Annotated in this window: 55 protein-coding genes and 1 pseudogene (1 of these 56 running past the window's edge); 23 read left to right on the top strand and 33 right to left on the bottom strand. The window is 71.8% G+C overall.

Annotated elements, in window-relative coordinates; genetic code table 11:
• A protein-coding gene (locus ABT015_RS07395) for a hypothetical protein (RefSeq protein WP_350877655.1) crosses the window boundary here: on the bottom strand, window positions 1-1,757 show its 5' portion. The gene continues 166 nt to the left of window position 1, outside the view; 1,757 of the gene's 1,923 nt are visible here — the first part of the coding sequence; the start codon lies at window positions 1,755-1,757; the stop codon falls past the left edge of the window.
• 275 nt (window positions 1,758-2,032) lie between these two features.
• On the opposite strand from ABT015_RS07395, the gene ABT015_RS07390 reads away from it, so the two are divergent.
• Both ABT015_RS07390 and ABT015_RS07385 read left to right on the top strand, forming a co-directional pair.
• The gene (locus tag ABT015_RS07390; protein WP_502897273.1) at window positions 2,033-2,767 is read left to right on the top strand and encodes a chitinase; all 735 of its coding nucleotides are present in this window, start codon (window positions 2,033-2,035) and stop codon (window positions 2,765-2,767) included.
• Window positions 2,768-3,060: 293 nt separating this feature from the next.
• Window positions 3,061-3,792: a DsbA family oxidoreductase gene (locus tag ABT015_RS07385; protein ID WP_350877651.1), complete on the top strand. Its 732-nt coding sequence runs from the start codon at window positions 3,061-3,063 to the stop codon at window positions 3,790-3,792.
• A 54-nt stretch (window positions 3,793-3,846) separates the two neighbouring features.
• Here the strand turns inward: ABT015_RS07385 and ABT015_RS07380 are convergent, their stop codons facing one another.
• The 5 genes from ABT015_RS07380 to ABT015_RS07360 all read right to left on the bottom strand — a co-directional run bounded on the left by ABT015_RS07380 (window position 3,847) and on the right by ABT015_RS07360 (window position 5,739).
• Entirely contained in the window at window positions 3,847-4,251 is a 405-nt protein-coding gene (locus ABT015_RS07380) for a DUF3052 domain-containing protein (RefSeq protein WP_350877649.1), read from the bottom strand.
• Window positions 4,252-4,355: 104 nt separating this feature from the next.
• Window positions 4,356-4,556, bottom strand: coding sequence for a hypothetical protein (locus tag ABT015_RS07375; protein WP_350877647.1), 201 nt, complete (start codon window positions 4,554-4,556; stop codon window positions 4,356-4,358).
• Between the two features lie 77 nt (window positions 4,557-4,633).
• The gene (locus tag ABT015_RS07370; protein ID WP_350877645.1) at window positions 4,634-4,999 is read right to left on the bottom strand and encodes a hypothetical protein; all 366 of its coding nucleotides are present in this window, start codon (window positions 4,997-4,999) and stop codon (window positions 4,634-4,636) included.
• Between the two features lie 105 nt (window positions 5,000-5,104).
• Window positions 5,105-5,368, bottom strand: a complete 264-nt coding sequence (locus ABT015_RS07365) for a hypothetical protein (protein WP_350877643.1) — start codon at window positions 5,366-5,368, stop codon at window positions 5,105-5,107.
• Entirely contained in the window at window positions 5,368-5,739 is a 372-nt protein-coding gene (locus ABT015_RS07360) for an ATP-binding protein (protein ID WP_350877641.1), read from the bottom strand. The genes ABT015_RS07365 and ABT015_RS07360 overlap by 1 nt, the downstream gene beginning before the upstream one ends.
• Before the next feature lie 175 nt (window positions 5,740-5,914).
• Between ABT015_RS07360 and ABT015_RS07355 the strand changes: the two genes are divergently transcribed.
• The 15 genes and pseudogenes from ABT015_RS07355 to ABT015_RS07285 all read left to right on the top strand — a co-directional run bounded on the left by ABT015_RS07355 (window position 5,915) and on the right by ABT015_RS07285 (window position 15,976).
• Window positions 5,915-6,805: a helix-turn-helix domain-containing protein gene (locus ABT015_RS07355; protein ID WP_350877639.1), complete on the top strand. Its 891-nt coding sequence runs from the start codon at window positions 5,915-5,917 to the stop codon at window positions 6,803-6,805.
• Between the two features lie 10 nt (window positions 6,806-6,815).
• On the top strand, window positions 6,816-7,022 hold the full coding sequence (locus ABT015_RS07350) for a DUF397 domain-containing protein (protein ID WP_350877637.1): 207 nt from the start codon (window positions 6,816-6,818) through the stop codon (window positions 7,020-7,022).
• A gap of 262 nt (window positions 7,023-7,284) precedes the next feature.
• Window positions 7,285-7,548, top strand: a complete 264-nt coding sequence (locus ABT015_RS07345) for a hypothetical protein (RefSeq protein WP_350877635.1) — start codon at window positions 7,285-7,287, stop codon at window positions 7,546-7,548.
• The gene (locus ABT015_RS07340; RefSeq protein WP_350877633.1) at window positions 7,529-8,047 is read left to right on the top strand and encodes a DUF6879 family protein; all 519 of its coding nucleotides are present in this window, start codon (window positions 7,529-7,531) and stop codon (window positions 8,045-8,047) included. Before ABT015_RS07345 ends, ABT015_RS07340 begins: the two co-directional genes overlap by 20 nt.
• A 6-nt stretch (window positions 8,048-8,053) precedes the next feature.
• The gene (locus ABT015_RS07335; protein ID WP_350877632.1) at window positions 8,054-8,902 is read left to right on the top strand and encodes a helix-turn-helix domain-containing protein; all 849 of its coding nucleotides are present in this window, start codon (window positions 8,054-8,056) and stop codon (window positions 8,900-8,902) included.
• Between the two features lie 275 nt (window positions 8,903-9,177).
• Window positions 9,178-9,306 (top strand): hypothetical protein, encoded by a 129-nt coding sequence (locus ABT015_RS07330; protein ID WP_350877631.1) that lies wholly within the window; start codon window positions 9,178-9,180, stop codon window positions 9,304-9,306.
• A 117-nt stretch (window positions 9,307-9,423) separates the two neighbouring features.
• Entirely contained in the window at window positions 9,424-9,573 is a 150-nt protein-coding gene (locus ABT015_RS07325; RefSeq protein ID WP_350877630.1) for a hypothetical protein, read from the top strand.
• Entirely contained in the window at window positions 9,570-10,745 is a 1,176-nt protein-coding gene (locus ABT015_RS07320) for a methyltransferase domain-containing protein (RefSeq protein ID WP_350877629.1), read from the top strand. The genes ABT015_RS07325 and ABT015_RS07320 overlap by 4 nt, the downstream gene beginning before the upstream one ends.
• 97 nt (window positions 10,746-10,842) lie before the next feature.
• Window positions 10,843-11,418, top strand: coding sequence for a DUF1707 SHOCT-like domain-containing protein (locus tag ABT015_RS07315; protein WP_350877628.1), 576 nt, complete (start codon window positions 10,843-10,845; stop codon window positions 11,416-11,418).
• 144 nt (window positions 11,419-11,562) lie between these two features.
• Complete coding sequence (locus ABT015_RS07310) at window positions 11,563-12,081, top strand: DinB family protein (RefSeq protein WP_350877627.1); 519 nt, start codon at window positions 11,563-11,565, stop codon at window positions 12,079-12,081.
• Between the two features lie 428 nt (window positions 12,082-12,509).
• Entirely contained in the window at window positions 12,510-13,028 is a 519-nt protein-coding gene (locus tag ABT015_RS07305; RefSeq protein WP_350877626.1) for a DUF6879 family protein, read from the top strand.
• 6 nt (window positions 13,029-13,034) lie between these two features.
• A pseudogene (locus tag ABT015_RS07300) lies at window positions 13,035-13,193 on the top strand (helix-turn-helix domain-containing protein); the annotation flags it as partial.
• A 210-nt stretch (window positions 13,194-13,403) separates the two neighbouring features.
• The gene (locus ABT015_RS07295; protein WP_350877625.1) at window positions 13,404-14,582 is read left to right on the top strand and encodes a methyltransferase domain-containing protein; all 1,179 of its coding nucleotides are present in this window, start codon (window positions 13,404-13,406) and stop codon (window positions 14,580-14,582) included.
• A gap of 160 nt (window positions 14,583-14,742) precedes the next feature.
• Window positions 14,743-15,354 (top strand): eCIS core domain-containing protein, encoded by a 612-nt coding sequence (locus tag ABT015_RS07290; RefSeq protein ID WP_502897272.1) that lies wholly within the window; start codon window positions 14,743-14,745, stop codon window positions 15,352-15,354.
• 151 nt (window positions 15,355-15,505) lie between these two features.
• Window positions 15,506-15,976: a hypothetical protein gene (locus ABT015_RS07285; RefSeq protein ID WP_350877624.1), complete on the top strand. Its 471-nt coding sequence runs from the start codon at window positions 15,506-15,508 to the stop codon at window positions 15,974-15,976.
• A gap of 83 nt (window positions 15,977-16,059) precedes the next feature.
• Here ABT015_RS07285 and ABT015_RS07280 read toward each other — a convergent pair whose 3' ends face one another.
• On the bottom strand, window positions 16,060-17,541 hold the full coding sequence (locus ABT015_RS07280; RefSeq protein ID WP_350877623.1) for an AfsR/SARP family transcriptional regulator: 1,482 nt from the start codon (window positions 17,539-17,541) through the stop codon (window positions 16,060-16,062).
• 131 nt (window positions 17,542-17,672) lie between these two features.
• Here ABT015_RS07280 and ABT015_RS07275 point away from each other — a divergent pair, with 131 nt between their 5' ends.
• Window positions 17,673-20,735 (top strand): AfsR/SARP family transcriptional regulator, encoded by a 3,063-nt coding sequence (locus ABT015_RS07275; RefSeq protein WP_350877622.1) that lies wholly within the window; start codon window positions 17,673-17,675, stop codon window positions 20,733-20,735.
• A 36-nt stretch (window positions 20,736-20,771) separates the two neighbouring features.
• Here ABT015_RS07275 and ABT015_RS07270 read toward each other — a convergent pair whose 3' ends face one another.
• Window positions 20,772-21,428, bottom strand: coding sequence for a TetR/AcrR family transcriptional regulator (locus ABT015_RS07270; protein ID WP_350877621.1), 657 nt, complete (start codon window positions 21,426-21,428; stop codon window positions 20,772-20,774).
• A gap of 499 nt (window positions 21,429-21,927) precedes the next feature.
• Here ABT015_RS07270 and ABT015_RS07265 point away from each other — a divergent pair, with 499 nt between their 5' ends.
• A complete protein-coding gene (locus ABT015_RS07265) occupies window positions 21,928-22,281 on the top strand; it encodes a DUF6542 domain-containing protein (protein ID WP_350877620.1) in 354 nt (117 codons plus the stop codon).
• Window positions 22,274-23,926, top strand: a complete 1,653-nt coding sequence (locus ABT015_RS07260) for an LCP family protein (RefSeq protein ID WP_350877619.1) — start codon at window positions 22,274-22,276, stop codon at window positions 23,924-23,926. The genes ABT015_RS07265 and ABT015_RS07260 overlap by 8 nt, the downstream gene beginning before the upstream one ends.
• Window positions 23,927-24,049: 123 nt before the next feature.
• On the opposite strand, the gene ABT015_RS07255 is transcribed toward ABT015_RS07260, so the two are convergent.
• The 18 genes from ABT015_RS07255 to ABT015_RS07170 form a co-directional block, all read right to left on the bottom strand.
• Window positions 24,050-25,105: a 2-oxoacid:ferredoxin oxidoreductase subunit beta gene (locus tag ABT015_RS07255; protein WP_350877618.1), complete on the bottom strand. Its 1,056-nt coding sequence runs from the start codon at window positions 25,103-25,105 to the stop codon at window positions 24,050-24,052.
• Between the two features lie 73 nt (window positions 25,106-25,178).
• Complete coding sequence (locus tag ABT015_RS07250) at window positions 25,179-27,176, bottom strand: 2-oxoacid:acceptor oxidoreductase subunit alpha (protein ID WP_502897271.1); 1,998 nt, start codon at window positions 27,174-27,176, stop codon at window positions 25,179-25,181.
• Between the two features lie 244 nt (window positions 27,177-27,420).
• Complete coding sequence (locus ABT015_RS07245; protein ID WP_350877616.1) at window positions 27,421-28,083, bottom strand: response regulator; 663 nt, start codon at window positions 28,081-28,083, stop codon at window positions 27,421-27,423.
• A 115-nt stretch (window positions 28,084-28,198) separates the two neighbouring features.
• Entirely contained in the window at window positions 28,199-29,209 is a 1,011-nt protein-coding gene (locus ABT015_RS07240) for a polyprenyl synthetase family protein (protein WP_350877615.1), read from the bottom strand.
• Between the two features lie 303 nt (window positions 29,210-29,512).
• Window positions 29,513-31,135 carry an NADH-quinone oxidoreductase subunit NuoN gene (nuoN, locus tag ABT015_RS07235; RefSeq protein ID WP_350877774.1) on the bottom strand — a complete coding sequence of 541 codons (1,623 nt, stop codon included), beginning with the start codon at window positions 31,133-31,135 and terminating at the stop codon, window positions 29,513-29,515.
• Between the two features lie 11 nt (window positions 31,136-31,146).
• Window positions 31,147-32,781, bottom strand: coding sequence for an NADH-quinone oxidoreductase subunit M (locus ABT015_RS07230; protein ID WP_350877614.1), 1,635 nt, complete (start codon window positions 32,779-32,781; stop codon window positions 31,147-31,149).
• Between the two features lie 34 nt (window positions 32,782-32,815).
• Entirely contained in the window at window positions 32,816-34,711 is a 1,896-nt protein-coding gene (nuoL, locus tag ABT015_RS07225; protein ID WP_350877613.1) for an NADH-quinone oxidoreductase subunit L, read from the bottom strand.
• A gap of 13 nt (window positions 34,712-34,724) precedes the next feature.
• Window positions 34,725-35,024, bottom strand: coding sequence for an NADH-quinone oxidoreductase subunit NuoK (gene nuoK, locus ABT015_RS07220; RefSeq protein WP_030060110.1), 300 nt, complete (start codon window positions 35,022-35,024; stop codon window positions 34,725-34,727).
• The gene (locus ABT015_RS07215) at window positions 35,021-36,019 is read right to left on the bottom strand and encodes an NADH-quinone oxidoreductase subunit J (protein ID WP_350877611.1); all 999 of its coding nucleotides are present in this window, start codon (window positions 36,017-36,019) and stop codon (window positions 35,021-35,023) included. Before ABT015_RS07215 ends, nuoK begins: the two co-directional genes overlap by 4 nt.
• The gene (nuoI, locus tag ABT015_RS07210) at window positions 36,016-36,618 is read right to left on the bottom strand and encodes an NADH-quinone oxidoreductase subunit NuoI (RefSeq protein ID WP_350877610.1); all 603 of its coding nucleotides are present in this window, start codon (window positions 36,616-36,618) and stop codon (window positions 36,016-36,018) included. Before nuoI ends, ABT015_RS07215 begins: the two co-directional genes overlap by 4 nt.
• Before the next feature lie 6 nt (window positions 36,619-36,624).
• On the bottom strand, window positions 36,625-37,953 hold the full coding sequence (nuoH, locus tag ABT015_RS07205) for an NADH-quinone oxidoreductase subunit NuoH (protein ID WP_350877609.1): 1,329 nt from the start codon (window positions 37,951-37,953) through the stop codon (window positions 36,625-36,627).
• On the bottom strand, window positions 37,950-40,469 hold the full coding sequence (locus ABT015_RS07200; RefSeq protein WP_350877607.1) for an NADH-quinone oxidoreductase subunit G: 2,520 nt from the start codon (window positions 40,467-40,469) through the stop codon (window positions 37,950-37,952). The genes nuoH and ABT015_RS07200 overlap by 4 nt, the downstream gene beginning before the upstream one ends.
• Window positions 40,466-41,827, bottom strand: a complete 1,362-nt coding sequence (nuoF, locus tag ABT015_RS07195) for an NADH-quinone oxidoreductase subunit NuoF (RefSeq protein ID WP_350877606.1) — start codon at window positions 41,825-41,827, stop codon at window positions 40,466-40,468. The genes ABT015_RS07200 and nuoF overlap by 4 nt, the downstream gene beginning before the upstream one ends.
• Window positions 41,827-42,597: an NADH-quinone oxidoreductase subunit NuoE gene (gene nuoE / locus ABT015_RS07190; protein ID WP_350877605.1), complete on the bottom strand. Its 771-nt coding sequence runs from the start codon at window positions 42,595-42,597 to the stop codon at window positions 41,827-41,829. Before nuoE ends, nuoF begins: the two co-directional genes overlap by 1 nt.
• Window positions 42,594-43,970 carry an NADH-quinone oxidoreductase subunit D gene (locus ABT015_RS07185; protein ID WP_350877604.1) on the bottom strand — a complete coding sequence of 459 codons (1,377 nt, stop codon included), beginning with the start codon at window positions 43,968-43,970 and terminating at the stop codon, window positions 42,594-42,596. The genes nuoE and ABT015_RS07185 overlap by 4 nt, the downstream gene beginning before the upstream one ends.
• On the bottom strand, window positions 43,970-44,683 hold the full coding sequence (locus tag ABT015_RS07180; RefSeq protein WP_350877603.1) for an NADH-quinone oxidoreductase subunit C: 714 nt from the start codon (window positions 44,681-44,683) through the stop codon (window positions 43,970-43,972). Before ABT015_RS07180 ends, ABT015_RS07185 begins: the two co-directional genes overlap by 1 nt.
• Window positions 44,680-45,234, bottom strand: coding sequence for a NuoB/complex I 20 kDa subunit family protein (locus tag ABT015_RS07175; RefSeq protein ID WP_063348147.1), 555 nt, complete (start codon window positions 45,232-45,234; stop codon window positions 44,680-44,682). The genes ABT015_RS07180 and ABT015_RS07175 overlap by 4 nt, the downstream gene beginning before the upstream one ends.
• 100 nt (window positions 45,235-45,334) lie before the next feature.
• Window positions 45,335-45,694: an NADH-quinone oxidoreductase subunit A gene (locus ABT015_RS07170; RefSeq protein ID WP_030060100.1), complete on the bottom strand. Its 360-nt coding sequence runs from the start codon at window positions 45,692-45,694 to the stop codon at window positions 45,335-45,337.
• Window positions 45,695-46,258: 564 nt separating this feature from the next.
• Here ABT015_RS07170 and ABT015_RS07165 point away from each other — a divergent pair.
• On the top strand, window positions 46,259-46,927 hold the full coding sequence (locus tag ABT015_RS07165) for a TetR/AcrR family transcriptional regulator (RefSeq protein WP_350877602.1): 669 nt from the start codon (window positions 46,259-46,261) through the stop codon (window positions 46,925-46,927).
• 127 nt (window positions 46,928-47,054) lie between these two features.
• Complete coding sequence (locus ABT015_RS07160; RefSeq protein ID WP_350877601.1) at window positions 47,055-47,711, top strand: peptidylprolyl isomerase; 657 nt, start codon at window positions 47,055-47,057, stop codon at window positions 47,709-47,711.
• Window positions 47,712-47,742: 31 nt separating this feature from the next.
• Here the strand turns inward: ABT015_RS07160 and ABT015_RS07155 are convergent, their stop codons facing one another.
• The 6 genes from ABT015_RS07155 to ABT015_RS07130 all read right to left on the bottom strand — a co-directional run bounded on the left by ABT015_RS07155 (window position 47,743) and on the right by ABT015_RS07130 (window position 53,711).
• Window positions 47,743-49,032, bottom strand: a complete 1,290-nt coding sequence (locus ABT015_RS07155; protein WP_350877772.1) for a geranylgeranyl reductase family protein — start codon at window positions 49,030-49,032, stop codon at window positions 47,743-47,745.
• Window positions 49,033-49,166: 134 nt separating this feature from the next.
• A complete protein-coding gene (locus ABT015_RS07150; RefSeq protein WP_063348153.1) occupies window positions 49,167-49,862 on the bottom strand; it encodes a demethylmenaquinone methyltransferase in 696 nt (231 codons plus the stop codon).
• Between the two features lie 81 nt (window positions 49,863-49,943).
• Window positions 49,944-50,531, bottom strand: a complete 588-nt coding sequence (locus ABT015_RS07145; protein WP_350877600.1) for a hypothetical protein — start codon at window positions 50,529-50,531, stop codon at window positions 49,944-49,946.
• 247 nt (window positions 50,532-50,778) lie between these two features.
• Entirely contained in the window at window positions 50,779-51,411 is a 633-nt protein-coding gene (locus tag ABT015_RS07140) for an amidohydrolase family protein (protein ID WP_350877599.1), read from the bottom strand.
• A gap of 16 nt (window positions 51,412-51,427) precedes the next feature.
• Window positions 51,428-52,648 carry a cyclic dehypoxanthinyl futalosine synthase gene (gene mqnC / locus ABT015_RS07135; protein ID WP_063348156.1) on the bottom strand — a complete coding sequence of 407 codons (1,221 nt, stop codon included), beginning with the start codon at window positions 52,646-52,648 and terminating at the stop codon, window positions 51,428-51,430.
• A 160-nt stretch (window positions 52,649-52,808) separates the two neighbouring features.
• The gene (locus tag ABT015_RS07130; protein ID WP_350877597.1) at window positions 52,809-53,711 is read right to left on the bottom strand and encodes a menaquinone biosynthetic enzyme MqnA/MqnD family protein; all 903 of its coding nucleotides are present in this window, start codon (window positions 53,709-53,711) and stop codon (window positions 52,809-52,811) included.
• 368 nt (window positions 53,712-54,079) lie between these two features.
• Between ABT015_RS07130 and ABT015_RS07125 the strand changes: the two genes are divergently transcribed.
• Window positions 54,080-54,283: a cold-shock protein gene (locus tag ABT015_RS07125; RefSeq protein WP_052580872.1), complete on the top strand. Its 204-nt coding sequence runs from the start codon at window positions 54,080-54,082 to the stop codon at window positions 54,281-54,283.
• Window positions 54,284-54,587: 304 nt separating this feature from the next.
• Here the strand turns inward: ABT015_RS07125 and ABT015_RS07120 are convergent, their stop codons facing one another.
• Window positions 54,588-55,934 carry a dicarboxylate/amino acid:cation symporter gene (locus ABT015_RS07120; RefSeq protein ID WP_063348158.1) on the bottom strand — a complete coding sequence of 449 codons (1,347 nt, stop codon included), beginning with the start codon at window positions 55,932-55,934 and terminating at the stop codon, window positions 54,588-54,590.
• Between the last annotated feature and the right edge of the window lie 180 nt (window positions 55,935-56,114).

Genomic DNA, 56,114 nt, shown 5'->3' with positions numbered 1-56,114 from the left:
CGGGGCAGCCAGGGCGCGGTGAGCGCCAGCGCGGCGAGCGAGCGCAGGACGGTCACCACGCGGGTGCGGCGGGCCCGGGCGCTGTAGTGCAGCCGCTGCCGGAGCCGGTCGGCGATGTCGGCGCGGGTCTCGGGGTGCGTCCAGCCGATCGCGACGAGGGCGAAGCCGGCCGCCTCGACCACCCAGTCCTCGGGCCCGAGCAGCAGGTCGACCAGCACGCGGCGGCGCTCGGAGTCCTCCCACGGCTGGTCGGTGCGGTGGTGGGCGATGCCGAGGCAGGCGAAGACCTGGACGGCCCGCACCCACAGTTCGGGCTGGTGGGCCAGCAGGGCCCGGCCGAGGTCGTCCTCCCGGGGCATCGGCGGGTGGACGAGCGCGCCGAGCAGGTCGTCGAGCGGCAGCCCGGCCAGCCGGACGGCGTGGTCGTAGGCGGCGGGGACGGTCGCCCAGACGATCTCGGCGGTGGCCCGGACGAGTTCGGCGCTGTCCGGTGCGGGCGGGGCGACGGCCGGGCGCGGATCGGTGCCGTCCCAGGCCCAGATCCGGGTGGCCGGTTCGGCCAGCGGGAGCCGGGGGTCGGGCTCGGCGACGGACTGGTAGGCGACGGTGGAGCGCGGCAGGGCGAGGCGGACGGCCAGCAGGGAGCTGGGCGGTTCGACGGCGGAGGCGCTGCACTCGATCTCGCTGTCGCGGGTGGTGCCGGGGGCGGCGAGCACCTGGTGCAGCACGTTGACGGTGGCCTCGGTGGCGCCGGAGACCATGCCGAGCCAGGGTTCCCGGTGGCTGAGCCGTTCCAGCAGGTCCTGGGCGTACTCGTGGTCCGGGTGGGCGCGGTGGTGGTCGGCCAGGGCGAGCAGGTGGGCGGGGTCGCCGTCGGCGGCGTGCCGCAGGCCGTACCGGGCGGGGGCCGCCTTGGGGTGGTCGGGTTCGGTGGCGAGCACGCGGTCCAGCCAGGGCAGGCCGTCGTCGGGGCGGCCGAGGGCGCCGTACAACTCGGCGACGTCGACGGCGAGGTAGCTGCTGGAGTTGTCGCGCTCCGGTTCGACCCGGGCCAGTTCGGCCTCCCAGACGGCGAGCGCCCGTTCCGGCCGGCCGTGCGCGCGCAGGGCGTTGCCGAGCATCACGGACGGCAGGTAGCCGGGGGCCAGCAGGTGGGCCAGTTCGGCGAGTTCGACGGCGCGGCCGGTGGCGCCGAGGCGGCGGGTGAGGCCGGAGGCCATCGCGAGCAGCAAGGCGTGGTCGCCGTGGCGGGCCACCACGGACTGGACGAAGTCCTCGAACGGCTGGACGGCTTCGGCGAGTTCGGCGGGCAGCGGGTCGGGCAGTCCGCCGGTGGCCCGGGCCACCGCCTGGGCGACGGCGTCCGGGTCGACGAGGGCGGGCAGGTCCTCGCGGGCGAGCCAGGCGGTGTGCGCCCAGGGTCTCGCGGGCTCGTACTGGATCGCGGAGGCGAGCAGGCCGACGGCGGTGTCCCAGTCCCCGGCGGCGGCCTCGACGTGGGCCCGGCAGGCGACGGTGCCCAGGTAGACCTGGCCGTCCAGCGGGAACAGCTCGCGGGCGGCGGCCGGACCTCCGACGGCGGCGCACAACTCGGCGAGCGCCTCGTGCAGTTCGGGTAGCTGGGGGTCGGCGAGGATCGCGTCGGCCAGGTGGTCGGCGGCGTGCGGGAGGTCTCCGGAGTCGATCGCCAGCCGGGCCACCGCCACCTCGCCCTCCGCCGCCAGCCGCTCGTCGCCCTCGTCGTCGGCGTGCCCCATGTGGTCGTCCCCCGCTCGCGGTGTCTGCCTTGTGCGCGGACGAGGCTATCCCGCGTATCTGATGACCGGATGATCAACCTGTCGGCGTGTCGGACGAGCTGGAATTGGCCTGAATCTCGCTCACCTTCTGGGCCGGATACACCCCGAACGAGTGGTTTGGGTGCTGGTCGGCGCCTTTTCCCAGAATTGGCGCACCACGATGTTCCCGGCGCTTCGCTCCCGAAGCACTCCCCGAAGCGCTCCCGAAGCACCGCCATCCCGACGACAAGCGAGATGTGACGATGAAGCTCTCCCGCACCCTGTCCATGGCCGCCTCGGCCGCCGTCCTGAGCACCGTCGCCCTGGGCACCACCGCTCTCACCGGGCACGCCACACCAGCGGCCGCCGCCTCGTTCGTGGTCAGCGAGGCCCAGTTCAACCAGATGTTCCCGGGCCGGAACTCCTTCTACACCTACCGCGGCCTGACCGACGCCCTCAGCGCCTACCCCGGGTTCACCACCACCGGCAACGACGCCACCCGCAAGCGCGAGGCCGCGGCATTCCTCGCCAACGTCAGCCACGAGACCGGCGGCCTGAAGTACGTCGTCGAGCAGAACACCGCCAACTACAGCCACTACTGCGACACCTCGCAGCCCTACGGCTGCCCCGCCGGCAAGAGCGCCTACTACGGGCGCGGCCCGCTCCAGATCAGCTGGAACTTCAACTACAAGGCGGCGGGCGACGCCCTGCACCTCGACCTGCTGAACAACCCCTACCTGGCCGAGAAGGATCCGGCCGTCTCCTGGAAGACCGGCCTCTGGTTCTGGAACACCCAGAAGGGCGCCGGGACGATGACCGCGCACGACGCCATCGTCAACGGCAAGGGCTTCGGCGAGACCATCCGCAGCATCAACGGCGACCTGGAGTGCAACGGCAAGAACCCGGACGAGCGCAACGACCGCATCAACCTCTACAAGAAGTTCGTCGGCGTCCTCGGCACCGACGTCGGCGGCGGCAACATCTCCTGCTGACCGGCGGCGGCTTGCGCGGGAAGTCGGCCGGCCCGACTTCCCACGCACGGGGTCGGTTGCCGGTCACGGCCGGGGACGGCGTCAGCGCCGGACGTCATCGCTGGGCGTCGAAGCGAAGGTCCACGAGGGCCCCGACCAGCCCCCCGAGCGCGACGGCGGCCACCGCGCCCGCCCAGGCCGGTCCCGCCGAGCACCTGAATATTTCATCACGAGAAATATTCAGGTGGCCGTCTGCGTTGGCCTCGGAGCCGGGTGCGGGAAGGCCCCGCACGGCTGGAGACGGGAGCGACGCCGTGCGCGTGGAGATCTGGACCGACATCAACTGCCCGTGGTGCTACATCGGCAAGGCCCGGTTCGAGCAGGCCCTGGAGCGGTTCCCCCACCGAGGGGAGGTGGAGGTCGTCCACCGCTCCTTCGAGCTCGATCCCCACTCGCCGGCCGAGGCGCGGCCGGTCGTCCCGCTGATCGCCGCCAAGTACGGGCTCAGCCTGGAGCAGGCCGAGGCGGCGGAGGCGCGGATCGCGGACAACGCGCACGGGGAGGGGCTGGCGTACCTCCGCGAGGGGCGCGACGCGGCGAACTCCTTCGACATGCACCGTCTGCTGCACTTCGCCAAGGACCACGGTCGGCAGGGCCAGCTGCTGGACGCGCTGTACCGGGCCAACTTCGCCGACGCGCGGTCCGCGTTCGCGCAAGGACGGCTGGTGGAACTGGCCGTCGAGGCGGGGCTGGACGGCCAGGCCGCGGCAGCGGTGCTGGCCGATCCGGACGCCTACGCGGAGGCGGTGCGCGAGGACGAGGCGACGGCGGGCGCGATGGGTGCCACCGGGGTCCCGTTCTTCGTGCTCGACCGACGGCTCGGGGTCTCGGGCGCCCAGCCGGCCGAGACGTTCACGGCGGCGCTGGAGCAGGCCTGGGAGAGCCGGGTGGTGGTGCCGCTGCTGGTCGGCGGCACGAGCGGTGACGGCAGCGGCGGCAGCGGCGAGGTCTGCGGGCCGGACGGGTGCGAGCTGCCGCAGCGGTGAGGCGAGGGGCGCGGAGTGGGAAGTCGGCAGGGCCGACTTCCCACTCCGGGGGTGTCAGCGCTTGGGGGCGATGAGGCGGGTGCCGATCCAGTCCGCGGCGGCGCTGATGGCCTTGGTCGAGGCGAGGCCGGCGGTCTGGGCGGCCTCGTTGACGTCGCTGGGCTCGATGTAGCCGTCCCGGCCCGACTTCGGGGTGAGCAGCCAGATCATGCCGCCCTCTTCGAGGAGGCCAATGGCGTCGACCAGGGCGTCGGTGAGGTCGCCGTCGTCCTCGCGGAACCAGAGCAGGACGGTGTCGGCCACGTCCTCGTAGTCCTCGTCGACGAGGTCCTGGCCGGTGATCGACTCGATGCCCTCACGGAGGTCCTGGTCGACGTCCTCGTCGTAACCGATCTCCTGGACGACCTGCCCGGGCTGGAACCCGAGCCGGGCCGCCGGGTTGGTGCGCTCTGTCGTCATACCGGTGTTCCTTTGACTTGGAGGCGCCTGCCGCCTCGCATCCGGGTAGCCAACCAGACGCGGACGGTGGCCGGCGCGGAACACGCCCAGGAATTGACGACTCGTCAGATCTCCCGACAGGAGACGATCGCGGACGAGCTGACGGCCAGCAGGAGTTGGGCGCCCCCGGCGGCATCCACCCGGGCGATGGTGGCGCCCAGCTCGCCGGGCGGGAGGGGGAACGTGTGCGGGCGCAGGTCGGCGTCGTGCGCCACGACCGCGTCGCCTTCGACGTAGAGCAGCAGGTATTCGGCGACGTCGGACACGTCTGGTCCCCTCCCCCGGGATGGCTGGCGCTTGCCCTGCCCACGCTAGGGGCCGCGCGGGGCGCGGTCGGTGGCATTCACCCGGCACCACCCCCACGGGTGAACGCGGTCGAGGACGGGCGGGGGCTCGGGCTGGGGTTGATGTGGGGGTTGAGGCGGGCGGGGTGGCCGGCGGCGTTGCGACCGGCGGCCTCGCGGTAGGCGATCCGCTGGACGGCGGTGAGCAGGCGGTAGAGGTTGAGGGCGGCGTCGGAGTCGTCGGCGGCGAAGCCCAAGTGGAAGATGAAGGCTTCGAGCTCGCGCCAGTCGAAGTCGTCGGGGACGGGCCGGGCGGCGCCGGGGGCGAGGGTGTTGAAGGCGGCGGCGACGGCGTAGTGGGTCGCGGCGAGGGCGTTGGCCAGGGGGTTGGGGCCGCAGCCGGGGTCCGGGTCCGGGTCGGGCATGTCAGGGGTCCTCCTCGTCGGGCTTTGCAACGTTGAGTGCGGTGATGACGCCCAGGACGACGGTGGCGATCGCCAGGGCGAGGAGGACGGCGAAGGCGGCGGCAATCAGGAAGCGCACGGGTCGTCGCGGTCTCGTTCGGCGGCGAGGAGGAGGGAGAGGAGGTTGAGGAGGGTGGAGGCGGGGGCCGTGTTGAAGCGGACGAGGATGCGGCCGTCGATGGTGCGGTCGGTGGTCGCGGAGGGGAAGATGAGGCCGAACCTGCGGCCGCGCTCGTCGACTTCGGCGAGGAGCGTGCGGATGTGGCCGTCGGTGTAGTACCGGATCCGGGGGTCGGTCGGCAGCATCGGGTAGCGGCGGGGAAGGGGCATCAGGCGGCGTCCAACTGCAGTTCGAACCAGACGGATTTGCCCTGCTTGCGCAGGTCGGCGCCGAAGCGGTGCGTGAGGGAACGGACGAGGTGGAGGCCCCGGCCGGAGAGGGCGAGGGGGTCGGCGGGGGCGCACGGCTCGGGCGGGAGGGTCTGGCTGTCGTCACAGACCGAGACCCGGAGCCTGCGGTTGAGGAGGGACAGCACGACGAGGGGCGCGAGGCTCCCGGCGTGCTTCCACGCGTTGAAGAAGAGTTCGTGGAGGGCGAGTTCGGCGTCGGAGATGGTGGGGGGCGGCCAGCCGGCGGTGGTGAGGAGGTCGCACAGCTCGGTGCGGGCGGCGGTCCAGTCGGGAGGGTTGGAAGCACGCATGAGAGACCCCGAGAGGGAGAGGGGGAGTCACTGACTATCCGTCATGTGACCGGTGCAACACTGAGAGTAAGAGCACAGGGCTCACGCGTGCAACCTAATCGCGAAGAAGACTCGCTCAGCTTGGATAAGCTCACTCGTGTGGGTGGAGATTGCTCCGACGTGGAAGGAAGCCCCCTTGGCACTCAGGACCCAAATCAGCGAACGGCAGCGGCGGTTCGGCGCTGAGCTGAGGCGGCTGCGCGAGGCCGCCGGGCTGGCGGTCAAGGATGCCGGCGCCCTCATCGGCATCGCCGGACCACAGCTCAGCCACATCGAGGCAGCGCGCACGGCACTCGACTCGGAACGGCTCGCGACCCTGCTTGGTGGCTACGGGTGCACGGATGGGACCTATATCGCCCTCATGCGCGAGCTCGGGGCGAGCGATGGCAAGGGCTGGTGGACCGAGTTCAAGGGAAAGGTCCCGGCCCTTGCCCTGGATCTGGCCGAGGCAGAGGACCGCTCCGTCCTGCTACACAGCTACGACTCGCTCTACATCCCCGGGGTACTGCAACTACCCGACTACACGAAGGCGATCTACGAGGGTGGTCACGCCAGGAGCCCATGGGAGCCCCAGACACAGGTCCGTTTCCGAAGCGGCCGACAGCGGATCCTCGCAGATGGCAAGCCGCGGCAGTTCAAGTTCGTCATCCATGAGGCCGCGCTGCGCATGCGCTTTGCCGGGGACACAGTCATGCGGTCCCAACTTCTCCACCTGATCGAAGTGGCCGAATTGCCGAATGTCAGCATTCAGGTACTGCCATTCACTGCACCGAGGCATGCGCCGCTCTCGGCTTCATTCCTGTTCTGCGACCCGGGATGCCTTGAGCTGTCGACGGTGATCCTCTCCGGCCCGAAGCGTTCGGAGCACCTCGGAGACCCAGTCGATGTTGCTGCCTACGTCCAGAAGTTTCAGCAGTTGAGCGAGCTCTCACTCCCGCCTGTCGACCGCAACGGCGCCCTGCGTAAGCTCGATACACGTGACTCTTGGGGGCTCATTCACCATCTCCTCTACGAGCTTCAGACCTGAAAGGCGTCCGATGTCCCACCTCGTCTGGCAAAAGTCGTCGTACAGCGACGCAGAAGGCGCCGATGCCTGCCTTGAACTTGCCCAGGGCGACGACGACCTCCGCCACCTCCGCGAATCCGACGACCCCGACATCATTGTCACCACCACCACCTCCAAACTCCGCGCCCTCATCCTCGGCGCCAAGGCCGGCGAGTTCGACCATCTCGTCCGAGCCTGAACTCCACGCACGCCCGGCGGTCAGCACACTCGGTGCTGACCGCCTCCGCACCGCCGCTTGAGGCCAGCCCGGTTCTCAGGCGCATGATGCAGTTCAGCAGGTCTTCCTGGAGTGGCCGACCGCGCAATTCGGCCAGTCTGGCGGCCGGGCAGCGCCCGGACGGAGGCTCTTCGACGCTTGATCCGACGCGCTCTTGCGCTGGTCGACTGTCGGGGTGATAGTCGTGCAACTGAGCGCAATCAGATCAACACAGGGAGAGGTCATGAGGTTGCGTTTCCTGGGAATCATTCCGAACACCCCCGTTGACGACTCGCCGACGATCTGGCTGGACGAGGACACTGGGGATCTACTGATCCAGTCCTACAGGGCCACGGAAGAAGAGGTGAAGGCATGCCGGCAGATCGGGTCAATTCCCGGTCACAGCTCGAATGTTCCGGACCATGAGACGATCATTCGGCTGCCGGCCGTGATGCTGGAGTACATCCCGCGACCGGAGGGCCGAAACGGTGAAGTACCCCGTACGTGAGGGCTTGGCCAGAGCGCAGCACTCCGCAGTGCACCTGGAGATGCGCGACGGCTACACCCCGGATGATCCGGAGTTTGCCCGCTGGCGCGCCGGCCATCGGTATGGCAATGACCCGGCCAAGCTTCCTGACTGGTGGGGAACTTGGGCCGATCTGGCAGCCGAGACAACCAGGCGCGGCGTGGTCATGCGGCGGGCCCGGATCGTCTCGGAGCCGGTGACGGACTACATCCGGTATGAGCATGACCTCACGTTCGCCAACGTCGCAGCAGGCGAACAGGTCCGCTGGCTTCCCCGCCGGAAGGCCAGCGACATCGCACTCCCGGGAACGGACCTGTGGATGTTCGACGGGTCGGCCGTGCTGTTCACGTACTTCTCCGGAGTCGGAGAGGTCGTCGACCGTGAATGGCGCACCGAGCCGGCGGTTGTGGATCTGGTCAGCTCTGCCTTTGAGGCTGTGTGGGAGCGGGCTACGCCGCACGAGGACTACAAGCCGGCCTGACCCATCATGTCCGCATCGGGATCGTCCCACGTCCAAGCTGCCCGGCAGATCCTTGCAGATCGCCTTCGGGAGATGTGCAAGGACTCCGGGCTGGACGGCAAGCAGCTTGCGGCACTGTGCGGCTGGCATCCGTCCAAGGTGTCCCGGATCTCCACCGCCAAGACGTCGCCGTCCGCTGACGACCTGCGCGCGTGGTGCCGCGCGTGCGGCAGGGATGACCAGACGGCGGACCTGATCGCCTCTCTGCGGGCCGTGGAAGGCCTGTGGGTGGAGTGGCGTCGCATGGAGCATGCGGGGCTGAGAAGGGCGCAGCAGGCCGTTCTGCCCCTGTTTGAACGAACGTACTGGTTCCGGGCGTACTCGTCGTGGCTTGTGCCAGGACTCCTCCAGACGCACGGCTACACCGAGGACGTGTTGCGCGCCGTCCAGCGGAGGCGGGTGCCGGTCGATGACGTGGCCGACGCTGTGGCCATCCGGATGGAACGGCAACGCGTGCTCCGCGAGGGGCAACGGCGCTTCGCGTTCCTGCTGGAGGAGCCCGTACTGAGCAACGGGCTCGGTGACGCCGATACTCAGGTCGAGCAGCTTGAGCGACTGATCGCCGTGAGCGCGCTGCCGAATGTCAGTGTTGGGATCGTGCCTACTCGACTGGGCCGCACTCGCATGCCGGTGGAGGGTTTCTGGATCTTCGACACGGCTCAGGTGAACGTGGAGCTGGTCTCGGGGCACCTCACCCTGACTCAGCCCAGCGAGGTGGCCATGTACGCCGACACCTTCGCCACGCTGGCTGACATCGCGGTCTACGGCCCGAAGGCCCGCAGGTTGATCACGGCCGCCATTGACGCGATCGGGTGATACCGCGCAATCCCGTAGAATTTCGTGGATCCCAACTCTCCTTCCTTCCTAGCGTGTTGCCATCGGTTCCAGCGACTCCGAGGGAGTGGCCGGCATGGCGGTCAGCACCAGCACGCGTCAGGTCTGGTCAGACGACAGCGCTCAGTGCCCCAGTTGCTTGTACTTCGACTGCGCTCAAGCGCAGTACCCGGCAAGCGAGTACCCCACCATCGCGCGTCACCTGGCGCGTAGACGGGAGCGGCACATCGCGGACGGCGACTGCCTGGTGGCGCCCGATGGCAAGTGACCCCCGGCCGGATCTCACCCCGAAGGAGCTCGGCGGGGTGCCGTTGACGGACGAGCAGCACAACCGGCGCGCCGACCTTCCGGCCCGGTTGCGTGAAGCGAACCGCCCGTGGCGCTGACGCGCCCCAACAGACCCCCGCACCGGCCGCCTGGGAAAGGGCGCGGCTGGGGCGGGTCAGCAAGGCGCACGACAGACCGAGGACAGCCTCGGTCTGACCGACAGAGAAGGGAAGCCCATGGGCAAGCGCGACGGCGGCTCCGGCGACGGCCAGGGCGGCAAGCAGCAGGACGACTCCAACAAGGGCGCCGGACACGGCGGCGGGGGGTCCGACGAAGGCGGCAACACCTCCGACGGCCAGAACCCGGCGGGCGGCAGCGGCAAGTGACCGGCGAAACGCACAAGGAGGCGGGCCCCCTGGGGCTCGCCTCCGCGCTGGTGGCCAGCGGCGCACTCTCCTCGGACTGGCTCCCCTCCTTCAACGCCGTACCCCGCGAACTGTTCGTCCCGGATCGCATCTGGCCGGGCATCGCGGATGGCACCCGGCAGAACCCCGTGGTGTACCGGTCACGGGACCCTGAGGCGTGGCGCAGGGCCGTCTACTCGGATATCCCGCTGACCACGCAGTGGGACGACGGAGACCACCAGGGCGACGGGCTCGGCACCACCCCGAGTTCCTCCAACTCCATGCCCACCATGGTGTTCTCGATGCTCCAGGACCTCGACGTCCGCCCGGGCCACAAGGTGTTGGAGGTCGGAGCCGGCACCGGCTGGAACGCCGGCCTCCTCACCCACCGCCTCGGCAGCCGCAACGTGGTGACCGTCGAGTACGACCCTCACGTCGCACGCGGCGCCCGCGAGAACCTGCACCGGGCCGGACTCGCACCGACCGTGATCGAGGGCGACGGACGCCACGGCTGGCCGGACGACACCCCCTACAGCCGGATCATCGCCACCTGCTCCCTGCTGGAGATCCCTCCAGCGTGGCTGGAGCAGACGGCCCCCGGTGGAATCATCGTCGCCCCGTTCGGCACCGAGTACGGCGGCGAGCAGATCGTCAGGCTGACCGTGAACGACGACGGGACCAGCGCGAGCGGCAAGTTCACCCGAGGCTCCGCGTTCATGCGACTCCGCCACCAGCGCACGGACCGGCCGTCGTTCGACGCCTACCTGCACGGGAAGGAGTGGCCAGCACACGGGGTGCGGAGCACCACCAGTCTGTCCCCTCGGGCCACGGGCGGGTGGTTCGAGCAGTTCGTCATCGGATCCGGCGTACCCGCCGCGTTCTGGCGGGCGGAGCGCTACGACAACGACGCCTACACGCTGTGGCTCTACAGCCGCGACACCCTCTCCTGGGCCTGCGCCGACTACGAGCGCGACCGCACGGAATACGAGGTACACCAGTCCGGCCCGCGCAGACTCTGGAACGAACTGGAAGCCGCCTACCAGTGGTGGGCCGACCAGGACCGCCCCGGCCACGACCGGTTCGGCCTGACGGTCACCCCCGAGGGCCAGCACGTCTGGCTGGACTCCCCGGACAACCCCGTCCCACAGCGCTGAACTCCCCCCCTCACGCCCGGCGGTCAGCACACGTGGTGCTGACCGCCTCCGCCCAGCTCCCTGTTCCGGGCCGCCCGCACTGGGTTAGCGTGGACCCATGTCGAGAGACCTGCCCGCGCTACGGGCATCCCATCAGGACCGGGACCGCATCGTAGAAACGCTGCAGGTCGCCGCCGCAGACGGCCGGCTCACCCCCGAGGAGCTCGAAGCCCGGCTGGAATCCGCGCTCTCGGCCCGGACGCTCGCCGAGCTGGCCGAGCTGACCACCGACCTGCCGAGCTTCGCGTCGGCCGTGCCCACGCCGAAGGACGTGCTGGTCATCGATCAGCGCGGCGGCAAGTACACCCGGGCCGGGCGCTGGGTGGTCCCCCGGCACATCGAGTTGCGGCCGAAACATTGCACGGTCGTCCTCGACTTCACCGAGGCGGTCATCACGGCCGACACCCTTCTGATCGACGCGGCCCTGCGGCACGGCAAGCTGCTCATCATCAGCCCGCCGGGCCTCGTCACCCTCGACACCGACGATCTCACCCTCGTCTTCTCCAAGGTCAAGCAGCGCTCCAACGGCGGCGGCGACGCCACCAGCCCCCGGCTCCGGATCGAGATCACCGGCACCCTCAAACACGCCTCGGTCGTCGCGCGCCCTCCCCGCCGCCGCCTCTTCGCCACCTGAGGCAGGCCCACTCCCCATCTGCACACCCTCGCCCGCTCGTCGATCTCGACGAGCGGGCGCTCTCGTTGCCCGGCCGGTCCGATGGGACCGCCGGCAACGGAAAACCCTCCGGGTGCCGGGCCGTGCAGTGGCAGAATCGGACCCATGACTTCCTCCTTGCCCGAGCCTGACCAGCAACTCTCCGATCCCAGCGAGCTGTTGCTGGACTATCTCGACTACTACCGGTCCGTGGTCGGCGCCAAGATCGAGGGCATGTCCGACGCAGAGCTGCGTGCCAGCCGGCTCCCTTCCGGGTGGACCCTGCTCGAACTCCTGAAGCACCTCGTCCACATGGAGCAGCGCTGGCTGCGCTGGGGCTTCCGGGCCGAGCAGGTCTCGGCGCCCTGGGGCGACCGCGGCCCAGCGGACCGCTGGTACGTCGGCCCGGAGGAGACGGCCGCCGACCTGCTCGCCGCGCTGCACGCGGGCGGCGAGTACACCCGAGCCGTCGTGTCGGGTACGCCGCTGACCACCGTCGCCGCGGCCGGCGGCCGTTTCCCGGACGACTGCACCACGCGGCCCACCCTGGGCTGGATCCTGTTCCATGTTCTGCAGGAGTACGCCCGCCACGCGGGCCACCTGGACATCGTTCGAGAGCTCACCGACGGCGTGACCGGCGAATAGCCACCGGCACTGCCAGGACAAGGCGACTCCGCCCCGCACAGCGCCGGTGTCGGCCCCGATGCGTTTGCCGAGCCACTGGTCCCGGATCCGGCGGTTCCACATGGCCGCCCGTGAGACCGACCTCTCTGGGGGACGGGACACCGTCGAGCGTCTGATCAACAAACGGAAAGCCAGGCGAGGTATCGGCCACGCGATACGACAAGACCCCAGCGAGCCACCTCGCCGGCCATCACCTTCCCGATCTACTGGCCCCGAGCGCGCTCTACGACGCGGACGCCCGGCGGCTGCTCACCTCGGCCGCTGAGAGCCGGATCTGACAGATCGCCGGACTTCCCGTCCGGGCATCTCCGCGAAGATCGGCGCCCTGAGGGTCGAGGCCGTGGTCGAATCTCCCAAGCGAACGATGCAGTTCTTCCCGGAGGTGAACGATGCCCGCAGATCCCCCACTTGAGGACCTGCTGCGATCCTGCGCCCGCTCCGCGCTTCACCTTGAGATGCGCGACGGCTACATGCGGGACGACCCGCTGTTCCTCCGCTGGCTCGACGGGCACCGGGATGACCCGGCCGACCGCTCGTCGTGGTGGAACCCGTGGTTGCAGCTGATCCACGAAACCACCGCCCGAGGCGTCGAGGTCCGGCGCGCCCGCGTGGTGTCGGAGCCGGTGAGCGAGTACATCCGGTTCGAACACGAGATCACGTTCCGGAACATCGCTTCCGGCGAGCAGGTCCGGTGGCTCCCCCGCCAGCAGACGACCGACCTTGCGCTCCCCGGCAATGACTTCTGGCTCATCGACGGGCGCTTGCTCGTCGTCCACCACTTCAGCGGCGACGGCGACTTCGTCGACGACGAGATCAGCACCGACCCGCAAACCGTGAAGCTCTGCCACTCCGCGTTCGAGGCTGTCTGGGAGCGATCGGTGCCGCACGAGGAGTACCGGCTTCACTGATCGACCATGACCGCCTCGCCCTCTTCAAGTGCCCAGCAGCCCCGTCAGGTTCTGGCGAATCGGCTTGCCGAACTGTGCCGGGATGCTGGGCTCACCGGGCTTGGCATCGCTCGCCTGTGCGGCTGGCATCCGTCGAAGTCGTCCCGGATCACGAACGCCCGGACACTGATCACCTCGGCGACCAACTCTCTCGGGTGAATCTGTGCCAGGTCATGCAGCGTCGTAGGGCCCAACCGGCCTATATTCCTGGCGTGTTGCCATCGGGTCCAGCAGCTCCGAGGGAGCGACCGACCCGACCGGCAGAGAGAGGAAGACCATGGGCAAGCGCGGTGGCGGCTCGGGCGACGGCAAGCGCGCCGGACACGGCAGCGGCAAGTGACCAGCGAAACGCACGAGGCGGCGGGCCCCCAGGGGCTCGCCTCCGCGCTGGTGGCCGGCGGCGCGCTCACCTCGGACTGGCTGCCCTCCTTCAACGCGGTGCCCCGCGAGCTGTTCGTCCCGGACCGCATCTGGCCGGGCATCGAGGACGGCTCCCGGCAGAACCCCGTCGTGTACCGGTCGCAGGAGCCCGAGGCATGGCGGGAGGCGGTCTACTCGGACATCCCGCTGACCACCCAGTGGGACGACGGAGACCACCGGGGCGACGGGCTCGGCACCACCCCGAGTTCGTCCAGCTCCATGCCGACCATGGTGTTCTCGATGCTCCAGGACCTCGACGTCCGCCCGGGAAACCGGGCCCTGGAGATCGGAGCCGGCACCGGCTGGAACGCGGGCCTCCTCGCCCACCGCCTGGGCGACGCGAACGTGGTGACCGTCGAGTACGACCCGGCCGTCGCCCGAGGCGCCCGCGCGAACCTGCACCGGGCCGGACTCACACCGACCGTGGTCGAGGGCGACGGACGCCACGGCTGGCCGGGCGGCGCCCCCTACAGCCGGGTCATCGCCACCTGCTCTCTGCTGGAGATCCCTCCCGCGTGGCTGGCGCAGACGGCCCCCGGCGGAATCATCGTGGCGCCCTTCGGCACCGAGTACGGCGGCGAGCAGATCGTCAGGCTGACCATGAGCGAGGACGGGAGCAGCGCGAGCGGGAGGTTCACCGGAGGCTCCGCGTTCATGCGGCTGCGCCAGCAGCGCACGGACCGGCCGCCCTTCGAGGACTACCTGCACGGCCAGGAGTGGCCGGCCGACGGGGTGCGGAGCACCACCGGCCTGTCCCCCCGGGCCACGGGCGGGTGGTTCGAGCAGTTCGTCATCGGGTCCGCCGTGCCCGGCGCCTTCTGGCGGACCGAGCGCTACGACAACGGCGCGTACACACTGTGGCTCTACAGCCGCGACACCCTCTCCTGGGCCTCCGCCGACTACGAGCGGGAGCGCACCGAGTACGAGGTCTACCAGTCCGGCCCGCGCAGACTCTGGGACGAGGTGGAGGCCGCCTACCGATGGTGGGCGGACCACGGCCGCCCCGGCCACGACCGCTTCGGCCTGACGGTCACGGCCGGCAGCCACACGGTGTGGCTGGACAGCCCGAGCAACCCGGTGCCGGTCCGAGGCTGACGACAGAAGAGCGAAATCCCCTGCCCTGCCCGCGCGTTGGGGACCGACCAGCGGGCGGGGCTGCCCTCGATGGGCAGGGTTGCTGCCCCCGCCGTCCCTATCGCTCCGGGTGCGGGCGGGGTATCCAGGACTCACCGGCCATCGACCCGAAGGGACGCCGATGAGGACCCGTGACAGTGACGACAAGGCGCACGCCCCCTCGACCGCCCGGACACCCGCGCACGCGCCCGCACCCACGCACGCGCCCGCACCAACACCCGCACCCGCACCCGCACTGCTCGGCCTCCAGGCCTCCGTCGGGAACGCCGCCGTCGTCCAACGACTCCAGCGGGCCGGCCAGGTGCAGCGCTCCGCCGCCGCCGTCCACGACGTGCTGCGCAGCGGCGGCCGCTCGCTCGACGGCGCCACCCGCGCCGACATGGAGGCCCGCCTGGGCGCCGACTTCTCGGACGTCCGGATCCACGACGACAGCGCCGCCCGGAGCTCCGCCGCCGAGATCGGCGCCCGCGCCTACACCTCCGGCAACCACGTCGTCATCGGCGACGGCGGCGGCGACCGGCACACCCTCGCCCACGAGTTGACCCACGTCCTCCAGCAGCGGCAGGGCCCCGTGGCGGGCTCCGACAACGGCTCCGGGCTGAGCGTCAGCGACCCGTCCGACCGCTTCGAGCGCGAGGCCGAGGCCAACGCCCGGCGGGTGATGTCCGGCCCGGCCTCGGACCGCCAAGCCGACCACGCCGCCACCCACGAGGACGAGGAGCACCAGGGCTGAGCCGTCTCGCCCCCGCCCGTCAACGGGATCGTTCATCGTTTGTCTACCGCCTTGCCCCATGGTCGGTCCCACGGGGCGCCCCGTACTTTCACGGGCGCGATATGGACGAAAGAGGTACCCGGGGATGAAGGCAGTGAAAGCAGTGCGACGCATGGCCGTCGGGGTGGCGGCGACGGCGCTGGCGCTGACGGGGACGATGCTGGGGGCCGGCACCGCGCAGGCGGCGTACGACCCGGTGACCCACACGCTCTGGAACGACGAACCGCTCTACCCGGGCTGGCACGTCGACTCCGAGAACTCCCGGCTGATCATGCAGCCCGACGGCAACCTGGTCGTCTACCGCGGGTACAACACCCCGAACCCGCTGGCCGTGTGGAACTCCGGCACCCACGTGAACCACTGCGGGTACAAGGCGGTCATGCAGTCCGACGGCAACCTGGTCGTCTACTCCGCCTCCGGGGGCGTCTGCTGGTCCTCCGGCACGAACGGGCACCCGGGCGCCCGGCTGGTGGTGAAGAGGCTCGGCGGCGTCGCCATCTACTGGGGTGACGGCGAGGTCCCCATCGTCACCACGCCCACCAGCGACATCCGCATGTGGGCGATGTCCTCGGACCTCTACTGACCACCACCCCGGCACCCTGCGCGTGACGCGGCCCCGACCGGCGGTCCCCCGTCGGCCGAGGCCGCACCGGGCCGGAGCGCCGCTCAGGCGCCCCGTTCGGCGAGCCAGCGGACCAGGTCGGCGACGGACCACTGCGGGCGGGCCGCGAGGCGGGCCGCCACCGACCGCAGGAGTACGGGCAGGTAGCCGCAGAGCTCGGCGACCTCGGCGGCCGGGCCCGGCTCCCGGCGGATCCGCTCGGCGCCGACGACCCGGGCCAGCAGCTCGTACGCGTCCTGCGGCTCCAGCGGGCCCACGGCCAGCCGGGCCGCGTCGGCGGGCAGGGCGCCCGGTTCGGCGCCGGCCACGACGGCCGCGCAGCCCGCCACCGCGGGCAGCAGCGGCGCCGGGTCGGTGACGCCGTCGAGCACGACCAGCACCCGCCGCCCGGCGAGCGCGGCCCGGTAGCGCGCGCCCAGTTCGCCTACACCGGCGTCCTCGACGGGCCGCTCCCCCAGGGCCCGCAGGAAGGCGGCCAGCACCGTGCCCGGCTCCGCCGTCTCACCGGCCGCGTACAGCTGCCCGTCCGGGAAGGCGTCCTGGACGGTGTGCGCCAGGTGCACCGCGAGCGCGGAGGTGCCGCTGCCGGCCGGCCCGGACAGGCCGAGCACCGGCGAGGCCCCGGCACCACCACCGTCGACCTCACCGCCACCGGCCGCCCGCAGGATCCGCTCGGCCTCCCGCACCTGGGCCGCCCGCCCGACCAGGTCGGGGATGTCCGGCGGCAGCTGGCAGGGCCGGGCGGGCCGGCGCGGCGGTGCCGGGGCGGACGGCGCCGCGAGCTCGGCGTCCCCTCCCCGGATGCGGGCGTGCAGGTCCGCGACCGCCGGTGCCGGTTCGAGCCCCAGCTCGCGGTCCAGCCGTTCGCGCAGCGCCTCGAAGGCGGCCAGTGCCTCGGCCGTCCGCCCGCAGCGGTGCAGGGCCAGCAGGTGGAGGCGCTGCACCTCCTCGTCGCGCGGGTTCGCGGCGGCGAGCGCGTCCAGCGCGGGCAGCGCCTCGGCGTGCCGGCCGAGCGCCAGGTCCAGGTCGTGCAGCACCTTGACGGCGGCGTGGTGCCCGGCGGCGAGCCGTTCGCGGGCGCGTTCGGCGAAACCGCCGGGCACGCCGTCCAGCGCGCGCCCCTCCCACAGCGCGAGCGCACCGGCGAGCAGCTCCCGGGCCCGCAGCGGGTCGTCGTAGCGCAGCGTGACGGCCTCGCCCACCCCGGCCTCGTAGCGGAACAGGTCGACGGCGGCCCGATCCACCTCCAGCCGGTAGCCACCGGCGGTGGCGACCAGCAGGCCGGGGGCCGCGAGGGCGCGCCGCAGCCGGTGCGCGTGGGTGCCGATCTGGCCGGCCGGAGCCTTGGGCCAGCGGGCGTCATCCTCGCCCCACAAGCCCTCGACCAGCCGTTCAGTGGGCACGAGCTGGCCCGGGGCAAGCAGCAGGGCGGCCAGCACGGCCCGCTGCTGCGGCCGGCCGAGGTCGATCTCGTGGCCGTCGCACCGGGCCCGCAGCGGCCCCAGCACACGGAATTCGAGCCCCATGCCCCCACCCCTCGAAGCCATGAGTTCAAGTACACAATCCGTGACAGAGCATAGGTGACCGGATCAGGGGGCGCCGCCGTCCGTACGGAAGTGGCGTGATCCGGGCACCGGACGACATTCGGGGACGGGACATGGTTGACATCGGGGCGTCCGGGCTGCGGTTCGGACTGCTGGGGCCGCTGCGCGCCTGGCACGGGGAGCGGGAGATCGAACTGGGCCGACCGCAGCAGCGGGCCGTCCTGGCGGTGCTGCTGGACGCCGCCGGACGGACGGTGGCGACGCCGGTCCTGGTGGAGGGGGTGTGGGGCGGCGCCGCACCGGCCGACCCCCGCAAGGCCGTCCAGCTGGCCGTCTCCCGGCTGCGGTCGGCCTTCAAGCCGTACACCGGGCCGGATCCGGAGCGGATGCCGCTGGTGCGGGTCGGCGACGGCTACGCGCTGCGGGTGCCCGACGCGGAGGTGGACGCGGCCCGCTGGGAGGAACTGCTGGCCACGGCCGGACGGCTGCGCGACGGGCACGCCCCGCCGCAGGAGGTCCGGGAGGTCCTGCTGACCGCGCAGCGGCTGTGGGTCGGCGAACCGCTGGCCGGGCTGCCCGGGCCGCACGCCGAGGCCGTCCGCTCCCGCCTCGCCGAACAGCGACTTCACGCCAAGGAGACGCGGCTGGAGCTGGACGCGGAGATCGGCGACCACACCGGCCTGACGGCCGAGGCCGCCGCCCTCGCCCTGGAGCACCCCGAACGGCCCCGGCTGACCGCCGTCCTGATGCGCGCCCTCTACCAGGCGGGCCGCAAGGCCGAGGCGCTCGCCGTGTACGAGGACGCCCGCCGCCGACTGCCGCCCGGCGGAGACGGGCCCGCCCGGCACGAGGACACCCGCCGGCCGCCGACGGCCGCCGCCACCGCCACCGCCGCCACCGCCGCCGCCGCCGCCGCCACTACGACGGCCGAGGACGGCCCCGCCGCACTGCACCTGCGGATCCTGCGCGAGGACCCGTCCCTGCTACCCGCCCCCGCTGCCTCCGCCCGCGCCGAACCCGCCACCGCCTGGCAGCCGCCCGACCAACTGCCCGACGGCCTGGCCGACTTCACCGGCCGCACGGACGAGGTCGAAACCCTGGTGGACCGCCTCGCCGGGGCCGGCGGGCGAGCCGTCGTGGTCTCCGCCCTGGACGGCATGGGCGGGGTCGGCAAGACCACGCTCGCCGTGCACGTCGCCCGACAGGCCCACGGGCGCTTCCCCGACGGGCGGCTCTTCGCCGACCTGCGCGGCGCCGACCGCGCCCCGCTGGACCCGGGCGCGGTGCTCGCCGGCTTCCTGCGCGCCCTCGGCGTGGCCGCCGCCGAGATCCCGCTCGACACCGGGGAGCGCTCCGCCCTCTACCGCTCGGCGCTGGCCGGGCGGCGGGTCCTCGTCGTCCTCGACAACGCCGCCACCCTCGGCCAGGTCGAACCGCTGCTGCCCGGCTCGTCCGGCTGCGCCGTCCTGGTCACCAGCCGCGTCCGGCTGGCCGGCCTCGCCGGGGCGCACCAGATGCGCCTGGACACCCTGCCGCCCGCCGAGGCACTGGAACTGCTCACCCGGATCATCGGCGCCGACCGCGTCGACGCCGAACCCGGGGCCGCCGAGGAGATCGTGCGGGCCTGCGGACTGCTGCCGCTCGCCGTGCGCATCGTCGCCTCCCGGCTCGCCGCCGACCCAGCGCTGACCCTGGCCGCGCTCGCCGACGGGCTGCGCCGGGAACACCGGCTGGCCGAACTCAGCGACGGCGAACGGACGGTGGAGGCCACCTTCGCCCTCTCCTACCACCGCCTCGCCGCCGAACTCGCCCGCGCCTTCCGCCTGCTGTCCCTGCCCGACGCCCCGGACGTCCCGCTGCCCTGCGCGGCCGCGCTGCTCGGCCGCACCGAAGCCGAGACCGACGAACTCCTCGAAGCGCTCGTCGACCTCAACCTGCTGCACTCCCCCCGCTTCGGCCGCTACGGCTTCCACGACCTGGTCCGCGACTACGCCCGCGGCCGGCTCGCCGCCGAGGAGCCCGCCGCCGAACGCACCGCCGCCGCCGACCGGCTGGTCGACTACTGCCTGGCCACCGCCCGCAACGCCGACCGCGCCGCCCGCAAGGCCGACCCGGTCGAACTCAGCCTGCTCGACGCACCCGTCCGCTCCCCCGGGAAGACGATCACGGACGGGCCCGCCGCCGTCCGCTGGATGCGCGAACAGGCCGGCGTGCACGCCGCCGCCATCGCCCTGAGCTGCGCCGACCCGGCGCTGCCGCTCGACCGGGCGGCCGAACTCGCCGACCGGATGGGCTCCGTACTCGCCGAACGCACCCAGACCCGAGACATCGCCGACCTCTCCGACCGCATCGCCCGCGAGGCCGCCGCCCGCGGCGACCACGGCCCGCTCGCCCTCGCCCGCTACGTGCGCGGCGGCATGCTCTGGCACATCAACCGCTACGCCGAGTCCGAACAGGACATCCGCCAGGCCGTCGCGCTCTGCCAGGACGACGACGGCGGCAACCGGGGCAGCGGCGACGGCCCGAAGGCCCGCGTCCTCGCCAAGGCCCTGCTCACCCTCGGCGGCAACGCCCGCGTCCACGGCCGCTACGCCGACGCCGCCCGACACGCCGGCCGCGCCGCCGACCTGTTCCGCCGCCTCGGCGCCGAACGCTCCGAGGGCAGCGCCCTCGGCGAGTTCGCGTTCAGCTGCGCCCAGACCGGCCGGCTGGCCGAGGCCCGGGACGCCGCCGAGCGCGGCGCCCGCCTGATGAGCGGCTCCGGCCCGGTGTCCGCCGCCACCGGCCGCTACTACCTGGCCCGGGTCCTGCGGCTGTGCGGCGACCCGGAGGCGGCGCTCGCCCACGCGGTCGGCGCCCGCGACGAGTTCGCCGCCCTCCGGGTGACGGTGTTCGCGGCGGCGGCGGGCGACCTCGCCGCCCGGATCCACGCCGAGGCCGAGCGCTGGCTGCTCGCCGCCGACGCCGCCGAGGCGGCGCTGCCGCTCGCCCGCCTCACCAGCGCCGCCCTGGAGGCCGCGCTGCTGCGCACCCTGGGCGCCGCGCTCACCGGCCTCGGCCGCCCCCGCCAGGCCCGCGCCTGCCTGGCGGACGCGCTGGAGGTGTACGAGCGGCTCGGGCTCGACAAGGACGCCGAGCAGACCAGGGCCCTGCTGGACGGCCTGCCGCAGCCCTAGGTTCTGTCCGGTTCGGTGCCGCGGGCACCCTCGCCGTCACCGCGCCACAGGCACCCGGTGGATCCGCAGGAAGGCGTCGACACCGAGCGCCGCGATCCGGGCGAGCTCCTCGTCCGCCACCGGCAGGGCGCCCCAGAACGAGCGCTCGGCGACGCCGTGGAAGGTCAGCAGCGTGAACTGCTCGGCGGTCCGCGAGGCGTCGTCGACGACCAGCAGGCCTCGGTCCGCGATCACCGCGAACCGCTGCGCGAGGTCACGCTGCGAGGCGATCGGGCCGGCCTCCAGCCACGCCTCCAGGACGTCGGCCGGGATGTTGGCGACCTCGGCGCGGATGGCCCGCCCGAGCGCGCCGCGGTCCCCGGCCGAGAGGACGGCCCGGGCCCGTTCGACCGCGAAGTCGGTGAGGCCCTGGCGCAGGTCCACCACCCGGTCGAGGTGCTTGTCCATCAACTCGCGTATGAGTTCGGCCAGTTCGGCCGAGTTCTGGAGCGCGACGGAGAGGAAGAGGGTCTCCTTGTCGGCGAAGTGGTTGTAGACCGTGCGCTTGGACACCCCGGCCTCCGCCGCGATCGCGTCCATGCTGGCCCGGACGTAGCCCTCGCGTCCGAACACCGCCGTCGCGGCCCGCGTGATCGCCTTGCGCTTCTCCGGCCGTCCCGCTCCGCCCGTCGCCGCCACGGCGTCACTCCTCATCTACCGGGGCTCCCGAAAACTGCCCGGTGTAGTGTCTCCCGAGCCCGCCTGAGCCGGGTTGCCATCGAACAAGGGTGCTCTATGCTGCCTACAACCTCTACACCCGTGTAGAGGGAATTCAACAGCACGCCTGCCCCCGACCGGAACACGGAAGCCGAGCGCGGGAACCGGCCGGCCGAACAGCAGCGTCCAGAAGTGGCAGCGCACAACGGCTCATCTCACGAGGACCGGGCGCAGGCGCCACAGGGGCGCAAAGCACGGGAACACCGGGGGTGAGTGCGTGGCGGGGCGGCGAGGACGGACGTCCAACCAGGAGGCGCGCGGGCGAACGCCCGGCCAGGAGACGCAGGCGCGGACGGCCGACCAACGGACGACCGACCAGCGGTCACCGGGGCGGACGGCCGACCGGCGAGCACCGGGGCGCGCCTCCGACCAGGGGGCCCGCCGGCGGGCGAACAAGGCCCCCGCCCGGCCCTTCCCCGGCGGAGCGGCCCTGCCCGTGGCCCTGGCCGTGGGCCTGCCGGCGGTGGGCGCCGGGATCGACGAGCTCTCCGGCCCCGGCATGGGGACGGCCTTCCTGGTGGGCGCCGTGCTCGGCACCGGCCTGGCGGCCGCACTCAGCAGCCGCAACGGCTGGTGGTGGGTCCTCGCCTCCACTCCGCTGCTGGTCCTGGGGGTGACGGCCGGCGCGGAACTGCTGGCCGACGGCGACGCCTACCAGGGCAAGAACCTGGCCACCGGCTCCGCGAAGTGGGTGGTCCACGGCTTTCCCGTGATGGCCGCGGCCGCCGCAGCGGCCGCCCTGGTGATCGTGGTCCGGCTGGTCCGGGACCGGAGGAGGGACCATGGCTGAGAACCCGCAGACCCGGGACGGCGGCCGCGCCGCCGCGCCCCCGACCCGCCGCACCTCCCCCCTGCTGATCGCGGGCCGGACGCTGGCCTGCTCGGTCGCCCTGGCGGTCTTCGCCGCCAGCGGGGTGGTCTGGTACGAGGTGACATCCCTCACCGACGGGATGACCACCTCCAACGCCATCGCCGAGACCAAGAAGAACGCGCCCAAGCACCTCGACAACTCGGTCAACATCCTGCTGATCGGCCTCGACAGCCGCAAGAACATGGACGGGACGGACCTGCCGCCGGAGTTCGTCCAGGACGAACTGCACGCCGGCCACAGCTCCGACATCGGCGGCTACAACACCAACTCCCTGATCCTGCTGCACATCCCGGCCGGCGGCGGCAAGGCGCAGGCCGTCTCCATCCCCCGTGACGACTACGTCATGACCTACACCGGGGACGGCAAGCAGGCCGGCATGCGCAAGATCAAGGAGGCCTACGGCGAGGCCAAGGAGAAGGCCACCCCGGCCCTCCAGGCGAAGGGGCTCAAGGGCGCGGACCTGGAGAAGGCCGGCCGCGACGCCGGCCGGGCGGCCACCATCCAGACCGTGCAGAAGTTCCTCGACCAGCCCGTCGACCACATAGCCGAAGTCAACCTGATGGGCTTCTACGACATCGCCAAGGCCGTCGAGCCGATCGAGGTCTGCCTCACCCACGACACCAAGGACCCGGCCATGGAGGGCCAGGGCTCCGGCGCCGACTTCCACAAGGGCATCAACAAGCTCAACGCCTCGCAGGCGCTCTCCTTCGTCCGCCAGCGCCACAACCTGGACGGCCCGGACGGCAACAGCGGCGACTTCGCCCGCACCCACCGCCAGCAGGCCTTCATCTCCTCCGTCGTGCACAAGCTCAAGCAGGACGGCATCATCAGCGACCTCGGCAAGCTGCAGCAGCTGTTCGGCGTGGTGCAGAAGGACCTGGTCATCGACAACGAGTGGAACGTCCTCGACTTCGCCCAGCAGGCCCCCAACCTCACCGGCGGCAACGTCGAGTTCAACACCCTGACCTTCGACGGCTTCGGCACCCGCAACGGCCAGGACGTCAACCTGGTCACCCCCGCGAAGCTCCAGAAGGTCGTCAAGCAGATCTTCGGCTACGCCGACTCCGCCCCGGCCGCCCCCGACGCGGCGGGCGACACGCCCGCCCCGGCGGCCTCCTCCGCGCCGGCCACGACCGCGCCGACCACCACCAAGGCCGCCACCCCCACCACCGTGGACGTCTTCAACGCCTCCACGGCCGCCGGGGTCTCCTCCACCGCCGAGTCCAAGGCCCTGGTCGCGATGGGCTTCAAGGCGGGCAAGACCGGCAGCGCCGCCGCGAAGCCCAAGACCACCACCGTGGCCTACGGCAAGGGCGCCAAGGAGGCGGCCGACCAGATCGCCGCCCGCTACGGCGTCACCGCCGTGGAGTCCGCGTCGGCCCCCGCCGACCGGGTGGTCGTCACCCTCGGCACCGGCTTCACCGGCGCGACCGACGACAAGACCGGCGCCGCGGCGCCGGGCGGCGGCGCGACCGGATCTCCGTCCGACCCGGCGGCCAACCTGCCCGTGCAGGGCCCGTCGGTCGACGCCCAGAGCGACGGCGGCATCCCCTGCGTCTACTGACACCCCGCACCTGACGCACCGCACCGAGCCGTGGGGAGGCTCCCACCCGGGAGCCTCCCCACGGCTTTTCCCGCGGCGCCCTCTCGGCCGATGGCCGAGAGGGCGCCGCAGTGACCGGACCGGTCAGTCCACCGTCCAGGTGTCGCCGCCCGCCAACAGCGCGGCCAGGTCGCCCGGCCCGCGATCGGCCTGCGCGGCGACCAGCTGGCCCGCCATCAGCTCGTCGTAGACGGGCCGCCGCACATCGCGCAGCACACCGATCGGGGTGTGGTGCAGGGTGTCGGCGTCGGCGATCCGGGACAGCGCGAAGGCCGCCGCCGGGTTGGCCGCGTGCGCGTCGTGGACCAGCACCCGCGCCTCGTTGTCCGCCGTCACCGGGGCGGTGAACAGCTCGCCGTCCGGACCGCGGAACACGCCGCCGGCCAGGTCCGCGCCGAAGCGGATCGGCTGCCCGTGCTCCAGCCGGATCAGCGCCTCGTCCCGGGTGCCGGGCTGCTTCAGGGCCTCGAACGCGCCGTCGTTGAAGATGTTGCAGTTCTGGTAGATCTCCACCAGCGCGGTGCCCTCGTGCGCGGCCGCCGCCCGCAGCACCGACTGCAGGTGCTGACGGTCCGAGTCGATCGTCCGGGCGACGAAGGTCGCCTCGGCGCCGATCGCCAGCGAGAGCGGGTTGAACGGCGCGTCCAGCGAGCCCATCGGCGTCGACTTGGTGATCTTGCCCAGCTCGCTGGTCGGCGAGTACTGGCCCTTGGTCAGGCCGTAGATCCGGTTGTTGAACAGCAGGATCTTCAGGTTGACGTTGCGCCGCAGCGCGTGGATCAGGTGGTTGCCGCCGATGGACAACGCGTCACCGTCACCGGTCACCACCCACACGCTCAGGTCCTGCCGCGAGGAGGCCAGCCCGGTCGCGATCGCCGGCGCGCGCCCGTGGATCGAGTGCACCCCGTAGGTGTTCATGTAGTACGGGAAGCGCGAGGAACAGCCGATCCCGGAGACGAACACGGTGTTCTCGCGCTTGATGCCGAGCTCCGGCATGAAGCCCTGCACCGCCGCCAGGACGGCGTAGTCCCCGCAGCCGGGGCACCAGCGCACCTCCTGGTCGGTCTTGAAGTCCCGGGCGCTCTGCGGCCCTTCGGCCTTGGGCACCAGGTTCAGGGAGGGGAAGCCGTTCTCGCTCATGCGCCCACCTCGCTACGCTCGGCAGGGGCATCCGCCCACGCGCGCCTCTCGATGACTCGCTCGCTCCGCGCGCTCATCGGTGGTCCTCCTCGTCCAGGGTGCCGATCGCCGCCGACAGCACGTCCGCCAACTGTGCCGCCTTGAACGGCAGTCCACGCACCTGGTTGTAGGACTCCGCGTCCACCAGGTACTTCGCCCGCAGCAGCAGCGCGAGCTGGCCGAGGTTCATCTCCGGCACGACGACCTTCTCGTAACTCCTGAGCACCGCCCCCAGGTTGGCCGGGAAGGGGTTCAGGTGGCGCAGGTGCGCCTGGGCGACCTCGCCGCCGTCCGCCCGCACCCGCCGCACGGCGGCGGTGATCGGCCCGTACGTCGAACCCCAGCCGAGCACCAGCACCCGCGCCTCGCCGCTCGGGTCGTCGACCTCCACGTCGGGGACGGCGATCCCGTCGATCTTCGCCTGCCGGGTGCGGACCATGAAGTCGTGGTTCGCCGGGTCGTAGGAGATGTTCCCCGTCCCGTCCTGCTTCTCGATCCCGCCGATCCGGTGCTCCAGCCCCGGCGTGCCGGGCAGCGCCCACGGCCTGGCCAGGGTCTTCGGATCCCGCAGGTAGGGCCAGAACGAGCCGTCCTCGCGGTTCGGCCCGGTCGCGAAGTCCGGGCTGATCGCCGGGAGTTCGTCCACCTCCGGGATCCGCCACGGCTCCGAGCCGTTCGCCAGGTAGCCGTCCGAGAGCAGGAACACCGGCGTCCGGTACGTCACCGCGATCCGCGCCGCCTCCAGCGCCGCGTCGAAGCACTCGGCCGGCGTCGCCGGGGCGACGATCGGCACCGGCGCCTCGCCGTTGCGCCCGAACATCGCCTGCAGCAGGTCCGCCTGCTCCGTCTTGGTCGGCAGGCCGGTGGAGGGGCCGCCGCGCTGGATGTCCACGACCAGCAGCGGCAGTTCCAGCGACACCGCCAGGCCGATCGTCTCGCTCTTCAGCGCCACCCCGGGGCCCGAGGTCGTCGTCACGCCGAGCGCGCCGCCGAAGGACGCGCCGAGCGCGGCGCCGATCCCGGCGATCTCGTCCTCGGCCTGGAAGGTGCGGACGCCGAAGTTCTTGTGCCGGCTCAGCTCGTGCAGGATGTCCGAGGCCGGCGTGATCGGGTACGAGCCCAGGTACAGCGGCAGCCCGGAGCGCTGCGCGGCGGCGATCAGGCCGTAGGAGAGCGCCAGGTTCCCCGAGATGTTGCGGTAGCGCCCGGCCGGGAGCCTGGCCGGCGGCACCTCGTAGGAGACCGCGAAGGACTCCGTGGTCTCGCCGAAGTTCCAACCCGCCTTGAACGCAGTGATGTTCGCCTCGGCGATCTGCGGCTTCTTCGCGAACTTGCCGCGCAGGAAGGTCTCCGTCCCGTGGGTGGGGCGGTGGTACATCCAGGACAGCAGCCCCAGCGCGAACATGTTCTTGGCCCGCTCGGCGTCCTTGCGTGCCAGGCCGCTGTCCTTCAACGCCTCCAGGGTCAGCGTCGTCAGCGGCACCTTGTGCAGGTGGAAGCCCTCCAGCGAGCCGTCGGCCAGCGGATCCGCCGCGTAACCGACCTTCGCCAGCGCGCGCTTGGTGAACTCGTCCGTGTTGACGATGATCTGCGCGCCGCGCGGCAGGTCCTCCAGGTTCGCCTTCAGCGCCGCCGGGTTCATCGCCACCAGCACGTTCGGCGCGTCCCCCGGGGTGAGGATGTCGTGGTCCGCGAAGTGCAGTTGGAAGCTCGACACGCCCGGCAGCGTCCCGGCGGGCGCCCGGATCTCGGCCGGGAAGTTCGGCAGCGTGGAGAGGTCGTTGCCGAACGACGCCGTCTCCGAGGTGAACCGGTCACCGGTGAGCTGCATGCCGTCACCCGAGTCACCGGCGAAACGGATGATCACCCGGTCGAGTCGGCGAATCGGCTTGCCGTGCCTGGGCGGCGAACCTCCCGGGGCCGTCGGATCGGCGGGCACGGCCGCACCGGGGCGTCCGTCACCGTTCCCGGAACGACCACCGTCGCCGTCCGAGCCGTCCACTGCCTCTGACTGATCGACCTGACTGGTCACTGCCGCGGACCTCCTCGAGGGCACACCACCGCGGGCGCGGCCCCGTGCCCCGTCCGCTTGGTGCACCTCCCGCATCCTATGCGCGGGCACTTGATCCCGGACGGAACTCCCACGTGCGGCGGGAAATCACAGGTCCGCGCCCGAACCGCACACGGGGTACAACGTCCGGCCGTCGGAGATCATTCCGCGTCCGGCGGCCGTTCCCCACGCCCCCGGCCCCCGAGCCGCCCGGCCGCCGGGACGGCTACGAGTTGAGGTAGGTGAGCACCGCCAGCACCCGGCGGTGGTCCTCCGGGCTCTGCGCCAGGCCCAGCTTCAGGAAGATGTTGCTGACGTGCTTCTCCACCGCGCCGTCCGAGACCACCAGCTGCTTGGCCACCGCACTGTTGGTGCGGCCCTCCGCCATCAGCCCGAGCACCTCCCGCTCGCGCGGGGTGAGGTTGGCCAGCACGTCGCCCTTGCGGCTGCGGCTGAGGAGTTGCTGCACCACCTCCGGGTCCAGCGCGGTGCCGCCCTCGGCGACCCGGACCACCGCGTCCGCGAACTCGCGTACCTCCGCGACCCGGTCCTTCAGCAGGTAGCCGACGCCCCGGGTCGAACCCGCCAGCAGCTCGGAGGCGTACCGCTCCTCCACGAACTGCGACAGCACCAGCACGTTCAGCTCCGGGTAGCGCCCGCGCAGCTCGACGCAGGCGCGCAGGCCCTCGTCGGTGTGGCTCGGCGGCATCCGCACGTCGGAGACCACGACGTCCGGCAGTTGCCCGACCGCGGCCAGGTCGTGGATGGTCTTCACCAGCGCGGCGCCGTCCCCGACGCCCGCGACGACCTCCAGGCCCCGGTCGGTGAGCAGCCGGGTCAGCCCCTCCCGCAGCAGTACGGAGTCCTCGGCTATGACGACGCGGCGCATGGTGACCTTCCCGGCAGGGCTGAGCTGACAGGGGCAAGTCTCCCCCATCCGGGTAAACACCCGCCCCGCTGTCCGCGGATCCGCCGGCCGGGGGCCGGCGCCCGCCGCGCTCCGGTCACATGGTCCGGATCGCCACCGCGTCGCAGAGACCTTCCAGGGCCGCCTTCGCCGCGCAGTCCGGCAGCGGGGCGAGCAGCGCCCGGGCGTCCTCGGCCTGGCGCAGCGTCTCCCGGCGGGCGCGCTCCAGCGCGGGGTGGCGGCGCAGCAGCCGCAGCGCCTCGGCGTGCAGGTCGTCGTCGGCGAGGTCCAGGGTGAGCAGTTCGCGCAGCCGGGTGTCGGCCGGGTCCGCGGGGTCGGCCGGCATCTGCTCCAGCAGCAGGGTCGGCAGGGTCGGCACGCCCTCGCGCAGGTCGGTGCCGGGGGTCTTGCCGGACTCCTGGCCGTCGCTGGCGATGTCCAGCACGTCGTCGGCCAGCTGGAAGGCGATGCCGATCCGCTCGCCGAACTCGCTGAGGGTGTCCACCATCCACGGCTCGGCGCCGGCCATCAGCGCTCCTATCCGGCAGGAGACCGCGATCAGCGAGCCGGTCTTGCCGGCCAGCACGTCGAGGTAGTGCAGCAGCGGGTCGCCGTCCGGGCCGGGGCCGCGGGTCTCCAGGATCTGGCCGGTGACCAGGCGCTCGAAGGCGTCGGCCTGCATCCGCACCGCCTCGGGGCCGAGGTCGGCGAGCACCTGGGAGGCGCGGGAGAACAGGAAGTCGCCGGTGAGGATGGCCACCGAGTTGTCCCAGCGGGAGTTGGCGCTGGGGGCGCCGCGGCGCACCGGGGCCTCGTCCATGACGTCGTCGTGGTACAGGGTCGCCAGGTGGGTGAGCTCGACGACGACGGCGGCCGGCACCACACCGGGTGCCCCCGGGTCGCCGAACTGCGCCGCCAGCAGCAGCAGCAGCGGACGGAAGCGCTTGCCGCCGGCCTCGATGAGGTGACTGGCGGTGATGGTGATGAACGGGACGTCGCTCTTGACGGCCTCGGCGAGAGCCGTCTCCACCGCGTCCAGTCCGGCCTGAACGTCCCGGGTCAGGTCGCGGTCCTGCACGCTGAGCCCGAAGGGTCCCACGACGGTCACGAAGACCACTCCTCTGTCCCTGGTCGATCTAGCGGCCTGGTCCCTGAGTGCCGCCGCTGGCCATACAGGCAGGGTATCCGGTCACGAGTGGATCACTGCACGGGCGTGCGGATCCTGTCATGATCGGGCCGGATGCCCTGGTCAGGGCGGCTGTGGGGGCAGTACTGCGGTGGGGGCGAATTCAGCTGGAAAACACGGGCCGGAACCCCTCCGCCGGCGGGCCGGCGGCAAACGCGCGTCCGGACCGCGCACCGAGGGCGCGGCCCGGACGGACCCGGGGCGGCGGCGCCGCCCCGGGGGCGGTCAGCGGACGAACAGCGCGGCCTTCGACGCCAGGTCCAGGAAGTACTGCGGCAGCAGGCCGAGACCCAGCGTGACCAGCACCCCCACCCCGATCGCGGTCGCCGTGAAGGCGCTCGGGATCGCCACCGTCGGGCCGCCCGGCTTCGGGTCGGAGAAGAACATCAGCACGATGACCCGGATGTAGAAGAACGCGGCCACCGCCGAACTCAGCACACCGACGATCACCAGCGGCGTCGCCCCGCCGGCCGCCGCCGCCTGGAACACCGCGAACTTCCCGGTGAACCCGGAGGTCAGCGGGATCCCGGCGAAGGCCAGCAGGAACAGCGCGAACACCGCCGCCACCAGCGGCGAGCGCCGGCCCAGCCCGGCCCAGCTGGACAGGTGGGTCGCCTCGCCCTTGGAGTCGCGCACCAGGGTGACCACGGCGAACGCGCCGAGCGTCACGAAGGAGTACGACAGCAGGTAGAACAGCACCGAGGACAGGCCCTGCTTGTTGGTGGCGATCACACCCGTGAGGATGAACCCGGCGTGCGCGATCGAGGAGTACGCCAGCAGCCGCTTGACGTCCTGCTGGGTGACCGCCAGCACCGCGCCCACCACCATGGTGAGGATCGCCACCCCCCACAGCACCGGCCGCCAGTCCAGCCGCAGGCCCGGGAAGGCCACGTAGAACAGCCGCAGGAACGCCCCGAAGGCCGCGACCTTCGTCGCCGCCGCCATGAAGCCGGTCACCGGGGTCGGCGCGCCCTGGTACACGTCCGGGGTCCAGGAGTGGAACGGCACCGCGCCGACCTTGAACAGCAGGCCGACCGCGAGCATCGCCAGGCCGATCAGCAGCAGCGCGTCACTCTGGGTGCTGCTCAGCTGCGCCGGGGTGGTCATCGCCTTGCCGGAGATCACGTCCGAGATGTCGCCGAGCTTCACGCTGCCCGCGTAGCCGTACAGCAGCGCGGTGCCGAACAGGAAGAACGCCGAGGCGAAGGCGCCCAGCAGGAAGTACTTGACGGCCGCCTCCTGGGAGAGCAGCCGGCGGCGCCGGGCCAGCGCGCAGAGCAGGTACAGCGGGAGGGAGAAGACCTCCAGCGCCACGAACATCGTCAGCAGGTCGTTGGCCGCGGGGAACAGCAGCATCCCGCCGACCGCGAACATGGTGAGCGGGAAGACCTCGCTGGTGGCGAAGCCGGCCCGGACCGCGGCCCGCTCCTGCTCGCCGCCGGGGGTGGCGGCGGCCTGGGCCGCGAAGGCGTCGGCGGGCAGGCCGCCCGCCTTGGGCTCCAGCTTCCGTTCGGCGTAGGTGAGCACCGCGACGACGGCGGCCAGCAGGATCACGCCTTGCAGGAACAGCGCCGGGCCGTCCAGCGCGACCGACTCCATGGCCAGCAGGTCGACCCGGGTGGAGCCGAAGCCCTGGGAGGCCAGCACCACCACGGCGACGAAGGAGCCGATCAGCCCGGCCAGGGCGAGCGACACCTGCGTCCAGTGCCGGTACCGGCGGGGCACGAAGGCCTCCACCAGGATGCCGGCCACGGCGGCGCCGAACACCACCAGCATCGGGGAGAGCTGGCCGTACTCCAGGTGCGGCGCCGGGATGCTGGCGGTGTTGCCGCCGGCGGCGGCGAGCATGCCGGTGGTGCTCACTTCTGCTCACCTCCTGAGGTGGCGGCGACCGGGTGGGCCGGCGCCGGGTCGGTCTCGTGGACCTGCGAGAGCGTCGCGTTCACCGAGGGGTTGACCAGGTCGGTGAGCGGCTTGGGGTAGACGCCGAGCAGGATGGTCAGCGCCACCAGCGGGGCGACCACGGCCAGTTCGCGGACCTTGAGGTCGGGCATCCCGCCGACGCCGGCCTTCACCGGGCCGGTCATGGTGCGCTGGTACAGCAGCAGGGCGTACAGCGCGGCCAGCACGATGCCGAAGGTCGCCACGATGCCGATCGCCGGGTAGCGGGTGAACGTGCCCACCAGCACCAGGAACTCACTGACGAACGGGGCGAGCCCGGGCAGCGACAGGGTGGCCAGACCGCCGATCAGGAACGTTCCGGCGAGCACCGGGGCGACCTTCTGCACCCCGCCGTAGTCGGCGATCAGCCGCGAGCCGCGGCGGGAGATCAGGAAGCCCGCCACCAGCATCCACGCGGCGGTGGAGATGCCGTGGTTGACCATGTAGAGGGTGGCGCCGCTCTGGCCCTGGCTGGTCAGCGCGAAGATGCCCATGATGATGAAGCCGAAGTGCGAGATCGACGCGTAGGCGACCAGCCGCTTGATGTCCTTCTGACCGACCGCCAGCAGCGCGCCGTAGATGATCCCGATCACCGACAGGACCAGGATCACCGGGGCGAAGGTCTTCGAGGCGTGCGGGAACAGCCCGAGGCAGAAGCGCAGCATCGCGAAGGTGCCGACCTTGTCCACCACGGCGGTGATCAGCACGGCGGTGCCGGCGGTGGCCTCGCCCATCGCGTTCGGCAGCCAGGTGTGCAGCGGCCACAGCGGGGCCTTCACCGCGAAGGCGAAGAAGAAGCCCAGGAACAGCGCCTTCTCGGCGGTGCCGGACAGTTGGAGCTTGCCGTCGGCGATCGCCGAGGTGAGGGTCTGGAGGTCGAAGGTGCCGAAGCCCTGGTCCTGCGCGATCACGTACAGGCCGATCACGGCGGCCAGCATCACCAGGCCGCCGAGCAGGTTGTAGAGCAGGAACTTCACGGCCGCGTACGAGCGCTGGCGCGCCGCGTCGGGGCCGCCGGCCCGGTCGCCGAAGCCGCCGATCAGGAAGTACATCGGGATCAGCATGGCTTCGAAGAACACGTAGAAGAGGAAGACGTCGGTGGCGTAGAAGGAGACGACCACCATCGCCTCCACCGCCAGGATCAGGGCGAAGAAGCCCTGGGTGCGGCGCCTGTTCTCGAAGGTGTCGGGGGCGACCGTGCCGTCGGGGGCGGCCGGCCCCGGGTCGGCGTCGTGCCAGGAGGCCAGCATCACCACCGGCACCAGGACGGCGGTGAGCAGGGCGAGGACGGCGCCGATGCCGTCCACGCCGAGCGAGAAGGTGATGCCGAAGGAGCGGATCCAGCTGTACGACTCGGTCAGCTGGTAGCGGTCGCCGTGCGGGTCGAAGCGGGTCGCCACCACGGCGGCCAGCACCAGGGTGACGACCGAGACGCCCAGGGCGACGGCCTTGGTGGTCGAGCGGCGGCGCTCGGTCGACCCGGCGGGCAGGGCGGCGGTCAGCACCGCGCCGGCCGCCGGGACGGCACAGGTGGCGGTCAGCAACGCGCTCATGGCCGCACCCCCCGCGTGGAATCTGCGCGAGTCATCAGACGGACCTCATCAGGAGAGTCGTGGCGACCAGCACCAGCGTGCCGCCGAACATGGAGAGCGCGTACGAGCGGACGAAGCCGTTCTGGACCCGCCGCAGCCGACTGGACACGCCTCCGATGGTGGCGGCCAGGCCGTTGACGAAGCCGTCCAGGCCGCGGCTGTCGAAGTAGACCAGCGTCGCGGTGAGCGCCGAGCCCGGGCGGACCAGGACGGCGTGGTTGAAGTCGTCCTGGAGCAGGTCGCGGCGGGCGGCCCGGGTGAGCGGGGAGCCGACCGGCGGCACCACGGGGACGGCGGAGCGCCCATACATCAGGTACGAGACGAGGACGCCGGCCAGCATGCAGGCCGTGGTGAGCACGGTGACCACCAGCGGGGCGAGCGGTGAGTCGCCCTCGGAGTGTCCGGTGACCGGCTCCAGCCAGGTCAGGAACGAGTCGTTGAAGGCGAACAGCCCGCCCGCGAAGACCGAGCCGAAGGCCAGCAGGACCATCGGGATGGTCATGGTCTTCGGGGATTCGTGCGGGTGCGGGGCGTTGCCCTCCGCGTCCGGCTGCCAGCGCTTCTCGCCGAAGAAGGTCAGCAGCATCACCCGGGTCATGTAGAACGCGGTGACGGCGGCGCCGGTCAGCGCGCACAGGCCGAGGATCCAGCCCTCGGTGCCGCCCTTGGCGAAGGCCGCCTCGATGATCTTGTCCTTGGAGAAGAAGCCGGACAGGCCGGGGAAGCCGATGATCGCCAGGTAGCCGAGGCCGAAGGTGACGAAGGTGACCGGCATGAACTTGCGCAGGCCGCCGTAGCGACGCATGTCCACCTCGTCGTTCATGCCGTGCATGACCGACCCGGCGCCGAGGAACAGCCCGGCCTTGAAGAAGCCGTGCGTCACCAGGTGCATGATCGCGAAGGCGTAGCCGATCGGGCCGAGCCCGGCCGCCAGCACCATGTAGCCGATCTGCGACATCGTCGACCCGGCCAGCGCCTTCTTGATGTCGTCCTTCGCGCAACCGACGATCGCACCGAACAGCAGGGTGACCGCGCCGACCACCACCACGGCGGTCTGCGCGTCCGGCGCCAGGTCGAAGATCGCCGACGAGCGGGTGATCAGGTAGACGCCGGCGGTCACCATGGTGGCCGCGTGGATCAGCGCCGACACCGGGGTCGGGCCCTCCATCGCGTCACCCAGCCAGGACTGCAGCGGCACCTGCGCCGACTTGCCGCAGGCCGCCAGCAGCAGCATCAGGCCGATCGCCGTCAGCTTGCCCTCGCTCGCCTGCGCCGCCCCGCCGAAGACCGGCTGGAAGGCGAAGGAGCCGAACTCGGTGAACATCAGCATGATCGCGATCGACAGGCCCAGGTCGCCGACCCGGTTGACGATGAACGCCTTCTTCGCCGCCGTCGCCGCGCTCGGCTTGTGCTGCCAGAAGCCGATCAGCAGGTACGAGGCGAGGCCCACGCCCTCCCAACCGAAGTACAGCAGAAGGTAGTTGTCGGCGACCACCAGCAGCAGCATGGCGGCCAGGAACAGGTTCAGGTACGCGAAGAAGCGGCGCCGGCGCTCGTCGTGCGCCATGTAGCCCACCGAGTACAGGTGGATCAGCGTGCCGACGCCGGTGATCAGCAGGACGAAGGTCATCGACAACTGGTCGAGCCGGAACGACATGTCGGCCTGGAACCCGTTCACCGGGATCCAGCTGAACAGGTGCTCGGTGACGGCCCGGTGCTCGGCCTCGCGGCCCAGCATGTCCCGGAACAGCGCCAGGCCGAAGCCGAACGAGAGCGCCGCGAGGGCGGTGGCCAGCCAGTGGCCGAAGCGGTCCAGCGCGCGGCCACCGAGCAGGAGCAGGGCGGCGCCGGCCAGCGGGGCCGCCACCAGCAGCGGAATGAGAGAGTTCACCGAGGCCCTCCGCCTACAGCTTCATCAGATTGCTGTCGTCGACCGAAGCGGAGTGCCTGGTCCGGAAGATGGAGACGATGATGGCGAGGCCGACCACGACCTCGGCCGCCGCGACCACCATCGTGAAGAACGCGATGATCTGGCCGTCCAGGGTGCCGTGCAGCCGGGAGAAGGTCACCAGGGCGAGGTTCGAGGCGTTCAGCATCAGCTCCACGCACATGAACAGCACGATCGCGTTGCGCCGGATCAGCACTCCGGCCGCGCCGATGGTGAACAACAGGGCCGCGAGGTACAGGTAGTTGACCGGGTTCACTCCGCTCCCTCCTCGTCGGCGCGGCCGTTCGGGCCGCCCTTGCCGTTCAGGCCGTCCCTGGCGTTCAGGCCGTCCTTGCCGTTCAGGCCGTTCGGACCGCCGTTGCCGTCCTTGCCGTTCACCGAAGCCGGCACCGAAGCCGGCACCGGCTCCAGCGACTTGCGCGGTCCGGAGACCGCCGGCCGCTCGGACGACGGCCGGCCCAGCCAGTCCGCCGTGGTGTTCTCCAGCTCGGCCATCCGCCGCAGCATCTCCTGGCTGACGTCCCGGACCTGGCCGCGCTCGCGCAGCGTCGCCATCACCGAGTCCTCGGCGATCGTGCCGTCCGGCAGCAGCGCCGGAACGTCCACCGCGTTGTGCCGCGCGTACACGCCCGGCGCCGGCAGCGGCGGCAGCTGGAGGTTGTCCACGACCCGCTGGGCGGCCAGCTCGCGCTGCGTCTTCGGCGCCTTCACGTGCTCGCGGTGGGTCAGCACCATCGCGCCGATCGCCGCGGTGATCAGCAGCGCGCCGGTGACCTCGAACGCCCACACGTACCGGGTGAAGATCAGCCGGGCCAGGCCCGGCACGTTGCCCTCGGCGTTCGCCTCGGACAGGCCGGTGAAGTGGTCCAGCCGCGCGTTGGCGATCCCGGCGATCAGCAGCACGCCGAAGCCCAGCCCGCACAGCACCGCGGCGAACCGCTGGCCCTTCAGCTGCTCCTTCAGGGAGTCCTCGCTGGTGACGCCGACCAGCATCACCACGAACAGGAACAGCATCATGATCGCGCCGGTGTAGACGACGATCTGCACCACGCCCAGGAACACCGCGCCCTGCGCCATGTAACAGACCGCCAGCGCCATCATCGTGGCCGCCAGGCACAGCGCGCTGTGCACGGCCTTGCGCATCAGCACCATGCCGAGCGCGCCGCCGACCGCGAGCACCGCGAGCACCCAGAACTGGACGGCCTCCCCGACGGAGGTCGTCCCGGTCGCGGCCAGGTTGAGGGAGGTCACTGCTGGACCTCCCGCTCCCGGTCGGTGCGCTCCTGCTGGACCGTCCCGGGCGCCGCCGCGGTGATCTCGCCCCGGTAGTACGCGCCCTCGTCGGCGCCCGGGAAGATCGAGTGCGGGGAGTCCACCATGCCCTCGGACAGGCCGACCAGCAGCTGGTCCTTGGTGAAGATCAGGTCCCGGCGCGAGGAGTCGGCCAGCTCGTACTCGTTGGTCATGGTGAGCGCGCGGGTCGGGCAGGCCTCGATGCACAGCCCGCACAGGATGCAGCGGGCGTAGTTGATCTGGTAGACCGCGCCGTAGCGCTCGCCCGGCGAGTAGCGCTCCTCCTCCCGGTTGTCCGCGCCCTCCACGTAGATGGCGTCGGCCGGACAGGCCCACGCGCACAGCTCGCAGCCGATGCACTTCTCCAGGCCGTCCGGGTGCCGGTTCAGCTGGTGGCGGCCGTGGAAGCGCGGAGCGGTGGGCTTCTTCTGCTCCGGGTACTGCTCGGTGAGCCGCTTCTTGAACATGGCCTTGAAGGTCACGCCGAAGCCGGCGGCCGGGCCGAGGATCGACGGCTTGTCGGGCCGCTCGGCCCGCTCCGTCTGGTCGGACGACATCTCGGTTCAGCTCCCTTCGGTATGGTCGGCCCCGTTGAGGGCGTCCTGGAGTTGCTTCGGGGCCCGGCTGCGCCGGCGCGGCACCGGCGGGAGCTCCTGTCCGGGCAGCGGGGGCACCGGGTAGCCGCCCGCCATCGGGTCGAACTCCCGTTTCGGCAGGGCGGGTTCGGGCTCGGGTTCCTTCTTCAGGAAGTCCCGCAGCAGGGCGAGCAGCAGGATCGCCCCGACCGGCGCGCCGACGTACAGCACCACCTCGCCGAAGCCGTAGCCCTCGTTGCGCAGCGCCCGCACGCTCGCGATCAGCACCAGCCACACCAGCGAGACCGGGATCAGCACCTTCCAGCCCAGCTTCATGAACTGGTCGTAGCGGAACCGGGGCAGCGTGCCGCGCAGCCAGATGAAGAAGAACAGCAGCAGCTGGATCTTCAGCGTGATCCACAGCATCGGCCACCAGCCGTGGTTGGCGCCCTCCCAGAAGGTCGACACCGGCCACGGGGCCCGCCAGCCGCCCAGGAACAGGGTGGAGGCGACCGCCGAGACGGTCACCATGTTGACGTACTCGGCCAGCATGAACATCGCGAACTTCAGCGAGGAGTACTCGGTGTTGAAGCCGCCGACCAGCTCGCCCTCGGCCTCCGGGAGGTCGAACGGCGCCCGGTTGGTCTCACCCACCATCGCGATGATGTACACGATGAACGACACCGGCAGCAGCGCCGCGAACCAGGTCGGCTGCTGGTGCGCCACGATCTCCGAGGTCGACATCGACCCCGAGTAGATGAACACCGCCGCGAAGGACAGGCCCATCGCGATCTCGTAGCTGACCATCTGCGCGGCCGAGCGCAGCCCGCCCAGCAGCGGGTACGTCGAACCGGACGACCAGCCGGCCAGCACGATGCCGTAGATGCCGATCGAGGCCGTCGCCAGGATGTACAGCAGCGCCACCGGGAAGTCGGTCAGCTGCATCGCCGTCCGGGTGCCGAAGATCGACACCTCGTTGCCGGCCGGCCCGAACGGGATCACCGCGAAGGCCATGAACGCCGGGACGGCGCAGACGATCGGGGCCAGGATGTAGACCACCTTGTCCGCGCCCTTGACCACCAGGTCTTCCTTGAGCGCCAGCTTCACGCCGTCCGCCAGGGACTGCAGCATCCCCCACGGTCCGTGCCGGTTCGGCCCGATGCGCAGCTGCATCCAGGCCACCACCTTGCGCTCCCAGACGATCGCGATCAGCACCGTCAGGACCAGGAAGCCGAAGCAGAACACCGCCTTCAGCAGCACCATCCACCACGGGTCCTGCCCGAAGAAGTGGAGCGTCTCGTACGGCTGCGGAGTCATCGCTCCTCCCCTTCACTGCCCGCGTCGCCCGCCGCGGCCTCGGCCCTCGCGGCCGGCTCGGGGGCGGCCACGGCGATCGTGACCAGATGGCCGACGGTGGTTCCGAGCGCGCGGTGGGCGCCGCCCGGCGTGGAGTTGAGCGGGATCCAGACCGTGCGGTCCGGGATCGAGTCGGTGACCTCCAGCGGCAGGGTCAGCGAGCCGGCCGGGCCGGTCAGCCGCAGCGCCCCGCCCTCCTCGGCGCCGATCTCCTTCGCGGTGGCCGGCGAGACCCGGGCCACCGCCCGGTGCCGGGTGCCCGCCAGGTGCGGATCGCCCTGCTGCAAGGTGCCGTTGTCCAGCAGCTGGCGCCAACCCGCCAGCACCGCCTGGCCGGTGGCCGGGCGGGGCAGCACGCCGGGGTGCGCGGCCGGGTCCGCGGACCGGTCACCCGCCCACGGGGTGAAGTGGTCCAGCTCCAGCCGGGCCGCCCGGACGTCCGGCAGACCCAGCCGGTGGCCCAGCGCCTCCGCCAGCATGGTCAGCACCCGCAGGTCCGGGTACAGATGGCGGCCCATCTGCTGGTCGGGCTTGAGCGCCGCCTCGAACATCCGCAGCCGGCCCTCCCAGTCCAGGAAGGCGCCGGCCTTCTCCGCCACCGCCGCCACCGGCAGCACCACGTCCGCGCGCGCCGTCACCGCGGAGGGCCGCAGCTCCAGCGACACCACGAAGGGCACCGCCGCCAGCGCCGCGTCGGCCAGCGCCGGATCCGGCAGGTCGTCCGGGTCGACGCCGCCGACCAGCAGCGCGTCCAGCTCGCCGTGCGCCGCGGCCGTCAGGATCTGCTCGGTGTCCCGGCCCGGCCGGGACGGCAGCTCCGCCACCCCCCACACCCCGGCGGCCTCCGCCCGGGCGGCCGGAGCCGCCACCGGACGGCCGCCGGGCAGCAGCCCCGGCAGCAGGCCCGCCTCGACCGCACCGCGCTCACCCGCCCGGCGCGGCACCCACGCCAGCCGGGCGCCGGTCGCGTGCGCCAGGCGCAGCACCGCCGTCAGCGCGCCCGGGGCGGCGGCCAGCCGCTCGCCCACCAGGATCACCGCGCCCGGGCCGCGCAGCAGCTCGGCGGCCCGCCCGGCCTCGTCGTTCAGCGGCTCGTCGGCGGCCAGCGCGGCGAACCACTCCGCCTCCGTGCCCGGGGCGGCCGGCAGCAGCGCGCCGCGCAGCTTGGCCAGGCCCCGGGAGGCGAACGCCGCCACCGAGTACACCTTCAGGCCCCGGTCGCGGTTCGCCTTGCGCAGCCGCAGGAAGACGATCGGCGACTCCTCCTCCGGCTCGAAGCCCGCCAGCAGCACCGCCGGCGCCTGCTCCAGCCGCTCGTAGGTCAGGCCCTCGCCGTCCACGTCCACCCCGCGCCCGGCGACGGCGGCGGCCAGGAAGTCCGCCTCCTCGCCGCTGTGCGGGCGGGCCCGGAAGTCCACGTCGTTGGTGCCGAGCACCACCCGCGCGAACTTCCCGTACGCGTAGGCGTCCTCGACGGTGACCCGGCCGCCGGTCAGCACCCCGGCGCGGGCTCCGCGCAGTCCCTCGGCGGCCCGAGCCAGCGCCTCCGGCCAGGAGGCGGGTACCAGCTCGCCGTCCACCCGCACCAGCGGGGTGGCGATCCGGTCCCGCTGCTGGGCGTAGCGGAACGCGAACCGACCCTTGTCGCAGTTCCACTCCTCGTTGACCGCCGGGTCCTCGCCCGCCAGCCGGCGCAGCACCTTGCCGCGCCGGTGGTCGGTGCGCTGGGCGCAGCCCGCGGAGCAGTGCTCGCACACGCTCGGCGAGGAGACCAGGTCGAACGGGCGCGAGCGGAAGCGGTAGGCCGCCGACGTCAGGGCGCCCACCGGGCAGATCTGGATGGTGTTCCCGGAGAAGTACGAGTCGAGCGGCTCGTCGTCCCCGGTGCCGACCTGCTGGAGCGCGCCGCGTTCCAGCAGGTCGATGAACGGGTCCCCGGCGATCTGCTGCGAGAAGCGGGTGCAGCGCGCGCACAGCACGCAGCGCTCCCGGTCCAGCAGCACCTGGGTGCTGAGCGGGATCGGCTTCTCGTAGGTGCGCTTCATCCCCTCGAAGCGGGTGTCGGCGTCACCGGTGGACATCGCCTGGTTCTGCAGCGGGCACTCGCCGCCCTTGTCGCAGACCGGGCAGTCCAGCGGGTGGTTGATCAGCAGCAGCTCCATCACGCCGCGCTGCGCCTTCTCGGCCACCGGTGAACTCACCTGGGTGCGCACCACCATGCCCTCGGCGACCGGGATGGTGCAGGAGGCGACGGGCTTGCGCTGGCCCTCGATCTCGACGATGCACTGCCGGCAGGCGCCGGCCGGGTCGAGCAGCGGGTGGTCGCAGAAGCGCGGGATCTGGGTGCCGATCCGTTCGGCGGCCCGGATCACCAACGTCCCCTTGGGGACCTGCACTTCGACGCCGTCGATGGTGAGCGTGACCAGCTCGACCGCGGCCTTGTCGCCCGTGGAGGTGGATGGCTCTGTGATCGTCACGCGTGCACCTCCCTTTCGGTGGCGGACTGGTGGCCGGGGCGGGGGCCGTCGGCCCAGACGGTGGAGGCGGCCGGGTCGAACGGGCAGCGGCGCTCGGCCAGGTGCTGCTCGTACTCGGCCCGGAAGTGCTGGAGGGAGGAGACGATCGGGCTCGCGGCGCCGTCGCCCAGTGCGCAGAAGGACTTGCCGTTGATGTTGTCGGCGATGTCGAGGAGCTTCTCCAGGTCCCCCTCGACGCCCGCGCCCGCCTCGATCCGCTTGAGCAGCTGGACCAGCCAGTAGGTGCCCTCACGGCAGGGGGTGCACTTGCCGCAGGACTCGTGGGCGTAGAACTCGGTCCAGCGGGTGACCGCCCGCACCACGCAGGTGGTCTCGTCGAAGACCTGCAGCGCCTTGGTGCCGAGCATCGAGCCGGCCGCGCCGACACCCTCGTAGTCCAGCGGGACGTCCAGGTGCTCGTCGGTGAACATCGGGGTGGACGAGCCGCCCGGGGTCCAGAACTTGAGCCGGTGCCCGGGGCGGACGCCGCCGCTCATGTCCAGCAGCTGGCGCAGCGTGATGCCCAGCGGTGCCTCGTACTGGCCGGGGTTGGTGACGTGGCCGGAGAGCGAGTACAGCGTGAAGCCGGGGGACTTCTCGGTGCCCAGGCCCTTGAACCACTCCTTGCCGCGGGCCAGGATCGGCGGCACCGAGGCGATCGACTCGACGTTGTTGACCACCGTCGGGCAGGCGTACAGGCCGGCGATCGCCGGGAACGGCGGACGCAGCCGGGGCTGGCCGCGGCGGCCCTCCAGCGAGTCCAGCAGCGCCGTCTCCTCGCCGCAGATGTAGGCGCCGGCGCCGGCGTGCACGGTGATGTCGAGGTCGACGCCCGAGCCGAGGATGTTCCGGCCGAGCAGCCCGGCCTGGTACGCCTCGGCGACGGCCGCGTGCAGGCGGCGCAGCACCGGGACGACCTCGCCGCGCAGGTAGATGAACGCGTGGTCGCAGCGGATCGCGTAGGAGGCGATGATCATGCCCTCGATCAGCGCGTGCGGGTTGGCGAACAGCAGCGGGATGTCCTTGCAGGTGCCCGGCTCGGACTCGTCCGCGTTGACCACCAGGTAGTGCGGCTTGCCGTCGTTCTGCGGGATGAACTGCCACTTCATCCCGGTGGGGAAGCCGGCGCCGCCGCGACCGCGCAGCCCGGCGTCCTTCACCAGGGCGATCACGTCGTCCGGCGGCATCGCGAGGGCCGCCTTGAGGCCGTCGTAGCCGTGGTGGCGGCGGTAGGTGGCCAGCGTCCAGGGCCGTTCGTCGTCCCAGGAGGCGGACAGGACGGGGGTGAGCAGCTTCTCGGCCGGCTCGGCGGCGGTCATCACGCTTCCGTCCCTTCGTGGCCGGTGCCCTCGTGACCGGTGCCCTCGTGGCGGGGCGCGACGACCTTGGTGCCGCCGGTTCCGGGCAGCGCCTCGCCCTTGGCCAGGCGCAGGCCGGCCAGCGAGGGCGCGCCGCCCGCGCCGGACTCGTCGTTGGCACCCGGGCGCTCGTCGGGGAAGCCCGCCAGGATCCGGGCGGACTCCTTGAAGGTGCACAGCCGGGCGCCGCGGGTCGGCCGGACCTCCCGGCCCGCGCGCAGGTCGTCGACCAGGCGCTTGGCGCTCTCCGGGGTCTGGTCGTCGAAGAACTCCCAGTTGACCATCACCACGGGGGCGTAGTCGCAGGCCGCGTTGCACTCGATGTGCTCGATCGAGATCTCGCCGTCCCCGGTGGTCTCGTTGTTGCGCACGCCGAGGTGCTGCTGGAGCTCGTCGAAGATCTGGTCGCCGCCGAGCACCGCGCACAGGGTGTTGGTGCAGACCCCGACGTGGTACTTCCCGGCCGGGCGCCGCCGGTACATGGTGTAGAAGGTGGCGACGGCGGTGACCTCGGCGGTGGTGAGGTCCAACTGCTCGGCGCAGAACCGGATGCCGGTCGGGCTGACGAAGCCCTCCTCGGCCTGCACCAGGTGCAGCAGCGGCAGCAGCGCCGACCGGGCCTGCGGGTAGCGGCCGATCAGCTCCGCGGCGTCGGCGGCCAGCCGGGCGTGCACCTCCTCGGGGTACGGTGTGGCCGGCAGCGCCGGCATCCCCAACTGGACGTCTGTCACCGGTCCACGCCTCCCATCACCGGGTCGATCCCGGCCACCGCGACGATCACGTCGGCGACCTGGCCGCCCTCGCACATCGCTGCCATCGTCTGCAGATTGGTGAACGACGGATCCCGGAAATGGACCCGGTACGGGCGCGTCCCGCCGTCGCTGACCACGTGCACGCCCAGCTCGCCCTTGGGCGACTCGACCGCCGCGTACGCCTGGCCGACCGGGACCCGGAAGCCCTCGGTGACCAGCTTGAAGTGGTGGATCAGGGCCTCCATCGAGGTGCCCATGATCTTGCGGATGTGGTCGAGCGAGTTGCCCATCCCGTCCGGCCCGACGGCGAGTTGGGCGGGCCAGGCGATCTTCTTGTCGGCCACCATCACCGGGCCCGGCCGCAGCCGGTCCAGGCACTGCTCGACGATCCCCAGCGACTGCCGCATCTCCTCCAGACGGATCAGGAAGCGGCCGTAGGAGTCGGCGCTGTCCGCGGTCGCGACCTCGAAGTCGTAGTCCTGGTAGCCGCAGTACGGGTCGGTCCTGCGCAGGTCGTGCGGCAGGCCGGTGGCGCGCAGGATCGGGCCGGTGGCGCCGAGGGCCAGGCAGCCGGGCAGGTCGAGGAAGCCGACATCGACCAGGCGGGCCTTGAACACCGGGTTCCCGGTGGCGAGTTTGTCGTACTCGTGCATCCGGGAGCGCAGGGTCTTCACGCACTCGCGGATCTGGTCGACGGCGCCGGGCGGGAGGTCCTGGGCGAGGCCGCCGGGGCGCACGTACGCGTGGTTCATGCGCAGGCCGGTGACCAGCTCGAAGACGTCCAGGATCAGCTCGCGGTCGCGGAAGCCGTAGATCATCAGGGTGGTGGAGCCGATCTCCATGCCACCGGTGGCCAGGCAGACCAGGTGCGAGGCGATCCGGTTGAGCTCCATCATCAGCACCCGGATCACGCTGGCCCGGTCCGGGACGTCGTCGGTGATGCCGAGCAGCTTCTCGACGGCCAGGCAGTACGCGGTCTCGTTGAACAGCGGGGTCAGGTAGTCCATCCGGGTCACGAAGGTGGTGCCCTGGACCCAGTTGCGGAACTCCATGTTCTTCTCGATGCCGGTGTGGAGGTAGCCGATGCCGCAGCGGGCCTCCTTCACCGTCTCGCCGTCGATCTCCAGGATCAGCCGCAGCACGCCGTGGGTGGACGGGTGCTGGGGGCCCATGTTGACGATGATGCGCTCGTCGTCGGCCCGGCCGACCGCCTCGACCACCTCGCCCCAGTCGCCGCCGGTGACCGTGAAGACCCGGCCCTCGGTGGTCTCCCGGGCCGCTGCCTGCTCGGTCTCCTCGTGGGGTCGGGTCTCTTCGTCGTGCCGAGCATCTTCGTGGTGCCGAGTACTCATCAGCTGTACGACCTCCGCTGGTCGGGAGCCGGGATCTGGGCGCCCTTGTACTCGACGGGGATGCCGCCGAGCGGGTAGTCCTTGCGCTGCGGGTGGCCCAGCCAGTCGTCCGGCATCATGATCCGGGTGAGCGCCGGGTGGCCGTCGAAGACCAGGCCGAAGAAGTCGTAGGCCTCGCGCTCGTGCCAGTCGTTGGTCGGGTAGACGCTCACCACGGAGGGGATGCGCGGGTCGGCGTCCGGCGCGGTGACCTCCACCCGGATCAGCCGTCCGTGGGTGATCGACCGCAGGTGGTAGACCGCGTGCAGCTCGCGGCCCTTGTCGTCGGGGTAGTGCACGCCGCTCACGCCCAGGCACAGTTCGAAGCGCAGCGCCGGGTCGTCGCGCAGGGTGCGGGCGGTCCGGAGCAGGTGGTCGCGGTCGATGTGGAAGGTGAGCTCGCCGCGGTCGACGACGGTCTTCTCGATCACCTCGACCGGGTCCAGGCCCTGCTCCTCCAGGGCGCCCTCCAGCTCGTCGGCGACCTCGTCGAACCAGCCGCCGTACGGCCGTTCGCTCGGACCGGGCAGCACGATCGGCGCGGCCAGGCCGCCGAAGCCGGAGGTGTCACCGCTGCCCTGGGCGCCGAACATGCCCTGCCGGCGGCCGACCACCTCGACCGGGATCTCGCGGACGGGGTGCTCGCGACGGGTCTCGGGTACCTGCTCGTTCATCGCAGCAGCCCCCGCATCTCGCTGACCGGGGTGGCCTTGAGGGCGAGCGCCTCGCCCAGTTCCTCGGCCCGGATCCGGTTCGCGCCCAGCGGCTCGTGCTGGATCTTGTCGTGCAGCTTCAGGATGGCGTCCATCAGCATCTCCGGGCGGGGCGGGCAACCGGGCAGGTAGATGTCCACCGGGACGATGTGGTCGACGCCCTGCACGATCGCGTAGTTGTTGAACATCCCGCCCGAGGAGGCGCAGACGCCCATCGAGATGACCCACTTCGGGTTGGCCATCTGGTCGTACACCTGGCGCAGCACCGGGGCCATCTTCTGGCTCACCCGACCCGCCACGATCATCAGATCGGCCTGCCGGGGGGAGCCCCGGAACACCTCCATGCCGAACCGGGCCAGGTCGTAGCGTCCGGCGCCGGTGGTCATCATCTCGATCGCGCAGCAGGCCAGACCGAAGGTGGCCGGGAAGAGTGACGCCTTGCGCACCCAACCGGCGGCCGTCTCCACGGTCGTGAGCAGAAAGCCGCTCGGCAGCTTCTCCTCGATTCCCATCAGATCCCTCTCAATGCCCTCAAGAAGCCCTCAAGTCCTGTGGTACCTCGGCCCGTTCGGGCTTGTCCGCTCGTTCACAAAGGCGGCGGCCACCCCGCGCTCAGTCCCACTCCAGGCCGCCGCGGCGCCACACGTAGGCGTAGGCGACGAAGACCGTGGCGATGAACAGGAGCATCTCGACCAACCCGAAGATCCCCAGGGCGTCGAAGGTCACCGCCCAGGGATAGAGAAAGACGATCTCGATGTCGAAGACGATGAAGAGCATCGCCGTCAGGTAGTACTTGATCGGGAACCGACCGCCGCCCACGGGCTGCGGGGTCGGCTCGATGCCGCACTCGTACGCCTCCAACTTGGCCCGGTTGTACCGCTTGGGGCCGGTGAGTGAGGCCATCACGACGGAGCCGACCGCGAACGCCGCCGCGATGGCACCGAGTACGAGGATCGGCGCGTAGGCATTCATAGCCCCCGCTCCCTCCGTCCAGTCGTCCTTGACTGCAGATCGGAACCGGCAGGTCACGCTGAGGTGAACCCGCGTTCCGGTTCCCGGAATCCGCCCCATGTGAGGCAGTTCACAAAGCCTGGAACGAGCGCATCCTATGCCCGTCGGCTTGTGATCTGCGACACGCAGTTCAACGTCATCTTTGTGATCTACGCCACGATGGGAATCGTGCCGAACGTGAACACGCCCGGAGTTGTCGACGCAAAGAAGTCAAATGGTCACAACCGGTCGCATTTACTTGTGAAGCGGCTGGTCAGAGCCGCGCTCCTATATCAACTATGCGTCGACCGGAGCAAATTTCGAGGCGTCGTGTTGACGTGTTATAGCGGCTCACCCTGAGGGGTGGCGGGGGTCCGAACGCTCGCTTGACCCTTCGTTCACAAGCGTGCGAAACGGCCCCCGGAGCCGGCGGCCCCGGGCTCGACGGTCGGCGGGACTCCACCCGTAACGCGACAGGAGTCGCCTTACGATGAGCGCGGCGAGACCGCCACGCCACGGCAAGCCCTGACGCGACTGGAGTCGACCGTGAACGAGAGCACCCCCGGGACGGACCACCGCGAGCCCCGCACCCCGACCCCGCGCCCTGGCGGCCGCAGCACCCGGGTCCGGGAGGAGGTGGTCGCCGCCACGCTCGCCGAGGTCACCGAGAAGGGGTACGACGGCCTCACCGTCGAGGCCGTCGCGAGCCGCTCCGGCGTCCACAAGGCGACGCTCTACCGGCGGTGGGGCGGAGTGGACGGCCTGGTCGCGGACGCCCTGACCGCCTCGGCCGACCAGCCCTGGCCGCTGCCCGACACCGGCGACCTCCGCGCGGACCTGCGGCTGATCACCCGGGAGGTGTTCACCGTCTTCACCGATCCCGGCCTGGGGGCCACCCCCACCGCGCTGATCTCCGCCGCCCAGCGCTCCGACACCGGCGCGACCGCCCTGCGCACCTTCTTCGCCTCCCGCCACCGCCAGGCCGCCGAGGTCGCCGAACGAGCCGTCGCCCGGGGCGAGTTGCCCACCGGAACGGACGGCGCCGAGGTGGTCCGGGCCGCCACCGCCCCGCTCTACTACCGGCTGTTCGTCACCGGCGAGCCGCTGGACGCCCACACCGCCGAGCGGGCCGCCGACGCCGCCGCGCTGGCCGCCCGCGCCGGGCTGTTCGCCTCCGCCCCCGAGGCCGACCCCCGCCCCTCGGAGGACTCCTGACCCTCCGTCCGCCCGGCGGGCCCCGAACCCCACCGATCCCTACCGACCCCTACCGGATCCCCGCCCCGGCGTGGATGATGTCGCCATGCCAACCCCGCCGTCCACCACCCTCCGGAAGGCCCGTCCCGTGAAGCGCGCACCCTGGGCCCTGCTCGCCGTCGCCACCGTCCTCCCGCTCACGGCGAGCACCGGCACCGCCGTCGCGGACACCCCGCCGCCCGCGCCCGCCTGCGCCTACACGCCCGCGGTGCCGGCCGACAACTTCAAGGGCATCCCGGTCTTCGACGCCAAGAAGGCCGCTCAGCCCTACCGCGCCACCCTGCGCACCAGCCAGGGCGCGATCACCTTCCAGGCGCTGACCGACAAGGCGCCCTGCACCACCTTCTCGTTCCGCTTCCTCGCCGAGCACGACTACTTCGACCGCAGCCACTGCCACCGCCTCACCACCCAGCGGCTCTACGTCCTGCAGTGCGGCGACCCGACCGGAACGGGCAGCGGCGGGCCCGGCTACTCCTTCCCGGACGAGAACCTGACCGGCGCCACCTACCCGGCCGGCACCGTGGCGATGGCCAACGCCGGTCCGAACACCAACGGCAGCCAGTTCTTCTTCGTCTGGAAGGACACCAAGCTCTCCCCCGCCTACACCCCGTTCGGCCGGATCACGACGGGCCTGGACGTCCTGCAGAAGATCGCCGCGGGCGGCGAGGACGACCAGAACAACCCCGGCGACGGCTTCCCCACCCTCCCCGTGAACATCCGCCACGTGAAGATCAGCACCCGCTGACCGGGAGCCCGCCCCTCACCCCCCGGGCCCGCTACGCGTTGGGCGCGACCTTCGCGAGGCCGTTGATGATGCGGTCCATCGCGTCGCCGCCCTGCGGGTCGGTGAGGTTGGCGAGCATCTTGAGGGTGAAGCGCATCAGCATCGGGTGGGTGAGGCCGCGCTGGGTGGCGAGCTGCATCACCTTGGGGTTGCCGATGAGCTTCACGAAGGCGCGGCCCATCGTGTAGTAGCCGCCGTAGACGTCCTTGAGGACGCGCGGGTAGCCCTGCAGAGCGCGCTCGCGCCCGGTCTCGGTGACCCGGGCGTGGGCCTGGACGATGACGCCGGCGGCGATCTGGCCGGATTCCATCGCGTAGGCGATGCCCTCGCCGTTGAACGGGTTGACCATGCCGCCCGCGTCGCCGACGAGCAGCAGGCCGCGGGTGTAGTGCGGCTGCCGGTTGAAGGCCATCGGCAGCGCGGCGCCGCGGATCGGGTCGGTCATGTTCTCGGGGGTGTAGCCCCACTCCTCCGGCATGCCGGCGCACCAGGCCTTGAGCACCTCGCGCCAGTCGAGTTCGCCGAACGCGGGCGAGGAGTTGAGGATGCCGAGGCCGACGTTGGAGGTGCCGTCGCCCATGCCGAAGACCCAGCCGTACCCGGGCAGCTGCTTGCGCTGGCCGCCACGGGTGTCCCACAGCTCCAGCCAGGACTCCAGGTAGTCGTCGTCGTGGCGCGGCGAGGTGAAGTACGTCCGGTAGGCGACGCCCATCGGGCGGTCCTCGCGGCGGTGCAGGCCCATGGCGAGCGAGAGCCGGGTGGAGTTGCCGTCGGCGGCGACCACCAGCGGGGCGCGGAAGGTGACCGGCCGCTTCTCGTCGCCGAGCTTGGCGGTGACGCCGACGATCCGGCCGGTGCGCTCGTCCAGGACGGGCCCGCTGACGTTGCAGCGCTCGTAGAGCCGGGCGCCGGCCTTCTCGGCCTGACGGACCAGCAGCTCGTCGAAGTCGGCGCGCTTGCGGACCAGGCCGTAGTCGGGGAAGGCGGACAGCTCGGGCCAGTCCAGCTCCAGCCGGACGCCGCCGCCGATGATGCGCAGGCCCTTGTTGTGCAGCCAGCCGTTCTCGGTGGAGACGTCGATGCCCATGTCCACCAGCTGCTTGGTGGCGCGGGGGGTGAGGCCGTCGCCGCAGACCTTCTCGCGCGGGAACGCGGTCTTCTCCAGCAGCAGCACGTCCAGCCCGGCCTGGGCGAGGTAGTACGCGGTGGTGGACCCGGCCGGGCCCGCGCCGACCACGATGACGTCGGCCGTGCTCTCGACCGGGCTGTCCGGCTTCGTCAGGTCGGCTGCGGTCTCGGACACGGTGGACACTCTCCTGGAGCTGCGGCTGTGGGGACGGCGGCTTCTGTCTCCGGCAGTCTAGTTCCGTCCCCGCCGCCGGAAACGACCACGCCCCCACCTCGCCGGTGCGACGGCTACCCGAGCTTGTACGCCCGGTGCAGGGCGACGATGCCGCCGGTGAGGTTGCGCCAGGCGACCTTGGACCAGCCGCTCTCCTGCAGCCGGGCCGCCAGCTCGGGCTGGTCGGGCCAGGAGCGGATGGACTCGGCGAGGTACACGTACGCGTCCGGGTTGCTGCTGACCGCGGTGGCGACCGGCGGCAGGGCGCGCATCAGGTACTCGGTGTAGACCGTCCGGAACGGCGTCCAGGTCGGGGTGGAGAACTCGCAGATCACCAGCTTGCCGCCGGGCTTGGTGACGCGCTGCATCTCGCGCAGCGCCGCGTCGGTGTCCTGGACGTTGCGCAGCGCGAAGGAGATCGTCACCGAGTCGAAGGTGCCGTCCGCGAACGGCAGCCGGGTGGCGTCGCCGGCGGTGAGCGGCAGCTCGGGGTGGCGGCGCTTGCCCTCGACGAGCATGCCGACGGAGAAGTCGCACGGGACGACCTGCGCGCCGGCCTCGGCGAAGGGCAGCGAGGAGGTGCCGGTGCCGGCTCCGAGGTCGAGCACGAGGTCCCCCGGTCCGGCGGCCACCGCCTCGGCCACCGCCCGGCGCCAGGCGCGGGCCTGGCCGAGGGACAGCACGTCGTTGGTGCGGTCGTACTTGGCCGCGACGTCGTCGAACATGGCGGCGACTTCGTGCGGCTGCTTGTCCAGAGAGGCTCGGGTCACGCCCCCATTGTTCACCCTGGCGCCGACACCCCGACCAACGGGGCACGCCGCGGGGCGTCCGCACCCGCCGCACGGGCCCCGTCAGTGCTGCGCGCGCCGCCCGCCCGCGCGCCGCCGGCGCCGGGAGCGCTTGCCGTGGGTTATCGCGGGCATCCCGTCGGCCAGCGCCCCGGCCGCCAGTGCGACGGTGGTGGCCAGCCGGCCCTGCCCGGCGCGGACCGCGAGCGCCCGCCGGTGCCGCCGGATGCGCAGCACGCAGATCACGAACATCCCGACCGCGACCGGCACGCTGAACCGGGCCAGGCCGACGCCGACCGGCTGCGGGTAGGTGTCGCCGCAGATCCGCACCGCGCCCGGGTCGTCGGCGGCGTGCTCCAGGCAGATCGGGTCGCCGACCTTGGCGCCGTCGGCGAGCGGCAGCGCGGCCGCGGTGTGCGACTGGCCGGACGCCCGGTAGCTGACGGCGCTGTAGGAGCCGCCGCCGGTGGGGAGCTGGGTGACGACGCCTTCGACTCTCACGGGGTGGGCGCCGATCCGGTCGGCCTGGTCGGCCTGGCGCCAGCCGAGCAGGCACATGCCGACGGCCAGCACGGCGCTGAGCACGGCGGCGAGGTACCAACCACGGCCCAACCGCGGGGATCGCGGCGGGGGGACGGTCGCGGATCGCATGGTTCCTGTCCTGGCTTGCCTTCGGGGCCTGGGACACGGCCCCGCCACCCGCGGGCACGGGCGGTAGGTGGTGAGGGTACGGAGTGAGCTGTCCGGGATCGTATCCGCTGGCGGGCCCTCAGGTCACGGCGAAGGGGGAATCACCCCGCAGGGTGGACAATGGAGTTCGGCGGCACACGAAGGAAGTGCCGTGCGCCGCAAGGAAGTCCGACTACCGGCGAGTACGTCGCCCGGTTCCCGGCCCCGTTCAGCGCCGCCGGTACACCAACCGCCCGCCCAGCACGGCGGCCAGGCAACCGCCCGGCGATGGCTGGGCGAAGCCCTCCCCAACGGCCGGGAACACCGCGAAGTCGGCCCGGCCGCCCGCCGCCACCCGGCCGTGCACGGCCGCCGCGAGCGGCAGCACCGCCAGCGGGTCCAGCGGGCCGTCCCCCGGGTCCGTCGCGCCCGGCAGCGCGACCAGCCCGGAGCGCGCCACGGCCGTGCGCACCGCGGCCCGCTCGAACGGCCCGGCCACCGCCGTCACGCCGAACCCGAGCATCCGCTGCAGCCCGCGCCGGGCGCTCGCGCCGCAGCGCCCCTCGTCGGCGGAGCCCGTCAGCCCGTCCGCGACCGGCTCGACGCCGATCTCCTCGCGCGGGTCCGGGTGGTAGGCGTGTTCCAGCAGCCGGTGCCCGTACGGGTTGCGCAGCCCCGGCGTGAGCACCGCGGCGCCCCAGTCCCGCAGTCGCGCCCCCGGGTGCGCGGCGGCCAGTTCCCGGTACGGTCCGACGGCCTCGACGCGGTCGCCGCGCACCAGCACCGCCCCGTCCGGGAGGGACGGGGCGGTGGGGTCGGCCGGGTCGGGCAGCACCAGGGCCGCCCGGTGCAGGGTCAGCACGGCGGTGCCCCGGGCCTCAGTTGTCCAGGATCTTCAGCTCGGGGTGCGCGGTGCCGCCCTCGATCGCCGTGGAGGCGATGTGCGAGGCGACCCGCGGGTCCACCGGGTCGTTGGCCGGGTCGTCCAGCACCCGCAGGTGCTCGTACGTGGTCGCGCGCTGCGCCGGGACGCGGTCGGCGGCCCGGATGAGGTGGATCAGCTCGGTGAGGTTGGAGCGGTGCTTGGCACCGGCCGCCGAGACGACGTTCTCCTCCAGCATGACCGAGCCGAGGTCGTCCGCGCCGTAGTGCAGCGACAGCTGGCCGGCCTCCTTGCCGGTGGTGAGCCAGGAGCCCTGGATGTGGGCGATGTTGTCGAGGAACAGGCGGGCGATCGCGATCATCCGCAGGTACTCGAAGACGGTGGCCTGCGTCGAGCCCTTCAGGTGGTTGTTCTGCGGCTGGTAGGTGTAGGGGATGAAGGCCCGGAAACCGCCGGTGCGGTCCTGCACGTCGCGGATCATCCGCAGGTGCTCGATCCGCTCGGCGTTGGTCTCGCCGGTGCCCATCAGCATGGTGGAGGTGGACTCCACGCCGAGGCCGTGCGCGGCCTCCATGATCTCCAGCCAGCGCTCGCCGGACTCCTTGAGCGGGGCGATCGCCTTGCGCGGCCGTGCGGGCAGCAGCTCGGCCCCGGCGCCGGCGAAGGAGTCCAGGCCGGCCCGGTGGATCCGGGTGATGGCCTCCTCGATCGAGACGCCCGAGATCCGGGCCATGTGGTCGACCTCGGAGGCGCCCAGGGAGTGGATCACCAGCTGCGGGAAGTCGGCCTTGATGGCCGAGAACGCGCGCTCGTAGTACTCCACGCCGTAGTCCGGGTGGTGGCCGCCCTGGAACATGATCTGGGTGCCGCCCAGTTCGACGGTCTCGGCGCAGCGGCGCAGGATCTCGTCGAGCTCGCGGGACCAGCCCTTGTCGCTCTTCGGCGGCACGTAGAAGGCGCAGAACTTGCACGCCGTCACGCAGACGTTGGTGTAGTTGATGTTGCGCTCGATGATGTACGTCGCGATGTGCTCGGTACCGGCGTAGCGGCGGCGGCGCACCGCGTCGGCGGCGGAGCCGAGCGCGTGCAGCGGCGCCGAGCGGTACAGCTCCAGCGCCTCCTCCGGGGTGATCCGGCCACCGCCGGCGGCGCGGTCGAGCACGGCCTGCAAATCGGTGCTGGGCGCATCGAGGGTGGTCGCTGCGAGCTCGGTCACCTGGCCGCCTTCTCTCTCTCGGATACTGCAGTTCTCGGCGCTGCCGCCCCCCGGACGGCGGGCGTCCGGGTACGGCCGAACCAGCCTACGCCAGGCCTTTCGGGCGTCCGCGTCAGCCCGCTGCCCGTCGGCTCCGGAGCACCGGAGCGCCCCGCCGCGCTCAGCCGACCGGCAGCGCCGCCGGCTCCAGCAGCCGCACCGCGACGTCCGACGCGAAGCCGCTGTCGTGCGCGACCCGGCGGGCGAACTCGGCGACGCCGGCCAGCTGCCGCTCACCGAGCGAGAAGTCGAGGGCCTCGCTGAAGTACCGCTCCAGCACGTCCGCGCCGAAGGCCTCCCAGCGGGCGGCCTGTTCGGCGACCTTGGCGGCCTCGACCAGTGAGAGGTCGCGGGACTCCAGGAAGGCCCGGTGCACGGCCGCGGTCAGGTCCGGACGGCGCTCGGCGAACTCGCGGCGCACGGCCCAGACGGCGAAGACGAACGGCAGGCCGGTCCACTCCTTCCACATCTCGCCGAGGTCGTGGACGGTCAGTCCGAGGTCGGCGGCCTGGCCGAGGTAGGCGCGCAGCGCCGGGTCGCCGATCAGGACGGCGGCGTCGGCCTCGGCGAGCATCGAGCTGAGGTCGGGCGGGCAGCTGAAGTAGTCGGGGCGGACGCCCTCGCGCTCCTCCAGCAGCAGCCGGGCGAGCCGGACGGAGGTGCGGCTGGTGGAGCCGAGGGCGACGCGGCGGCCGTCCAGGTCGGCGAGCGGCACCTTGCTGACGATGAGGCAGGACATCACCGGGCCGTCGCTGCCGACCGCGATGTCGGGCAGCACCAGCAGGTCGTCGGCGTTGCGCAGGTACTCCACGCAGGTGATCGGACCGATGTCCAGCGAGCCGTCGACGAGCTGGTCGCTCAGCTTCTCCGGGGTGTCCTTGGTGAGGTCGAGGTCCAGCAGGTTGCCGGTCCTGGCGAGGCCCCAGTAGAGGGGGACGCAGTTCAGGAACTGGATGTGGCCGACGCGAGGCCTGACCGGGGTGTGTTCCTGGGGCTCCCGCGATTGTCCGTCCGGTGCTGCCACTGCGCCGCTCCCTTGTACTGTTCGTGCGCTTTCCCGCAGCGTATGCCCGCTGTTCACAGAGGCTTGCACCGGGCACCCGACACGCGCTCGCGAGGCCTGCGGGACGCCCCTGCGGGGCCCTACGACACGCGCCGTGGGGGCCGCAGTTCACCCCTGGTCGTCACAGCGACCGCATGCTAGCGTTGCCCTCAGTTGCAGTTTGATTCCCCTTGCAGTACTTGAAGCCTGCGGAGCATGTAACCGCGGGCTTTTTGTAGTTTTTCAGCAATATCGAAAAACTTCGGACTCGTCCGGAGGCAGGGCGATCAGCGCAGCGGACCGGGTGCCACACGGTGTGGCCCCGACACGTCCCTCGCAAGGAGAACGGCATGGCCACGGGAACCGTCAAGTGGTTCAACGCTGAGAAGGGCTTCGGCTTCATCGCCCAGGAGGGCGGCGGCCCCGACGTCTTCGTCCACTACTCCGCCATCAACGCGAGCGGCTTCCGCTCGCTGGAGGAGAACCAGGCGGTGAACTTTGACGTCACCCAGGGCCCGAAGGGCCCGCAGGCGGAGAACGTCACCCCCATCTGACATCCTCTGATGTTCTGATCGCTCGGGACCCCAGCGGGTCCGTCGACGGCTCCCGACAGCCGTCACCATGAGCACAAGAGCAACACCCAAGGGGGCCCGCCCGACCGGCGGGCCCCCTGCCTTTTCCCCCGGTCTTCTCCCCTCGCCTTCCCCCGGCCTTTCTCCGGCCTTTCTCCCGGTCTTCTCCCCGCCGCACGCCCCGGGAAGCAGCACCGCGCCCGCGCCCCCCACGGCACGCACAAGGGCCCGCCCCCGCACCGGGGAACGGTGCGGAGGCGGGCCCTTGTCGCCGAGCCGGCCGGGATCAGGCGGCCACCGGGGCCGCCTTGTCCGCCTGCGCCGGGACGACGGCCGACGGCGCGTCCTCGTACAGGTCGCCGGAGGGGCGGTTGTAGGCGGCGACGTCGAGGATCTTCTCCCGCGAGGCCACCAGGACCGGCACCAGCACCTGGCCCGCGACGTTGGTCGCGGTGCGCATCATGTCGAGGATCGGGTCGATGGCGAGCAGCAGGCCGACGCCCTCCAGGGGCAGGCCCAGGGTGGAGAGGGTGAGCGTCAGCATGATGATCGCGCCGGTGAGGCCCGCGGTGGCGGCCGAGCCGACGACCGAGACGAAGGCGATCAGCAGGTAGTCCCGGATACCGAGGTCGATGTTGTAGACCTGGGCGACGAAGATCGCGGCGATCGCCGGGTAGATCGAGGCGCAGCCGTCCATCTTGGTGGTGGCGCCGAACGGCACGGAGAAGGACGCGTACTCGCTGGGGACGCCGAGGCGCTCGGTGACGCGGCGGGTGACCGGCAGGGTGCCGACCGAGGAGCGCGAGACGAAGGCCAGCTGGATGGCGGGCCAGGCGCCCTTGAAGAAGTTGACCGGGTTCAGGCCGGCGGCGAACTTCAGCAGCAGCGAGTAGACGACGAAGAGCACCAGCGCGCAGCCGACGTAGATGTCGAGGGTCAGCGTGGCGAAGGGCTTGAGCAGGTCCCAGCCGTACTTGGCGACGGACTTGCCGATCAGGCCGAGGGTGCCGAGCGGGGAGAGCCGGATGACCCACCACAGGGCGGTCTGGGTCAGCTCCAGGACGGACTCGCTGAGCTTGAGGACCGGCTCGGCCTTGCTGCCGAGCTTGATGATCGCCGCGCCGACCACGACCGCCATGAAGACGATCTGCAGCACGTTCACCTTGGCGAAGGCGTCGACGATGTTGGTCGGGAAGATCCCGGTCAGGAAGTCGATCCAGGAGCCCTTGGAGTCGAGCGCCTTGAGGCCGTCGGTCTTGAGGTTGGTGCCCTGGCCGGGGTTGGTCAGCAGGCCCAGGCCCAGGCCGACGGCCACCGCGATCAGCGACGTGATCATGAACCAGAGCAGCGTGCGGGTGGCCAGGCGGGCCGCGTTGGTGACGTTGCGCAGGTTGGCGACGCTCACCACGATCGCGGTGAACACCAGCGGCGGGACGGCCAGCTTGAGCAGCTGGACGAAGATCTTGCCGATGGTCTCCAGGGTGGTGGCCAGCCAGGAGATGTCGGCGGCGCGGGCCAGGTAGCCCAGGCCGACGCCGAGCAGCAGGCCGCCGACGATCTGGACCCAGAACGGGGTCTTGCGGATTCTCGCGAGCACGGACGGCGACGGGGTCGCCTCGGGCGCTGTGGACATGACGGTGCGGCTCCGGGGGAGGGCGTTGCTTCGACGGTGGGGGTGTGGCGGAGGAGGCGGCACGGCGCGCGGGCCGGGCGGGGATGTCCCGGCCCCCGGTCAGGGGCGTGCCGCCGGGATACAGCTCATGGCGCGACAACGGCGCGGGCTGTCCACAGCACCGGTCAGAGCGCACGGGCG

This window comes from Kitasatospora sp. NPDC094016, from assembly GCF_040304045.1.
GTDB lineage: Bacteria > Actinomycetota > Actinomycetes > Streptomycetales > Streptomycetaceae > Kitasatospora.
Note: the sequence above shows the minus strand (reverse complement) of the source record. Positions and strands in the feature narration are given on the sequence as shown.

Excerpts from the sequence above, each read along its gene's own strand:
- ABT015_RS07170 (WP_030060100.1), bottom strand. The coding sequence starts at position 45,694 with ATGAATGCCTACGCGCCGATCCTCGTACTCGGTGCCATCGCGGCGGCG.
- ABT015_RS07380 (WP_350877649.1), bottom strand. The coding sequence starts at position 4,251 with ATGACGACAGAGCGCACCAACCCGGCGGCCCGGCTCGGGTTCCAGCCC.
- ABT015_RS07125 (WP_052580872.1), top strand. The coding sequence starts at position 54,080 with ATGGCCACGGGAACCGTCAAGTGGTTCAACGCTGAGAAGGGCTTCGGC.
- ABT015_RS07175 (WP_063348147.1), bottom strand. The coding sequence starts at position 45,234 with ATGGGAATCGAGGAGAAGCTGCCGAGCGGCTTTCTGCTCACGACCGTG.
- ABT015_RS07145 (WP_350877600.1), bottom strand. The coding sequence starts at position 50,531 with ATGCGATCCGCGACCGTCCCCCCGCCGCGATCCCCGCGGTTGGGCCGT.
- ABT015_RS07255 (WP_350877618.1), bottom strand. The coding sequence starts at position 25,105 with ATGAGCGAGAACGGCTTCCCCTCCCTGAACCTGGTGCCCAAGGCCGAA.
- ABT015_RS07230 (WP_350877614.1), bottom strand. The coding sequence starts at position 32,781 with ATGAGCGCGTTGCTGACCGCCACCTGTGCCGTCCCGGCGGCCGGCGCG.
- nuoF (WP_350877606.1), bottom strand. The coding sequence starts at position 41,827 with ATGACCGCCGCCGAGCCGGCCGAGAAGCTGCTCACCCCCGTCCTGTCC.
- ABT015_RS07280 (WP_350877623.1), bottom strand. The coding sequence starts at position 17,541 with ATGGGGCTCGAATTCCGTGTGCTGGGGCCGCTGCGGGCCCGGTGCGAC.
- ABT015_RS07315 (WP_350877628.1), top strand. The coding sequence starts at position 10,843 with ATGTCGAGAGACCTGCCCGCGCTACGGGCATCCCATCAGGACCGGGAC.
- ABT015_RS07305 (WP_350877626.1), top strand. The coding sequence starts at position 12,510 with ATGCCCGCAGATCCCCCACTTGAGGACCTGCTGCGATCCTGCGCCCGC.
- ABT015_RS07185 (WP_350877604.1), bottom strand. The coding sequence starts at position 43,970 with ATGAGTACTCGGCACCACGAAGATGCTCGGCACGACGAAGAGACCCGA.
- ABT015_RS07360 (WP_350877641.1), bottom strand. The coding sequence starts at position 5,739 with ATGCGTGCTTCCAACCCTCCCGACTGGACCGCCGCCCGCACCGAGCTG.
- ABT015_RS07365 (WP_350877643.1), bottom strand. The coding sequence starts at position 5,368 with ATGCCCCTTCCCCGCCGCTACCCGATGCTGCCGACCGACCCCCGGATC.
- ABT015_RS07275 (WP_350877622.1), top strand. The coding sequence starts at position 17,673 with ATGGTTGACATCGGGGCGTCCGGGCTGCGGTTCGGACTGCTGGGGCCG.
- ABT015_RS07260 (WP_350877619.1), top strand. The coding sequence starts at position 22,274 with ATGGCTGAGAACCCGCAGACCCGGGACGGCGGCCGCGCCGCCGCGCCC.
- ABT015_RS07290 (WP_502897272.1), top strand. The coding sequence starts at position 14,743 with ATGAGGACCCGTGACAGTGACGACAAGGCGCACGCCCCCTCGACCGCC.
- nuoH (WP_350877609.1), bottom strand. The coding sequence starts at position 37,953 with ATGACTCCGCAGCCGTACGAGACGCTCCACTTCTTCGGGCAGGACCCG.
- ABT015_RS07335 (WP_350877632.1), top strand. The coding sequence starts at position 8,054 with ATGTCCGCATCGGGATCGTCCCACGTCCAAGCTGCCCGGCAGATCCTT.
- ABT015_RS07310 (WP_350877627.1), top strand. The coding sequence starts at position 11,563 with ATGACTTCCTCCTTGCCCGAGCCTGACCAGCAACTCTCCGATCCCAGC.
- nuoN (WP_350877774.1), bottom strand. The coding sequence starts at position 31,135 with ATGCTCGCCGCCGCCGGCGGCAACACCGCCAGCATCCCGGCGCCGCAC.
- ABT015_RS07345 (WP_350877635.1), top strand. The coding sequence starts at position 7,285 with ATGAGGTTGCGTTTCCTGGGAATCATTCCGAACACCCCCGTTGACGAC.
- ABT015_RS07325 (WP_350877630.1), top strand. The coding sequence starts at position 9,424 with ATGGGCAAGCGCGACGGCGGCTCCGGCGACGGCCAGGGCGGCAAGCAG.
- ABT015_RS07350 (WP_350877637.1), top strand. The coding sequence starts at position 6,816 with ATGTCCCACCTCGTCTGGCAAAAGTCGTCGTACAGCGACGCAGAAGGC.
- ABT015_RS07285 (WP_350877624.1), top strand. The coding sequence starts at position 15,506 with ATGGCCGTCGGGGTGGCGGCGACGGCGCTGGCGCTGACGGGGACGATG.
- ABT015_RS07270 (WP_350877621.1), bottom strand. The coding sequence starts at position 21,428 with ATGAGGAGTGACGCCGTGGCGGCGACGGGCGGAGCGGGACGGCCGGAG.
- nuoI (WP_350877610.1), bottom strand. The coding sequence starts at position 36,618 with ATGTCGTCCGACCAGACGGAGCGGGCCGAGCGGCCCGACAAGCCGTCG.
- ABT015_RS07245 (WP_350877616.1), bottom strand. The coding sequence starts at position 28,083 with ATGCGCCGCGTCGTCATAGCCGAGGACTCCGTACTGCTGCGGGAGGGG.
- ABT015_RS07180 (WP_350877603.1), bottom strand. The coding sequence starts at position 44,683 with ATGAACGAGCAGGTACCCGAGACCCGTCGCGAGCACCCCGTCCGCGAG.
- ABT015_RS07120 (WP_063348158.1), bottom strand. The coding sequence starts at position 55,934 with ATGTCCACAGCGCCCGAGGCGACCCCGTCGCCGTCCGTGCTCGCGAGA.
- ABT015_RS07330 (WP_350877631.1), top strand. The coding sequence starts at position 9,178 with ATGGCAAGTGACCCCCGGCCGGATCTCACCCCGAAGGAGCTCGGCGGG.
- ABT015_RS07370 (WP_350877645.1), bottom strand. The coding sequence starts at position 4,999 with ATGCCCGACCCGGACCCGGACCCCGGCTGCGGCCCCAACCCCCTGGCC.